Source organism: Streptomyces sp. NPDC053474 (genome assembly GCF_044544845.1).
GTDB lineage: Bacteria > Actinomycetota > Actinomycetes > Streptomycetales > Streptomycetaceae > Streptomyces.
The window spans coordinates 460,433-516,194 of the sequence record NZ_JBITXV010000003.1 but is presented as its reverse complement, the minus strand read 5'-3'; the positions used below and the strand labels follow the sequence as shown (position 1 = coordinate 516,194).

Annotated in this window: 50 protein-coding genes, 4 tRNA genes and 1 riboswitch (2 of these 55 cut by a window edge); of the genes, 18 read left to right on the top strand and 36 right to left on the bottom strand. The window is 73.2% G+C overall.

Features of this window, described 5'->3' with window-relative positions:
- The 3 genes from ACIG3E_RS09030 to ACIG3E_RS09020 all read right to left on the bottom strand — a co-directional run.
- Nucleotides 1–302: the 5' portion of a CbtA family protein gene (locus ACIG3E_RS09030; RefSeq protein WP_399613117.1), read on the bottom strand. The gene continues 529 nt to the left of window position 1, outside the view; 302 of the gene's 831 nt are visible here — the first part of the coding sequence; its start codon is at nt 300–302; the stop codon falls past the left edge of the window.
- Nucleotides 303–319: 17 nt separating this feature from the next.
- Complete coding sequence (locus ACIG3E_RS09025; RefSeq protein WP_399613115.1) at nt 320–547, bottom strand: CbtB-domain containing protein; 228 nt, start codon at nt 545–547, stop codon at nt 320–322.
- Nucleotides 548–602: 55 nt separating this feature from the next.
- Nucleotides 603–675: riboswitch (cobalamin riboswitch) on the bottom strand.
- Nucleotides 676–1,047: 372 nt separating this feature from the next.
- Complete coding sequence (locus ACIG3E_RS09020; RefSeq protein ID WP_399613113.1) at nt 1,048–1,857, bottom strand: ANTAR domain-containing protein; 810 nt, start codon at nt 1,855–1,857, stop codon at nt 1,048–1,050.
- A 161-nt stretch (nt 1,858–2,018) separates the two neighbouring features.
- On the opposite strand from ACIG3E_RS09020, the gene ACIG3E_RS09015 reads away from it, so the two are divergent.
- The gene (locus ACIG3E_RS09015) at nt 2,019–3,053 is read left to right on the top strand and encodes a glycoside hydrolase family 6 protein (protein WP_399613110.1); all 1,035 of its coding nucleotides are present in this window, start codon (nt 2,019–2,021) and stop codon (nt 3,051–3,053) included.
- 125 nt (nt 3,054–3,178) lie between these two features.
- Here ACIG3E_RS09015 and ACIG3E_RS09010 read toward each other — a convergent pair whose 3' ends face one another.
- From ACIG3E_RS09010 to ACIG3E_RS08995, 4 genes are all read right to left on the bottom strand, one after another.
- Nucleotides 3,179–5,116 (bottom strand): galactose oxidase-like domain-containing protein, encoded by a 1,938-nt coding sequence (locus ACIG3E_RS09010; protein WP_399613108.1) that lies wholly within the window; start codon nt 5,114–5,116, stop codon nt 3,179–3,181.
- A complete protein-coding gene (locus tag ACIG3E_RS09005; RefSeq protein WP_399613104.1) occupies nt 5,113–7,101 on the bottom strand; it encodes a glycosyltransferase family 2 protein in 1,989 nt (662 codons plus the stop codon). The genes ACIG3E_RS09010 and ACIG3E_RS09005 overlap by 4 nt, the downstream gene beginning before the upstream one ends.
- Nucleotides 7,102–7,433: 332 nt before the next feature.
- Nucleotides 7,434–8,147 carry a FadR/GntR family transcriptional regulator gene (locus ACIG3E_RS09000; protein ID WP_399613101.1) on the bottom strand — a complete coding sequence of 238 codons (714 nt, stop codon included), beginning with the start codon at nt 8,145–8,147 and terminating at the stop codon, nt 7,434–7,436.
- 172 nt (nt 8,148–8,319) lie between these two features.
- A tRNA-Lys gene (locus tag ACIG3E_RS08995) sits at nt 8,320–8,393 on the bottom strand.
- 242 nt (nt 8,394–8,635) lie between these two features.
- Between ACIG3E_RS08995 and ACIG3E_RS08990 the strand changes: the two genes are divergently transcribed.
- From ACIG3E_RS08990 to ACIG3E_RS08960, 7 genes are all read left to right on the top strand, one after another.
- Nucleotides 8,636–9,982 carry a peptidoglycan-binding protein gene (locus ACIG3E_RS08990; protein WP_399613099.1) on the top strand — a complete coding sequence of 449 codons (1,347 nt, stop codon included), beginning with the start codon at nt 8,636–8,638 and terminating at the stop codon, nt 9,980–9,982.
- Nucleotides 9,983–10,031: 49 nt separating this feature from the next.
- Nucleotides 10,032–11,219, top strand: a complete 1,188-nt coding sequence (locus tag ACIG3E_RS08985; RefSeq protein ID WP_399613097.1) for an SPFH domain-containing protein — start codon at nt 10,032–10,034, stop codon at nt 11,217–11,219.
- 289 nt (nt 11,220–11,508) lie between these two features.
- Entirely contained in the window at nt 11,509–12,108 is a 600-nt protein-coding gene (locus ACIG3E_RS08980; protein WP_399613095.1) for a lytic polysaccharide monooxygenase, read from the top strand.
- Nucleotides 12,109–12,226: 118 nt separating this feature from the next.
- Nucleotides 12,227–12,706, top strand: a complete 480-nt coding sequence (locus ACIG3E_RS08975; RefSeq protein ID WP_399613092.1) for a DUF3592 domain-containing protein — start codon at nt 12,227–12,229, stop codon at nt 12,704–12,706.
- Between the two features lie 2 nt (nt 12,707–12,708).
- Entirely contained in the window at nt 12,709–13,959 is a 1,251-nt protein-coding gene (locus tag ACIG3E_RS08970; RefSeq protein ID WP_399613090.1) for a sensor histidine kinase, read from the top strand.
- Nucleotides 13,926–14,591, top strand: coding sequence for a response regulator (locus ACIG3E_RS08965; RefSeq protein WP_399613087.1), 666 nt, complete (start codon nt 13,926–13,928; stop codon nt 14,589–14,591). Before ACIG3E_RS08970 ends, ACIG3E_RS08965 begins: the two co-directional genes overlap by 34 nt.
- Before the next feature lie 164 nt (nt 14,592–14,755).
- A complete protein-coding gene (locus ACIG3E_RS08960) occupies nt 14,756–14,896 on the top strand; it encodes a hypothetical protein (RefSeq protein ID WP_399613084.1) in 141 nt (46 codons plus the stop codon).
- Here ACIG3E_RS08960 and ACIG3E_RS08955 read toward each other — a convergent pair.
- From ACIG3E_RS08955 to ehuB, 11 genes are all read right to left on the bottom strand, one after another.
- Complete coding sequence (locus ACIG3E_RS08955; protein ID WP_399613081.1) at nt 14,836–17,052, bottom strand: MMPL family transporter; 2,217 nt, start codon at nt 17,050–17,052, stop codon at nt 14,836–14,838. The genes ACIG3E_RS08960 and ACIG3E_RS08955 overlap by 61 nt on opposite strands.
- Nucleotides 17,053–17,221: 169 nt before the next feature.
- Nucleotides 17,222–17,917 carry a response regulator gene (locus ACIG3E_RS08950; protein WP_399613079.1) on the bottom strand — a complete coding sequence of 232 codons (696 nt, stop codon included), beginning with the start codon at nt 17,915–17,917 and terminating at the stop codon, nt 17,222–17,224.
- On the bottom strand, nt 17,850–19,124 hold the full coding sequence (locus tag ACIG3E_RS08945) for a sensor histidine kinase (RefSeq protein ID WP_399613077.1): 1,275 nt from the start codon (nt 19,122–19,124) through the stop codon (nt 17,850–17,852). The genes ACIG3E_RS08950 and ACIG3E_RS08945 overlap by 68 nt, the downstream gene beginning before the upstream one ends.
- A 101-nt stretch (nt 19,125–19,225) precedes the next feature.
- Nucleotides 19,226–20,047: an endo alpha-1,4 polygalactosaminidase gene (locus ACIG3E_RS08940; protein WP_399613075.1), complete on the bottom strand. Its 822-nt coding sequence runs from the start codon at nt 20,045–20,047 to the stop codon at nt 19,226–19,228.
- A gap of 148 nt (nt 20,048–20,195) precedes the next feature.
- Nucleotides 20,196–20,930 carry a thioesterase II family protein gene (locus ACIG3E_RS08935; RefSeq protein ID WP_399613073.1) on the bottom strand — a complete coding sequence of 245 codons (735 nt, stop codon included), beginning with the start codon at nt 20,928–20,930 and terminating at the stop codon, nt 20,196–20,198.
- Nucleotides 20,931–21,049: 119 nt separating this feature from the next.
- A tRNA-Lys gene (locus tag ACIG3E_RS08930) sits at nt 21,050–21,123 on the bottom strand.
- A gap of 74 nt (nt 21,124–21,197) precedes the next feature.
- On the bottom strand, nt 21,198–21,968 hold the full coding sequence (locus ACIG3E_RS08925; protein ID WP_399613071.1) for an IclR family transcriptional regulator: 771 nt from the start codon (nt 21,966–21,968) through the stop codon (nt 21,198–21,200).
- Nucleotides 21,969–22,155: 187 nt separating this feature from the next.
- The gene (gene ehuA, locus ACIG3E_RS08920; RefSeq protein ID WP_399613069.1) at nt 22,156–22,971 is read right to left on the bottom strand and encodes an ectoine/hydroxyectoine ABC transporter ATP-binding protein EhuA; all 816 of its coding nucleotides are present in this window, start codon (nt 22,969–22,971) and stop codon (nt 22,156–22,158) included.
- Nucleotides 22,961–23,626 (bottom strand): ectoine/hydroxyectoine ABC transporter permease subunit EhuD, encoded by a 666-nt coding sequence (ehuD, locus tag ACIG3E_RS08915; protein ID WP_399613067.1) that lies wholly within the window; start codon nt 23,624–23,626, stop codon nt 22,961–22,963. The genes ehuA and ehuD overlap by 11 nt, the downstream gene beginning before the upstream one ends.
- Nucleotides 23,623–24,408: an ectoine/hydroxyectoine ABC transporter permease subunit EhuC gene (gene ehuC, locus ACIG3E_RS08910; RefSeq protein ID WP_399613064.1), complete on the bottom strand. Its 786-nt coding sequence runs from the start codon at nt 24,406–24,408 to the stop codon at nt 23,623–23,625. The genes ehuD and ehuC overlap by 4 nt, the downstream gene beginning before the upstream one ends.
- Nucleotides 24,405–25,337, bottom strand: coding sequence for an ectoine/hydroxyectoine ABC transporter substrate-binding protein EhuB (gene ehuB, locus ACIG3E_RS08905; protein ID WP_399613062.1), 933 nt, complete (start codon nt 25,335–25,337; stop codon nt 24,405–24,407). The genes ehuC and ehuB overlap by 4 nt, the downstream gene beginning before the upstream one ends.
- Nucleotides 25,338–25,458: 121 nt before the next feature.
- On the opposite strand from ehuB, the gene ACIG3E_RS08900 reads away from it, so the two are divergent.
- The gene (locus tag ACIG3E_RS08900) at nt 25,459–25,965 is read left to right on the top strand and encodes a DUF3830 family protein (RefSeq protein ID WP_399613059.1); all 507 of its coding nucleotides are present in this window, start codon (nt 25,459–25,461) and stop codon (nt 25,963–25,965) included.
- Here ACIG3E_RS08900 and ACIG3E_RS08895 read toward each other — a convergent pair.
- The gene (locus tag ACIG3E_RS08895) at nt 25,962–27,356 is read right to left on the bottom strand and encodes an amidase (protein ID WP_399613057.1); all 1,395 of its coding nucleotides are present in this window, start codon (nt 27,354–27,356) and stop codon (nt 25,962–25,964) included. The genes ACIG3E_RS08900 and ACIG3E_RS08895 overlap by 4 nt on opposite strands.
- 83 nt (nt 27,357–27,439) lie before the next feature.
- On the bottom strand, nt 27,440–28,426 hold the full coding sequence (locus ACIG3E_RS08890) for a D-2-hydroxyacid dehydrogenase (protein ID WP_399613055.1): 987 nt from the start codon (nt 28,424–28,426) through the stop codon (nt 27,440–27,442).
- Between the two features lie 430 nt (nt 28,427–28,856).
- Here ACIG3E_RS08890 and ACIG3E_RS08885 point away from each other — a divergent pair, with 430 nt between their 5' ends.
- From ACIG3E_RS08885 to ACIG3E_RS08875, 3 genes are all read left to right on the top strand, one after another.
- Nucleotides 28,857–29,771, top strand: coding sequence for a decarboxylase (locus ACIG3E_RS08885; protein WP_399613054.1), 915 nt, complete (start codon nt 28,857–28,859; stop codon nt 29,769–29,771).
- Nucleotides 29,768–30,508 (top strand): decarboxylase, encoded by a 741-nt coding sequence (locus ACIG3E_RS08880; protein WP_399613051.1) that lies wholly within the window; start codon nt 29,768–29,770, stop codon nt 30,506–30,508. Before ACIG3E_RS08885 ends, ACIG3E_RS08880 begins: the two co-directional genes overlap by 4 nt.
- A 258-nt stretch (nt 30,509–30,766) precedes the next feature.
- A complete protein-coding gene (locus tag ACIG3E_RS08875) occupies nt 30,767–31,867 on the top strand; it encodes an LLM class flavin-dependent oxidoreductase (protein ID WP_399613527.1) in 1,101 nt (366 codons plus the stop codon).
- A gap of 132 nt (nt 31,868–31,999) precedes the next feature.
- On the opposite strand, the gene ACIG3E_RS08870 is transcribed toward ACIG3E_RS08875, so the two are convergent.
- Nucleotides 32,000–33,862, bottom strand: coding sequence for a putative bifunctional diguanylate cyclase/phosphodiesterase (locus ACIG3E_RS08870; protein ID WP_399613049.1), 1,863 nt, complete (start codon nt 33,860–33,862; stop codon nt 32,000–32,002).
- A 337-nt stretch (nt 33,863–34,199) separates the two neighbouring features.
- Between ACIG3E_RS08870 and ACIG3E_RS08865 the strand changes: the two genes are divergently transcribed.
- Nucleotides 34,200–35,474 carry a M6 family metalloprotease domain-containing protein gene (locus ACIG3E_RS08865; RefSeq protein ID WP_399613047.1) on the top strand — a complete coding sequence of 425 codons (1,275 nt, stop codon included), beginning with the start codon at nt 34,200–34,202 and terminating at the stop codon, nt 35,472–35,474.
- A gap of 176 nt (nt 35,475–35,650) precedes the next feature.
- On the opposite strand, the gene ACIG3E_RS08860 is transcribed toward ACIG3E_RS08865, so the two are convergent.
- From ACIG3E_RS08860 to ACIG3E_RS08830, 7 genes are all read right to left on the bottom strand, one after another.
- Nucleotides 35,651–35,724 (bottom strand) — tRNA-Lys (locus tag ACIG3E_RS08860).
- Nucleotides 35,715–36,317 carry a bifunctional DNA primase/polymerase gene (locus ACIG3E_RS08855; RefSeq protein WP_399613045.1) on the bottom strand — a complete coding sequence of 201 codons (603 nt, stop codon included), beginning with the start codon at nt 36,315–36,317 and terminating at the stop codon, nt 35,715–35,717. Before ACIG3E_RS08855 ends, ACIG3E_RS08860 begins: the two co-directional genes overlap by 10 nt.
- A gap of 163 nt (nt 36,318–36,480) precedes the next feature.
- A complete protein-coding gene (locus tag ACIG3E_RS08850) occupies nt 36,481–36,828 on the bottom strand; it encodes a hypothetical protein (RefSeq protein WP_242718371.1) in 348 nt (115 codons plus the stop codon).
- A 374-nt stretch (nt 36,829–37,202) separates the two neighbouring features.
- Nucleotides 37,203–38,549 (bottom strand): AAA domain-containing protein, encoded by a 1,347-nt coding sequence (locus tag ACIG3E_RS08845; protein WP_399613042.1) that lies wholly within the window; start codon nt 38,547–38,549, stop codon nt 37,203–37,205.
- Complete coding sequence (locus tag ACIG3E_RS08840) at nt 38,546–40,132, bottom strand: hypothetical protein (protein WP_399613040.1); 1,587 nt, start codon at nt 40,130–40,132, stop codon at nt 38,546–38,548. The genes ACIG3E_RS08845 and ACIG3E_RS08840 overlap by 4 nt, the downstream gene beginning before the upstream one ends.
- A 162-nt stretch (nt 40,133–40,294) precedes the next feature.
- Entirely contained in the window at nt 40,295–41,461 is a 1,167-nt protein-coding gene (locus ACIG3E_RS08835; protein ID WP_399613525.1) for a hypothetical protein, read from the bottom strand.
- Entirely contained in the window at nt 41,355–42,455 is a 1,101-nt protein-coding gene (locus ACIG3E_RS08830) for a phosphatase PAP2 family protein (RefSeq protein ID WP_399613038.1), read from the bottom strand. The genes ACIG3E_RS08835 and ACIG3E_RS08830 overlap by 107 nt, the downstream gene beginning before the upstream one ends.
- Before the next feature lie 296 nt (nt 42,456–42,751).
- On the opposite strand from ACIG3E_RS08830, the gene ACIG3E_RS08825 reads away from it, so the two are divergent.
- On the top strand, nt 42,752–43,348 hold the full coding sequence (locus ACIG3E_RS08825) for a histidine phosphatase family protein (RefSeq protein WP_399613036.1): 597 nt from the start codon (nt 42,752–42,754) through the stop codon (nt 43,346–43,348).
- A 12-nt stretch (nt 43,349–43,360) separates the two neighbouring features.
- Here the strand turns inward: ACIG3E_RS08825 and ACIG3E_RS08820 are convergent, their stop codons facing one another.
- Complete coding sequence (locus ACIG3E_RS08820) at nt 43,361–44,782, bottom strand: tetratricopeptide repeat protein (protein ID WP_399613034.1); 1,422 nt, start codon at nt 44,780–44,782, stop codon at nt 43,361–43,363.
- Between the two features lie 326 nt (nt 44,783–45,108).
- Here ACIG3E_RS08820 and ACIG3E_RS08815 point away from each other — a divergent pair, with 326 nt between their 5' ends.
- The 3 genes from ACIG3E_RS08815 (at nt 45,109) to ACIG3E_RS08805 (ending at nt 47,627) form a co-directional block, all read left to right on the top strand.
- Nucleotides 45,109–45,690 (top strand): hypothetical protein, encoded by a 582-nt coding sequence (locus tag ACIG3E_RS08815; RefSeq protein ID WP_399613032.1) that lies wholly within the window; start codon nt 45,109–45,111, stop codon nt 45,688–45,690.
- 254 nt (nt 45,691–45,944) lie between these two features.
- On the top strand, nt 45,945–46,808 hold the full coding sequence (locus tag ACIG3E_RS08810; RefSeq protein ID WP_399613029.1) for a spermidine synthase: 864 nt from the start codon (nt 45,945–45,947) through the stop codon (nt 46,806–46,808).
- A gap of 96 nt (nt 46,809–46,904) precedes the next feature.
- On the top strand, nt 46,905–47,627 hold the full coding sequence (locus tag ACIG3E_RS08805; RefSeq protein WP_399613027.1) for a response regulator transcription factor: 723 nt from the start codon (nt 46,905–46,907) through the stop codon (nt 47,625–47,627).
- 97 nt (nt 47,628–47,724) lie between these two features.
- Here ACIG3E_RS08805 and ACIG3E_RS08800 read toward each other — a convergent pair whose 3' ends face one another.
- The 4 genes from ACIG3E_RS08800 to ACIG3E_RS08785 form a co-directional block, all read right to left on the bottom strand.
- Nucleotides 47,725–49,164 carry a GH1 family beta-glucosidase gene (locus ACIG3E_RS08800; protein ID WP_399613025.1) on the bottom strand — a complete coding sequence of 480 codons (1,440 nt, stop codon included), beginning with the start codon at nt 49,162–49,164 and terminating at the stop codon, nt 47,725–47,727.
- A gap of 109 nt (nt 49,165–49,273) precedes the next feature.
- The gene (locus tag ACIG3E_RS08795; RefSeq protein ID WP_399613022.1) at nt 49,274–50,194 is read right to left on the bottom strand and encodes a carbohydrate ABC transporter permease; all 921 of its coding nucleotides are present in this window, start codon (nt 50,192–50,194) and stop codon (nt 49,274–49,276) included.
- A 9-nt stretch (nt 50,195–50,203) separates the two neighbouring features.
- Nucleotides 50,204–51,187: a carbohydrate ABC transporter permease gene (locus ACIG3E_RS08790; protein WP_399613522.1), complete on the bottom strand. Its 984-nt coding sequence runs from the start codon at nt 51,185–51,187 to the stop codon at nt 50,204–50,206.
- Between the two features lie 13 nt (nt 51,188–51,200).
- A complete protein-coding gene (locus tag ACIG3E_RS08785; protein WP_399613019.1) occupies nt 51,201–52,517 on the bottom strand; it encodes an ABC transporter substrate-binding protein in 1,317 nt (438 codons plus the stop codon).
- Between the two features lie 316 nt (nt 52,518–52,833).
- On the opposite strand from ACIG3E_RS08785, the gene ACIG3E_RS08780 reads away from it, so the two are divergent.
- Nucleotides 52,834–53,889: a LacI family DNA-binding transcriptional regulator gene (locus tag ACIG3E_RS08780; protein ID WP_399613016.1), complete on the top strand. Its 1,056-nt coding sequence runs from the start codon at nt 52,834–52,836 to the stop codon at nt 53,887–53,889.
- A 99-nt stretch (nt 53,890–53,988) separates the two neighbouring features.
- On the opposite strand, the gene ACIG3E_RS08775 is transcribed toward ACIG3E_RS08780, so the two are convergent.
- From ACIG3E_RS08775 to ACIG3E_RS08765, 3 genes are all read right to left on the bottom strand, one after another.
- A tRNA-His gene (locus ACIG3E_RS08775) sits at nt 53,989–54,061 on the bottom strand.
- 114 nt (nt 54,062–54,175) lie between these two features.
- Nucleotides 54,176–54,778: an oligoribonuclease gene (orn, locus tag ACIG3E_RS08770; protein WP_138959861.1), complete on the bottom strand. Its 603-nt coding sequence runs from the start codon at nt 54,776–54,778 to the stop codon at nt 54,176–54,178.
- Between the two features lie 10 nt (nt 54,779–54,788).
- A protein-coding gene (locus ACIG3E_RS08765) for a helix-turn-helix domain-containing protein (RefSeq protein ID WP_399613013.1) crosses the window boundary here: on the bottom strand, nt 54,789–55,762 show its 3' portion. The gene runs 355 nt beyond the window's last position; only the last 974 of its 1,329 coding nucleotides appear in the window; the start codon falls outside the window, past its right edge — the gene reads right to left on this strand; it ends in the stop codon at nt 54,789–54,791.

Sequence of the window (55,762 nt, the reverse complement as noted above, 5' to 3'; positions counted from 1 at the left end):
CCCGCGTGCTGCGTGGAGCGGGAGAACAGCTCCTCGTGGTGCTGCACGGCCGCGCCGGGGTCGTGCTGCTCGTGCGCCTGCGAGCGGGCCTCCTCCGCGCGGATCGCCCGGTCCATCAGGGGTTCGGCGAGCAGCAGCGAGAAGAGCCCGGCGGCGAGCCCGCCCAGGCTCCCGGCCGCGAGACCGCGGCCGAGGAGCGCGAGGACGGGCGACGAGGCCGCTGGGGAGGCGGTGGAGCGAGCCGGACTACGGGGAGCGGTGAGGGAGTTGGGGGATGGGGGAGTCTCTGGGGACGCGGTCATGGTGCGAGCGGCCCCGATCAGTGGCAGGGGGCACCGAAGAGGTGCCTGCCGTCGTGCGCGAACTCGTGGAGGTAGTCGCCGGTCGCCGAGATCAGCGAGCCGTTGTCCATGAAGACGGCGTACAGGGTGATGAGCGCGAGGATCACGGCACCCGCGGCGATCAGCCAGTCGCGGGTCTCGATGGTCGCGGACTGTATCGCGGTGGTGTCGGTCTGTGGTGCGGTGTGCGCAGCGGAAGCGGACATACCGTGGTTCTCCTTACTGGGGTTTCCACGCCCCATGGCAGGAGGACGACGGGTTCAGTTCCTGACTTCCCCACGTGTCGCGCGGGGTCACAGTGGCGGGACCGTCCCGGAGTCGCACCGGGTTCCTGGCAACCGTCGCCTCGATGTATGGACTTGTCGCCGGGAGAGTCGCAGGTGGTCATGGACACTGTCAACCAGTCACCGCGCCCCCGAAGGGCTCGCGCGCGGGCGGCGTGCGCCCCGCGGGCGCACCCTGGCCCGGTCAACGACCCGCTCCCCCGGGAGCCGCCGACCGGGCCGGTCCTCGACCGCGCGCGCTCGAGCTGCGGGAGAAACCCGGCGTCGGCGCGGGAGGCTTCGGAACGCTCCGCTCCGGCCGGGGGCTCGGGCCGTCACCACGACTGTAGAGCGGAAGTCGGTGTCGGCCTAGGGGGGTTTGACGCCAACTCACCTTTTGCCACGGCTTGACGAACGCCGCAGGTGACACGGCCCGGAACCGGCTACGGGGGCGGCGCGTGGCCGTCCCGCAGGCTCGTGTCGTCGAGGGCCCCCTGGATGACCATCCCGGCGACCGTGTCCATGATGAGGCGCTCCCTGCGCGCGTACCGCCGCATCGCGCCGAAGGCGGCGTCGGTCCCGGTCTGCCAGCGCTCGGCCAGTATCCCCTTGGCCTGCTCGATCCGGATGCGGCTGGTGAGCGCCGCCTGGAGCTGCCGGGACAGATCGCGGTACTCGGCGTAGGCGCGCTGGTTGTGCAGACCGGCGCCCGCGGCATCGGCGAGCGCCTGCGCGAGCCCCAACGCGCTGCCCTGTCCGCCCTCTTGGGGCGCCGGAGCGGCCTCCGGCGCGCCGGGCGCGCCGGGCGGCCAGCCCTCCGCGGCGAAGACGTTGAGCACGCCGAAGACGCGCCCCCGGGCCCGCAGCGCCACCGCGAACGCGAGGCCGACGCCCTGGGCGCGGGCCCGTGCCGAGAACTCCGGCCAGCGGGCCACCGCGTCCCGCGACGCGAGCCGGATCGGCCCCACCGGCTTGCCGGTGCCGAAGCAGTCGATGCAGGGTCCGCCCAGGTGCTGGGCCTCGAGCAGCCCGCGGGCGAGGGCCTCGCCGCGGTGGCTCGCGGCGATCCGCACCGTGTCCTCGGCGTTCGTGTACATCACACCCGCGGCGAGGGCGTCCAGGAGCTCCGCGCAGAGCTGGCTGACGCGGCGCAGATGGCGGTCCGCGTCGAAGTCGTCGGCGACCGTGACCACGGTCTCGACGAGGGCGCGCGCCAGTCTGAGCTCCGGGATGCGGTCCGGCATGGCCTGCATGGCCTCTCCTCTTCGCGCGTCCCCCCAAATCGGTCGCCTACCCCGCTTCGAAGGGCTGTAACAGCTCTCCTACAGGTGCCCGGACGGGCTCTCCCAGCCTCGTGACGGACACGTAGCTATGTCAGGATTGGGCACCGGACCGTGCACCCGAGGGGGACTGGATGTACCGCAAGAACACAGGTCGCGGGCGGGGTCTCGGGGCCAGGGGGGTGCCGGTCGCGGTGGTGCTCACGGGGGCCGCGCTGCTGCTTACGGGGTGCTCGTCCGACGGTGACGGGGACGGCGACGAGGCGACCCGTCCGGTGACGCAACAGCCCAAGGACACCGACCCGTTCTGGGTCAACCCCGACGGGAACGCCGCGCGGCAGGTCGCCGCGTACGAGAAGGACGGCGACAAGGACCGGGCGGGGCTCATCCGGAAGATCGCCGAGCAGCCCGTCGGCGAGTGGATCGGCCCGGAGAAGCCCGAGGACGAGGCGCGCGGCTTCACCGAGGCGGCCGAGAAGGCCGACCGCGACGCGCTCCTGGTCCTCTACAACATCCCGCACCGCGACTGCGGTCAGTTCTCCAAGGGCGGCGCCGCCGACGGCAACGCGTACCGGGCGTGGATCGACGGCGTGGCCAGGGGCATCGGCGACCGCGGCGCCACGGTCGTCCTGGAGCCGGACGCGGTCCTGCACATGGTCGACAAGTGCACGCCCGAGCAGTTCCACGAGGAGCGCTACGACCTCCTCAAGGGCGCCATCGCCAAGCTGAAGTCCCTGAAGAACACCAAGGTCTACCTGGACGCGGGCAACGCGGGCTGGTCGCACCCGGACGGCCTGTACGAGCCGCTGAAGCGCTCCGGCGTCGAGCAGGCCGACGGGTTCGCGGTGAACGTCTCCAACTTCCAGACCACCGAGGCGAGCGTGGCCTACGGCAAGACCCTTTCCGCCAAGGTCGGCGGCAAGCCCTTCGTCATCGACACCAGCCGCAATGGGCGCGGGCCCTACTCGGGCGAGGGCAAGGATCCGTGGTGCAACCCCCCGGGCCGGGGCCTGGGGGAGGCGCCCACCACCAAGACCGGTGACCCGAAGGTCGACGCCTACCTCTGGGTCAAGCGCCCCGGTGAATCCGACGGGACCTGCCGTGGCGGCCCCCAGGCCGGGCAGTGGTGGCCCGAGTACGCACTCGGCCTCGCCAAGAACGCCCCTTAAGGGGCGCGGGGAACTGCGCGAGCAACCAGAGAAAAGCCGCAGTCGCATCTGCTCGGTAACTCGGCAGACGCGACTGCGGCTTTTCGCGGGCTGAGCGCGCAGTTCCCCGCGCCCCTTACGGGGCCTTAGGGAACGTGGACCCACTGGGCCTTGCTGGGGACGCCCTCGGCGTTCGTCACGAAGAGCATGTACCAGCCCGACTCCACCAGACTGCGATTCTTCGGCACGGTGACCGTGACCTCGTCGCCGGACTTCTTCATGTCGAGGGCGATCGACGTCTGGTCGATGTCCGTGACGTGGGTGGTGGCCGACGGCCGGATGAGGCGGGCGGACTTGATGGCCGAGGCGTCCCGTACGGGGAACGTGCCGGACGCGCCCCGCTTCAGGGTCTTGGGGCCCGCCCCGAGCGCGGGTTGCTCGCCGTGGTAGAGGTACGGCGGCGTATAGATCTCCACACGCTGCTCGAAGCTCCCCGGCTTGGTGTTGGCCTTGTCGTCGTACAGCGAGTCCGAGCCGAAGAACATCACGCGGCCGTCGGGCAGCAGGATCGAGCCGGAGTGGTAGTTGCGGCCCACGAGCGGGTCGGCGACCTGGTCGAAGGTGTTCTTGCGCGGGTCGTAGAGGCGGGCCTCGTGGATGTTGGAGGCGCCGCGGCCGCGGTAGTCCTCGGAGCCGCCGGAGACCAGGACGGAGTCGTCGGGCAGGATCGACGCCTGCGGATAGCGGGTGCCCCGGCTCAGCTCGGGGCCGTCCACGAAGCGCGGGTCGCGCTTCTTCAGGTCGACGATGCGGGTCTTCTTGGAGGCCTCGGTGGACTCGCCGACGCCACCGCCGCCGACGACCATGTAGCGCTGGTCCTGCGCGGGCGGCAGCTCGACCGTGTTGGAGGTCTCCAGGAGGTCCGGGTCGCTCATGCCCGGGATCTTCTTGAACTTGTTGGTCTCCAGGTCCCAGACGCCCGGGTCACGGCCGACGTCGGCGGGGCCGTAGCCCGCGTTCGAACCGGAGTAGAAGAGCTTGCCGTTCGCCAGCTGGAAGATCGCCGGGTAGGTCGGGAACTGCCGGATCTTCTTCGTGTACGTCCACTTCTTGGTCTTCGGGTCGTACACCTCGTTCTTGCCCGGAACGAGCTGGCCGATCTCGTCGAGGCCGGAGAGGGAGAGCACCTTGCCGTCGGTGAGCGTGGTCAGCGTGGGGTACCAGCGGGCCTCGTTCATCGGGTCGACCTTGATGTACTTCTCGGCGACCGGGTCGAACTCGAAGGTGTCCTTGATGCCCTGGAAGTCCTTCTTGTCCAGGGCGAGCTTCTGCGCGATCCCGTACGTGTTGCGGGCGTCGGCGCCGCTCAGGCCCTGCACGCGGTAGTTGTCCTGCGTGCCGGTCTCGTACTTGGCGCCGGTCGCCTGTGCCTCCACGTAGATGCGGCCGAGGCCCGGGTCGTTGCGCAGGAACGCGCCGGTCCGCTTGTCGAAGACCTTCTTCGCGCGCTCGACGACGACGGGGTCCTTCGACACGAAGGTCTTGCCGTTCTTCTTGCCGGTGAACTTGGTGCCCGCGGGCAGCGTGATCGGCCTGTCCGGGTTCTCGTTGTGCACGATCATCAGGCCACCGGCCTTGGTGACGTCACCCTTGAGCTTCTCGTACCGCTTGGTGCCGCCCGCGATGAGCAGCTTGCCGTCGGCGAGCTGGGTGTGGCCGGTGCAGAACAGGTCCGTGGGCGTCGGGATCTTCTTGATGGTGTTCTTCTCGGGGTCCCAGAGCCGGGTGTCGAACTTCTTCTCGTCGAAGTTCTTCTGGTTGTTGCCCGAGCCCGCCACCATCAGGATCTTGCCGGTGTGCAGGAGCGACGCGTGGATCGTGTTCTGCCGGTACTCCTCGGGGAACTCGACGACCTTCCAGTGGCCGTTCGCCGCCTTGTACTCGGGCTTGTTGATCTTGTAATTGTGGTACTTCTCGGAGCCCACGCGCCACAGCCAGGGGCCGTTCATACCGGCCAGCGCCAGCACCACCGCGGTGCCTATCGCTATCCGGCGGGCGCGCCGGCGGCTGGAGGGGTCTCTCATGTGTCGTGGCTCCCGAGGGCGATGTGCAGGGTGTCGTCATTCGAACCGGCCTGGGTGTTCGCGGCCCAGCTGGGCTTCTGCTGCGGCGCGTGCGGGGCCGGGTGCGCGTGCGGGGGCGCGCTGTGCGGCGCGAACTGCCGGGCGGGCAGCGTCTGCTGCTCGGGCCCCTGGGGGCCGCCGCCCGCCGCGGGCGCCGACGGTGTCTTCCGCTCCTGCCGCAGGCCGTGCCGCCAGGCGAAGATCGGCGCGGCGGTGACGAGCAGGGCGAAGGTGGCCCAGATGATCATCGCCGGGTGCGCGTGGTCGTACACGTACGCCGCCGCGATGGAACCGCCGAAGACCAGGATGAAGAACAGGTGGATCCGGAACGTGCCGAACAGCGTGTCCGGGCTCGCCGAGTCGCCCTTGGGCGTGACCACGAAGCTGCTCTTGCGGCGCAGCGCGGCGTCCATGAGGGAGCGCGCGTAGATCGGGGCCGAGAGGGCCGACATCACCATGCCCGCGACGCCACCGGAGCCCTCGGGCTCGTGCGGCGAGACGTTGTGGCGGCGGTTCCAGATGTACAGGCCGATCTGGAGCGCGGACGCGTTGCCGTACAGCATGAGCCAGATGGTCGGGTCGATGTTGACGCCGGAGGCGCCGAGGCCGAGGAACAGGGCGCAGCTCAGCGCCGCGAGGATCCAGTTCAGGGCGGACATCGGGTAGAAGATGACCATCATCGTGTAGTTGAAGAGACGGCCCGGCGGCAGCGAGAACGGGGCCTTCCAGAACTGCTTGAGGATCGTCTCGTACGTGCCGCGCGACCAGCGGAGCTGCTGGGTGAAGAAGTCCGTCCAGGCATTGGGGCCCTCGCCGACGGCGAGCACGTCCGGGGTGTAGACGGACTTCCACTTCCTTCCGGTGACCGGGTTCTCGTGGCGGTGGATCTCGAAGCCCGTCGCCATGTCCTCGGTGATCGAGTCGTACAGGCCGCCGATCTGCTTGAGGGCCTTGATGCGCACCGCGTTGGAGGTGCCGACGAACATGGGCGAGCCGTAGGCGTTGCCCGCGCGCTGGATGAGGGCGTGGAAGAGGAACTGCTGGGACTCGGCCGCCTTGGTGACGAACGTGTCGTAGTTGCCGTAGACCTGCGGGCCGATGACGAAGCCGACGTCCGGGTCGCGGAAGAAGCCGAGCATCCGCTCCAGGTAGTTGGGCATCGGGACGTGGTCGGTGTCCACGGAGGCGAAGTAGTCGTAGGCGTCGCCGTGCGCGTCCAGCCAGGCGTTGTAGTTGCCGTGCTTGGTCTTGGCGCGGTGCGGGCCCTTGGCCTGGTTCCACTTCGCGACGCCCTTGCGGGAGAAGTGGTGCACGCCCAGGCGCGCGCAGACGGCCTTGACCTCGGGGTCGTCGCCCTCGTCGAGCAGCCATACGTGAAGGAGGCCGCGGTGGCGCAATCTCACCGCCGCTTCGAGGGTCTTGGTGACCATCTCGATCGGCTCCTTGCCGGGCACGAACGAGGTGAGGAAGGCGACGCGGGTGCCGGTCTCGGGCACGACGGGGATCGGGTCGCGGGCGACCAGCGTGGCGTGCGCGTTGGACAGGACGTTCATGCAGCGGAAGAACTCGATCAAGCCGATCGAGACGAGCATGACGACGTCGAGCACGGGCAGGAAGTCATATGCGGGGTAGTCGCGCTCCGTCCAGTGCTCGGGCTGGAGCAGCCAGGCGAGCAGGACGAGGGAGAGCAGCGGCGCCGCGCCGAGCATGAGGGCCGCGCGTATCCGGTGCGGCTCCTGGGAGAGCAGGGAGCGGTACTGGACCTTGTACGGCTTGGCCGGGTCCGGCTGGGTGAGGGGCCCCGCGAGGCGGCTGTAGTGCTCGTAGTCGTAGCGCGGCAGTGACTTCTTGATGCGTCGCAGACCGCTCGTCCGGTGCGAGAGCACGCGCAGCTGGGTGGTCTGGGACGGGTCGCCCTGCCGCTCGCCCGGTGGCGTCGACGTCATGAGTCATCCCCCCGCACGCGGCTGTCCGCGTGGTCGTCGGTCCTTTCGCCCGCGGCGGTCCCCCTCGACCTGCGCGAGCGCATCAAGTGGTAGGCCACCCCTCGCCTAGGACAGCGAAACGTGGCCTTCCGGTTGCATGATGCCCCCCTTGGCATCCGTTCATGAACGCGGGGACCCCCTGTCCCGGTGCTCATGAGGACTCTCGTCGTACGGGCGGCGTCCGAGTCCCCAACTGCCCCGCGTCGCACGCCCCGTGAGAGCCGTGGCTCCGGTGAGCCTGCCGTCAGGGTTCTATGCGCCCTTGCGTGATCGCAAGAGTGAAAGCAAGGAGTTTACCGGTCATATGTGGGGCTGGAGGTCACTGTTGAGGCGGGCGCGCTCAAGCGGGTGCGAATGTTGCCGAAGTGTTCGCGTATGGCCCGTTCCGCGCGCAGGACGTCCGAGGAGCGGACCGCGTCGAGGATCTCGCGGTGCTGGCGGCAGGTGATCTTCGGGTCCCTCGGCACGTCGACGAGGTCGGTGCGGACCTTGTGGAAGGCGTCCCAGAACGCCTCCAGGACCTCGCCGAGGAGCCGGTTGCCCAGGCAGCGGTAGAGCGTGGCGTGGAAGGCGCGGTCGGTCTCGGCGCGGACCTCGCCGTCGGGCCCGGCGGCCTCGGCGTCCATGCGGTCCACGAGTGCGTCGAGCTCGGCCAGGTCGGCGGGCGGCAGGGAGCCCGCGAGGCGCGCGATCAGGCCGGTCTCGACGGCCTCGCGCAGCTCCAGGAGCTGGAGCAGGCTGTCCTCGCCGCGGTAGTGCCCGGCGACGGTGCGGAAGGTGAGGCCCTCGATCATCGGGGCCATCGACATCGGCCCGACGTAGGTGCCGAAGCCGTGCCGGATCTCGACGATGCCCATGGCCTGGAGCGCCTTGAGCGCCTCGCGCACGGAGTTCCGGCTGACGCCGAGGCGCTCCATCAGCTCCGGCTCGGTCGGCAGCACGGAGCCGGAGGGCAGCCGCTGGTCGATGATGAGTTTCTTGATCCGCTCCTGGATGTCCCGCGCCATGGCGCAACGGTAGCGGCAGAACGACGAAAGCCCCCCGTCGGAGACGGGGGGCTTTCGTCGTTCTGGGGGGTGTGGGTGGCGAAGCCCCCACGGCGCGCGGCGAAGCCGCGCAGAAACAGAGATGGCGAGGCCGGTTCGCGCATTCCGCGAACATGCCTCGCCATCGTCATCGTGCGCCGCCAGGGACTCGAACCCCGGACCCGCTGATTAAGAGTCAGCTGCTCTAACCAACTGAGCTAGCGGCGCCTGCTGACGGAGATAACTCTACCGGACGTTGAGGGGTGCTCTTGACCACGCGGCTCTCTGGGGTGCGTCAGGGCGGGGGGTGGGCGGATCGACGGGAAGGGCTTTAGCGGGCCCCCTCCATCATTCGGACCGTCAACATGCGATATCCCCGGACAGTTGGAAAACTGACGGATATGCAGATGCGCGGACAATCCTGGCCGGGGGCCTTCCCCGGACACCCCGGCGGATGTGAGGGGAATCGCATGGAGGCCGCTCCGGCATTCGAGGAATTCAGGCCCGCGAGCGACTGCGCCTGCCCGGGCTGCGTGCACTGGCGGCGCTCCGGAACGCACGCGCTGCCGCCGGGGCGCGGCGGTCACCCGGGTGCGCACGGCGCCCGGCGGGCCCTGGTCCTCGCGGCGGCGGCGGGCTCCGTGCTCGGCCCGGGCCAGGCGCTGCCCGCGGCCGCGGCCCCGGTCCAGGAGTCGTTCTCGCAGGTGGGAGCGGGTGTGTCGGCCCCGAAGGGGGATGACCCCGGCACCCCGCAGGGCAGGCAGAGCCCGCTGCACGGGACGAGCGCGCACGGCGCCCGGCTGCGCACCACCACCCGGGCCGAGATCATCGCCAGGGCCAGGCAGTGGGTGAACGCGCGGGTCCCGTACAACCTGCGGAGTTTCTGGTCGGACGGCTACCGGCAGGACTGCTCGGGCTTCGTCTCGATGGCCTGGGACCTCGGCGGAAACGAATGGACGGGCACGCTCGACCAGTACGGGACACGCATCTCCAAGGCGGCCCTCGCGCCGGGGGACATTCTCCTGTTCCACAATCCGGCGAACCCGGAGAGGGGCTCGCACGTGACGATTTTCGGCGGCTGGACGGACTCCACGCGCACCTCCTATCTCGCCTATGAGCAGGCGCGGCCGTACACCCGGAAGAAGGCCACGCCCTACGCGTACTGGAAGGACGCGGACCGCTACCGGGCCTATCGGTACAAGGGCCTGCGGGCGCCGGGGCCCGCGGGTGCCGCCCCGGCGGTGTCCGCGCGCTACCCCGGCGCGCGCTCCTTCGGCCCCGGCGCGCACAACGCGTACGTCACCCGGCTCGGGAGGCTGCTCGTCGCCCGGGGCGGTGCCCCCTTCTACCGGTCGGGGCCGGGGCCCCGCTGGGGCGACGCCGACCGCAGGGCGACCCGGGCGTTCCAGCTGGCCCAGGGCTGGAGGGGCACGGACGCGGACGGCATCCCGGGGCCGCTGACGTGGTCGTACCTGGTCACGGGCAAGGGGCGGGACATTCCGGGCGGCCGTGGCGCCGGTGGCGGGCAGGGCGCCCCCGGGGCCCCTGGAGTCCCCGCCGCTCCCGCCGCTCCCGCCGTCCCCGTCTTCCCCGGCAAGGTCCACTTCCGGCCCGGGCAGAGCAACGCGTACGTCGAGCTGCTCGGGCGGCAGCTCGTGCGCAAGGGCTTCGGCAAGTACTACGCGGTCGGGCCCGGGCCGCGCTGGGGCGAGGCGGACCGCAGGGCGGTCGAGGCCTTCCAGCGGGCGCAGGGCTGGCGGGGCGGCGCGGCCGACGGGGTCCCGGGCCCCGAGACCTGGCGGCGGCTGTTCCGGTGAGGGGCCCGCGCGCGGCGGGGAACCCATGGCGGAGGCGACGGAGGCAGAGATGAGCACGACGACAGAGCGGTCCCCGGAGTCGGACGAAGGCCGGGGGCGCGGCGGCGCGGCGGGGGCCGCGGGCCGTCCGTCCCGCCTCATCCACAGCGAGGCCACCACGGAGATCCCCGTCCACCTGCTGTTCCGCGACGATCCTCGGGATCCGGTGGGGGTGGCGCTGCCCTCCGCCGTGGTGCGCGGCGGTGCGGGGCGCCCCCGCGGGGAGCCGGGGCCCCGGGCGGCGGCGGCCCGGCCGTCCGTGCCGCTCCCGCCGCCGGTGCCCGGGGCCGACCCGGAGCTCGCCGAGCGGCGCGCCCGGGTGCTGCCCGGCGCGGTCGGGGTGCTCGCCGGTGGCGTGGGCGCGGCCGGGTGCGCGCTCGCGCTGTGGTGGGCCGGGGTGCTGCCCCGGGTCCTGCCCGGGGCGCCGGGCCGGGCGGGGGCGCAGGGGATCGGGGCCGCGCAGTGGGCGGTGCTCGCCGGGGCCGGGGCGCTCGCCCTGTTCGGGTTCGGCGGGCTCGCGCGCGGCCGGGTCGGCGGGGCGTGGGTCCTGACCCTGTTCGGCCGGTACCGGGGCAGCGTGCGGCGGACCGGTCTGCTGTGGGTGAACCCGCTGCTCCTTCGGCGCCGCGTCGACGTGCGCCTTCGGCACTGGCGCAGCGAGCCGATGGCCGCCGTGGACCGCTCCGGCGTGGCGCTGCGGGTGGTGGTGCTCGTGGTGTGGCGGGTCAGGGACACCGCGCGGGCCGCGCTCGCCGTCGCGGACCACCAGGAGTACCTGCGCGAGTGCGTGGAGGCGACCGCCGCGCGCGTCCTGTCGCGGCTGCCCGCCGACGCCTTCCACGACGGGGCGCGGGGCGCGGCCGACGGCGGCCCGACGCTGCGCGACGCGGAGGCCGTCGGGGAGGCCCTGACCCGGGCCCTCGCCGCGCAGGCGGAGCCGGTGGGGATCGAGGTCTTCTCCGTACAGCCGACGCGCATCGAGTACGCGCCGGAGGTGGCCGAGGCGATGCACCGGCGCCGGATCGCCGCGCTCGACGCGCGGCACCGCGACAGCGTGCTCACGTCGGTGGTGGACTCCGTCGAGGACACGGTGACGCGCTTGACCACGCGCGGCCTGGTCGAGCTCGACGACTACGAGCGCAAGGCGCTGGTGAAGGACCTGACGGTGGCGTTCTACACGGGGCACGGCGAGCGCTGAACCCGGTACGCCGCCGTACCTGCCGAAGTACGCCGGAATCGGCTGCCCGCACCGTGAACTTGTGGAGGAATCGCGGGGGCCGTGCGACCGGATCATCTCCTCGGTTGGTATGGACATGTTCAACTAACCGCAATAATCTGAGACTTGGTCTAGACCGCGCATCTTCGTTGGTCCAGACCATGCGAATCGCACCCCGCGTGGCACCGGAACATCCGTCACACGGCAGCTCAGCACGACCGTCAGCGCGCACGGCTCACAGAACTACCCCCACGTTGTTCAGGAGCGCAGCATGCGAAAGAAGATGTCCGCCGCCATGCTCGGGATGGCGACGGTCGGAGCGTTCGTGCTCTCGACCGGCGGCGCCAGCAGCCATGGCTACACCGACCTGCCCGCAAGCCGCCAGATCAACTGCGCCAAGGGCGTGGTGACGGGCTGCGGTTCCATACAGTACGAACCGCAGAGCGTCGAGGGCCCCAAGGGCTTCCCCGCGGGCGGCCCCGCCGACGGAAAGCTCTGTTCCGCCGGGCTCGCCGGATTCAGCTCGCTCAACAAGGCGACGCAGCCGAACGGCAACGCCTGGCCCACGACGAAGGTGTCCGGCGGCCAGAGCTACAGCTTCCGCTGGCAGTTCACCGCGCGCCACCGCACCACGGACTTCCGCTACTACATCACCAAGCAGGGCTGGAACGAGAGCCAGCCCCTGACCAGGGCGGCGCTCGACACCCAGCCGTTCCTCACCGTCCCCTACAACAGCCAGCAGCCGCCCGCGACCCTGTCGCACAGCGGCACGATCCCGGGCGGCCGCAGCGGCCACCACGTGATCCTCGCCGTCTGGACGATCGCGGACACGGGCAACGCGTTCTACGCCTGCTCCGACGTCACCTTCTGAGCCCGCGAGCACCTGGTTCAGAGGTTCCCCTGAGGATCCCCGCCACCCCCCACGGGTAGGTTCTGCGCACGCCGTACGTGACCACGACGGCGTGCGCGGGACTTAACGGGGGACCCTCATGGACGCGTTCTTCACGCTGATACCGCTGGTCATGGCGGCCGGAGCCGTCGCCATGGCGGTCGCGATCGCCAGGCGCTCGGCCCAGGTGCGGCGCGCCTGGGGCAGCGGCCTGACCGCCGAGGCGCGCTGTCTGCGCACCTACACCACGACCTCCGGGCACCGCGACCACGTGTCCACGACCGTCCACCACGTCTACGAGTTCGTCACCCGCGACGGCCGTACGGTCCGCTTCGAGGAGGAGGACGGCCCGGCGACGGTCGTCGAAGGCGACATCGTGACCGTGTACTACGCCCCGGACCGGCCCGAGCGGGCGACCGCCCACGCACCGCGCCCGGTCGCGAACACGCTGGCCACGGTCGCCACGCTCTGCTTCCTCGGCCTGTTCGCCGTCTTCTGCCTCTCCTTCGCCGTCGGCGCGCACGCCTTCTCCGAGGACTTCGGCTGGGGGCCCGGCGACCCGGACATCGAAGTGCCCTGAGCGTGAAGCACACGTTGCGGGGCGCGGCCTATGTGCTGTCAGGGATCGCGCTGGGAGCCCCCCTCCTCGTCGCCCTGGCCGGAGGCCTCGTCCTCGGCCTGGCCGCCAGCCTCGTCGTGGTGGGCATCCCCCTGCTCGCGCTCCTCGCGCTCGCGGGCGTGCCCGTGGCGGCCCTGGAGCGCCGCCGCGCCCTCCTCGTACGGCCCGGGCCCCTGGCCAGCCCGCACCGCACCCCCGCCGCCCCGGGCCTCGCGGCCTGGCTGCGGCTGCGGGTGCGGGAGCAGGCGACCTGGCGGGAGTTGGCGTACGCCGTCCTGATGGCGTGCGTGCTGTGGCCCCTCGACCTGGCCGTCGCCGCCTGCACGCTGGGGCTGCCCCTCGCCCTGACCGCCGCGCCCGCCCACCTCGCGCTCACCGGCGGCCCCGACGGCGGTGGCGTCCGGCCCGCGAAGCTGTGGTTCGTCGCGTCCTACCCGGCGGCCTGCGGCACCGCCCTGCTCGGCCTGGCGCTGCTCGCCGCCCTGCTGTACCCGCTCGGCGCGTACGCCACCGCCCGCGCCGCCGTCGCCCAACTCCTGCTCGCCCCGCGCGAGGCCGAGGCGGAGGCGCGGCTCGCCGAGGTGACCCGGTCCAGGGCCCGGCTCGTCGCCGCCTTCGAGGCCGAGCGCCGCCGGGTGGAGCGGGATCTGCACGACGGGGCGCAGCAGCGGCTCGTCGCCCTGAGCATGGGCCTCGGGCTCGCCCGCCTCGACGCCGAGCCGGGCAGCCCGCTGGCGGCCCGGATCGCCGCCGCCCACGAGGAGGCCGACCGGGTCCTCGCCGAACTGCGCGAGCTGATCCGGGGCATCCACCCGCGCGTCCTCGCCGACTACGGCCTCGCGGCCGCCGTGGAGGACGCCGCCGACCGCTCGCCCGTGCCCGTCGACACCGACGCGGACCTGCCCCGGCTGCCCGAACCCGTCGAGTCCGCCGCGTACTTCGCGGTCCGCGAGGCCCTCGCCAACGTCGCCCGGCACAGCGGCGCCGCACGGGCCGAGGTGCACGCCCGGCACACGGGGGGCGCCCTGCGGCTGCGGGTGCGCGACGACGGGCGCGGCGGCGCCGACCCCGCGCGCGGCACCGGTCTGACCGGCCTCGCCGACCGCCTCGCCGTCCTCGATGGCACACTGACCGTCACCAGTCCGCCCGGCGGGCCGACCGTCCTGTCCCTGGAGATACCGTGCGACCCGATGCCGCCCGCGCCCGCCGCGTAGTCCTCGCCGAGGACAGCGTGCTGCTGCGCGAGGGCCTCGTCGGGGTGCTCACCCGCTTCGGGCACGAGGTGGCCGCCGCGGTCGGCGACGCGGACGCGCTGCGCTTGGCCGTCGCCGCCCACGCGCCGGACGTCGTCGTCACCGACGTGCGGATGCCGCCCGGCTTCCAGGACGAGGGGCTGCGCGCCGCGCTCGCCCTGCGCGCGGAGCGGCCCGGCCTGCCGGTCCTCGTGCTCAGCCAGTACGTGCAGCGGTCGTACGCCGCCGAGTTGCTGGACACCGGTGACGGCGGCGGGGTCGGCTATCTGCTCAAGGACCGGGTCGGCCAGGTCGAGCAGTTCGTGGACGCCTTCACCCGGGTCGCCGACGGCGGCACGGTCGTGGACCCCGAAGTCGTACGGCAGTTGCTGCGGCGCAGGCGCGATCCGCTTGAACGGCTCACGCCGCGCGAGCGCGAGGTGCTCGCGCTGGTCGCGGAGGGCCGGTCCAACGCCGCGATCGCCGCCGAACTCGTCGTCACCGAGGCCGCCGTGGGCAAGCACATCGGCAACATCCTCGGCAAGCTCGACCTGCCCGTCACCGACGGCACGCACCGGCGGGTGCTCGCCGTCCTCGCGTATCTCCGGGCCTGACTACCATCCCGGGCATGGGCATGTCGGAGCAAGGACCCGCGGAGCGCGGGGCCCGCACCCCGCGCCAGGCACGGCGGCTGCGCGTCGCCGCCGCCACCGCGGGGATGGCGGTGGCGGCGGTGCTGCTCGGAATGCATCTACTAAATAGAGCGTCCGTTCTAGTCGTGGGTGTGTACGGGCTGCTGCTCGTCCTCTGCGGCCTGGTCGTCGAGCTGAGCCGCCGCGGCCGGACCAGACTCGGCAGCTACCTCCTCGGCTGCGGGCTCGCCGCCGCCGTCGTCATGGACGTCATCGTGCTCTCCTGAGGACCGGGCCCGGCGGCCGGGCGCTCGGGCCGGGCCTCGGCCGGGGCCTCGGAGAGCCCGTACCGCTGGTGCAGCCGCCGCAGGAACGGCGGGGCCCACCACGCCCGGTCGCCGAGCAGCGTCATCGCGGCGGGCACGAGGAGCATCCGTACGATCGTGGCGTCGATCAGGACCGCGAGCGTCAGGCCCAGGCCGATCTGCAGGATCGGCGAGAAGCCGCCCGTCATGAAGCCGCCGAAGACGATGGCGAGCAGCAGCGCGGCACAGGTCACCACGCGGCCCGAGCGGCGCAATCCCTCGACGACCGCCTCGTGCGCGTCCCCGGTCGCCTCCCAGGACTCCCGCATCCGCGACAGGATGAACAGCTCGTAGTCCATGGCAAGGCCGAACGCGATCGCGATGATCAGCGGCGGCGCGGTCAGGCTGAGCGCGCCGAGCCCCTCGCCGCCGAGCAGCGAGGCCCCGTGCCCGTCCTGGAACACCCAGGTCACCACGCCGAGCGCGGCCCCCAGGCTCAGAAGCGTGGTAAGCAGCGTCCGCAGCGGGCTCAGGAGCGAGCCGGTGAAGGCGAAGAGCAGCGCGAACAGGCCCCCGAGCACGGTGAGTACGGCCCACGGCGCCCGGTCGGCGAGCATCGCCCGGAAGTCCACGAGCCGGGCCGCGGTGCCGGTCACCTGGACCGGCTCGCCGTCGCGCAGGTCGCGCACCCGCTCGACGAGGGCGGTCGCACCGGGCCCGTCCGCCGAGCCGGTCGGGGTGAGCCGCACCAGCGTCGAACCGTTCGGCAGCCGCTCGCTGTCCGACCGGGTGACGCCGGGCAGGGCGCGGATCTCCCGGGCGTAGGCGGGGTCGGCGCCGGGCCGGATCATCACGTCGACGGTGTTCACGTCCGTGCCCGCGGGGAAGTGCTCGTGCACGGCGTCGTAGAGCTGCCGGGCCTCGGTGTCGTGCGGCAGCTGGCGGGCGTCGCCGATCTCGATGCGCAGGCCGAGGACGGGCATCGCGAGCACGGCGAGCCCGGCGACCACGGTGACCAGGACGGCGTAGGGACGCCGGGCCGAGAAGCGGGCGAGCCGGGCGAAGAGCGCGCCGGGCTCCGACGTCCGCTTCCGCAGCCGGGCCTTCGAGCGCTTGGGCGTCAGCTTGCCGCCGAACAGGGCGAGCAGCGCGGGCAGCAGCGTCAGGGCCGCCAGCATGTCGACCACGACGACCGCGCCCGCCGCGAGGCCCATGCTCCGCAGGAACGGGCTGGGGAACCACACCAGGCCCGACAGGCACACCGCCACCGTCAGACCGGAGAACAGCACGGTCCGCCCGGCGTGCGCGACCGTCGCGTGCACGGCGCGTACGACATCCGGCTCACGCCCCCGTTCCTCGCGGAACCGCACCACCATGAGGAGCGCGTAGTCCACCGCGAGGCCGAGGCCCAGCATCGAGACCACCTGAACCGCGTACACGGAGATGTCCGTGACCTGGCTGAACGCGAACAGCGTCAGGAACGCCCCGGCAACGCCGCTCACCGCCACGAGCAGCGGAAGCCCGGCCGCCCGCAGCCCCCCGAAGATCAGCAGCAGGGCGAGCAGCACGGCGGGCAGGGTGATCAACTCGGCGCGCGCCACGTCCTGTTGGGCGCGCCCGCCCATCTGGTCGCCGAGCAGCGGGTCGCCGCTGACCGCCACGTCGACGCGGTCGTCGGCCGCCCCGGCGATCTCCCGCAGCCGGTCGGCGGCGTCGTTCACCGCGTGGATCTCGTCGCGGTCCGAGAGGTCGCCCTCCAGCGTGACGGGGATCAGGAGCACCTTGCCGTCCTCGGCGACCAGGCCCTTGGCGGTGTACGGGTCGAGGACGCGGTCGACGCCCGGCAGGCCGCGCAGGTCCGCGAGCGCCTCGGACACCGCGGTCCGCACCTGCGGGGCGCGCACCGAGCCGTCCGCGCCGCCCGTCACGGACGCCGTGAAGGACTCCCCGCCCGGTGTGAGCGGCCCGAGCACCTCGCTCGTGACCGCGGACTCGCTGCCGGGCACGTCCTCCACGGACGAGTTGAGGTCGCCGAAGACCCGCGTACCGAAGCCGAATCCGACGGCGAGCAGCAGAAACCAGACCAACAGCACCAAGACCGGACGCCGGGTGGCCGTCCGGGACAGCTTGGCGAGCATGACCGCTCCTAACTGGCCCCAGGGGCCGGGGCGAAGACTGTTCTCGGCCATACCTTCGCCCGGCACCGGCACCTGCCGGATCGCCGTGGGGAGCGGTCTTCGGGGAGGCGGTCCCTGGGTCGCGCGGGGGAGCGCGCGGGCCGCCCTCCCTCCGGCGGGGGAGGACCGCTCAGGGGCCCTGGTCCCCGGGCACCACGAGCCCGTGCTCGTACGCGCAGATCACCGCCTGGACGCGGTCCCGCAGCGCCAGCTTCGACAGGACGTTGCTGACGTGGGTCTTCACGGTGTGCTCGCTGACGACGAACTCCGCCGCTATCTCCGCGTTCGACAGGCCGCGGGCGAGCAGCCGCAGCGTCTCCTCCTCACGGGCGGTGAGCACCCCGAGGTGGCGCGAGGGCCCCGCGGGGGACGAGGAGGGCGGCGGAGCCGCCTCGCCGGGGCGGCCGCGGCGCACGAAGTCCGCGACCAGACGGCGGGTCACGGACGGGGCGAGCAGCGAGTCCCCGGCGGCGACGACGCGGACCGCGTGCACCAGGTCGTCCCTGCGCACGTCCTTGAGCAGGAACCCGCTCGCGCCCGCGTACAGGGCGTCGTACACGTACTCGTCGATGTCGAAGGTCGTCAGCATCACCACCCGGCAGCCGGACTCCGCGCACACCACGCGGGCGGCCTCGATGCCGTCGACGCCGGGCATGCGGACGTCCAGGAGCAGCACGTCCGGCGCCAGGCGGCGCACGGCGTCGATGGCCTCGGCGCCGTCGCCCGCCTCCGCCACCACGTCGATGCCGGGCTGCGCGTCAAGGATCATCGCGAAGCCGCTGCGCACCAGCTCCTGGTCGTCGGCCACCACCACGCGGATGCTCATGCGCCAAGGATGCCGTGGGCAGCCGCGCCGCGACACGGAATCCGCCTCCCGCGGCGGGTCCCACGTCGACCCGGCCGCCACAGGCGGCGGCGCGCTCGCGGATGCCGACCAGGCCGTAGCCCCCGCCGGTGCCCCGCGCGGCCCCCGTGCCGTCGTCCGTCACCGTCAGCGCCAATTCACGCGGTGACCAGGCGACTTCCACGGTCACCAGGCTCGCTCCCGCGTGTTTCAGTACGTTCGTCAGCGCCTCCTGGGCCAGGCGGTACGCGGCCACGTCGACGTCGGCGGCCAGCGGGCGGGTCTCGCCGGACTCCTTCAACCGCACGGTGACGCCCGCCTGTTCGACGCGGGCCAGCAGCGCGGGCAGCGCCGCGAGCGCGGGCTGGGGCCCCCGGTCGCCGTCCGGGGAGCCGTCGCCGTCCGCCTCCCGCAGCACCCCGAGGATCCGCCGCAGCTGCTCCATCGCGTCCCGCCCGGCCGCGCCGATCGCCTCGAACGCCCGCTCCGCGCGCCCCGGATCGGCCCGCACCACCACCGGGCCCGCCTCGGCCTGCACCACCATGACGCTCACGGCGTGCGCCACCACGTCGTGCATGTCCCGGGCGATCCGGGCCCGCTCACGGGCGACGGCCCGCGCGGTCTCACCGGCCCGCTCCCGCTCAAGGCGCAGCGCCCGGTCCTCCAGGGCCGCGGTGTAGGCGCGCTGCACCCGGGCGAGCACGCCGAAGCCGTACGCGCTGACGAAGCTCAGCAGGTGGAAGGCGTACTCGAAGGGCTCGGCCCGCTCCCGGAACGTCATCGTGGCCGTCGCGCCGATCAGCCAGGTGGCGAGCACGACGCGCCGCTGCACGGGCTTGCCGACGACGGCGAGGGTGTAGAGCGCGACCAGGCCGCCGTAGGCGACGTCCGGCGGCGGCGCCCGGTAGACGGCCATCGCGGGCGTGAACACGCTCACCAGATAGACGCTGAGCATCGGCGCGCGCCGCCGCCACGCCAGCGGCACCGCGGTGCCCGCGCCCAGCAGGAAGCCGATCGGCGAGAGCCGGGCGTCGCCCTCGTGGGGGAAGAGGAACTGCAGGGACGTGGCGAACAGGACGAGGGCGGCGAGGGCCCCGTCCGTGAGGTACGGGTGGAACGAGTGGAACGAATGGAACGGGTGGTGACGGCGGCGTGCCGGTCCAGGTCTCGGCACGGACGTTCGCTGCATGCGGCGGCTCCCTCGCACGGGGGCTGCCAGTTCAGCACGGGCGGCGGGCCGCGTCCTCGCCGGTACGGGGGATATCCGGTGCCCGGCCCGCGCGGGGGAGGTCAGCAGCGCCGGTACACGTACGCGTCCTCTCCGGCGGGGCTCACGTCGCGGTCGCGCAGGACGATGGAGAGCTTGCCGCCCCAGCGGCGGCACGCGGCCTCGAAGCCCTTCTTCTCGTACTCGATGTCGAAGACCTTCCGCCCGTACACCGCCGCGTAGTCGCCGCACTCGCCGTACTGGCCGCACTCCTCGGCGACGGCGAAGTCGAAGCCGAGCTTCGCGTCCAGGAACTCGGTGGTGTTCTTCTGCGCGATGGCCAGGCCTCGGTCGTGGGCCCTGCGCACGAGGAGCCGCGCGAAGGCCCGGCCGTCGGCGGCCTTGAGGCGGCCGTCGGAGCGGGCGTAGGAGTCGAGGTTGTCGGGCTCCACGGCGTCGAAACCGGCGCGGGCGCAGCCGTCGATCCACGGGCCGACGACGGTGAGCAGGGCCTTGCGCTTGGCGGCGGTGGAGATGTCGAGGATCGGCTCCTTCCAGTCCTCGTCGATCACGAGCTCGCCGTCCGCGTCGCGCAGCAGCAGGCCGGGGTGGTTCTCGCGCCACCACGCGGCGGTCCTGCCGCCGGGCTGGGCCTGGAAGGCGTTGACGTAGCAGATGTTGTAGCGGCCGGGGACGGGCTTTGCCGCGCGGTCGCGGGAGACGGCCCGCACGCCCTCGGGCGGCGGGTAGGCGCCCCCGAGCTGATAGTCGAAGGCGACCCCGGCACGTGGCGCCCGCGGCGCGCGATCGGAGGGGCTGTTGTCCTTCTCGCCGGAGCAGCTCGTGAGGAGGGCGCTCACGAGAGCGAGGGCGCCGAGGGCGTGGGCCGGGCGACGGAGCGGCATTTGGTCGTCCTCGAGGAGTAGGGGAGCGCCCCCGTAGGGGCGCGGGACTGTGTCCATGTGCGGCTCCGCCGCGTGGGCGCGACCAGCCACGACGGGCCCCGCAGACGAGAGACAGCAGTCGCGGCAGCTCCGGCCGGGGCGGGGGGCGTCAGCCCCGGCCACCCGCGACCCGCCCGATCAGGGCGAAGGGCGGCTCGTCGGCGAGGTAGAAGTGCCCACCGGGCAGCGTGACCCGCTCGAAGGCACCCCGGGTGGCCTCCCGCCAGGCCTCGGCCTGCTCGACGCGCACCCGAGGGTCGGCGTCACCGAGCAGAACGGTGACGGGGCAGTCGAGCGGGGCGGCGTCCACCAGGGCTGTGTACCCCGCGAGCATGCGGAAGTCCGCGCTCACGTACGGCATGACCAGATCGAGGAAGAGCGGGTTGTCGAGCAGCTCCGCCTCCGTGCCGCCGAGGCGCCGCAGGATGTCGAGGACCTTCGCGTCGTCGAGGGCCGCGGCCTCCTCGGGCGAGCCCTGCGCGGTGTGCGGGGCCCGGGCCGCCGAGGCGAAGAGGTGCTCGGGGCGGGCCCCCTCGGCCTGCCAGATCCGCGCGACCTCGTAGGCGACGGTGGCGCCCATGCTGTGCCCGAAGAAGACGGTGGGCCGCCCGTCGGGGAGCGGGCGCAGCTCCCGCGCGAGGTCGCGGGCCAGCTGCCGCAGGTCGGTGGCGGGCGGCTCGGCGATGCGCTCGCCGCGCGCCGGGTAGCAGACCGCGTGCACCTCGAAGTCGGGCAGGGCCTTGCCCCAGGAGCGGAAGAAGTGCGGCGAGCCGCCCGCGTGCGGGAAGCACACCAGGCGCCGGGCCGCGAAGGGCCGCGGTTCCACGACGGTCGTCCACACCATGTTGTCCCCCCCCACCACCGGTACCAGGTCGAACCCGATGATCGCATGCGAAGAGGGCCCCTCCGGAAACCGGAAGGGCCCTCTTGAAGCCAGCCTCAGGTGGGTGACCTGATCGCTAGTGCGCCGCCAGGGACTCGAACCCCGGACCCGCTGATTAAGAGTCAGCTGCTCTAACCAACTGAGCTAGCGGCGCCTGCTGACGAAGAAAATAATACCTGGTCCGCGGGGGTGCTCATGACCACCCGCCGCCCGCCCCGCCGTGGCCGCTCAGATCGCCAGGGAGAGCAGCACCGGGGCCGCCTCGCGGTTCAGGGTCTCGGCGGCTTCCCGCAGCCGGTGCGCGCGCTCGACCGGAAGGGACAGGGCGAGGCAGCCGACGGCCGCGCCCGCCGTGACGGGGACGGCGGCGCAGACCGTGCCGACCGCGTACTCCTGGATGTCGAGGACGGGGACCGTGGGGGCCTGGGCGGCGAGCTTCGTCAGGAGGACCCGCTCGTTCGTGATCGTCCGCGAGGTGAGCCGGGGCATCTTGTGGCGGGCCAGGTGGTCCCGGCGGGCGGCCACGTCGAGCTGGCCGAGCAGGCTCTTGCCGACCGCGCACGCGTGGCCCGCGACGCGGAAGTCCACCCACTCGTTGACCTTCGGGGTCCGGGGGCCGTCCGCGACGTCCATGACCCGGATCTCGCCGTCCACGTACCGGCTCACGTACACCGCGGCGCCGATCGAGTCGCGCAGGCCGACGAGGGTGCTCTGGAGCTTCTCGCGCAGGGCGCGGCCGCGCTCGTGGGTGGAGCCGAGCCGGGTGAGGGAGGCGCCCGTCACATACGCCCCGTCCGCGAGCTGCTCCACGTACCCCTCGCGGAGCAGCATGCGCAGCAGCGGGGTGAGCCGGGCCGGGGGCAGCGCGGCGTGCCGGGCCAGTTCGCCGTCGGTGACGCCGGTGGAGCGGCGCGCGACGAGTTCGAGCACGCGCAGGGCGTGCTGCACCGACCGGTGCGCCGTCGTCTGCGCCGTCGTCGGCTCGTGCTGGAGCGTCACGGCTTCCCCCTCGACCCCTCGTGGCCCCGGTGGCCTGGTGGTCCCTGGACGGTACGGTTTCCGGACAGCTGGACCCTGTCCACCATAACCGCCAAATCGCCTGCTGGTAGGGGGCGTTGGAGGTTTCTACGGCGTTCCCGGCGCGCCCCCGGCGGGCGCGCCGGGGAAAGCCCGGCGTGGGCGCCGCTCAGAGCACCGCGGACAGGAATTCGCGGGTCCGGTTGTGCTCGGGGTCGGTGAAGATCTTCTCCGGCGGGCCGGACTCGATCACCCGGCCCGCGTCGAACATCAGGACCTGGTCGGAGATGTCCCGGGCGAAGTTCATCTCGTGGGTCACGCAGAGCATGGTGATGTCCGTGGTGTGCGCGATGTCCCGCAGCACGTCGAGGACCCCGGCGACCAGCTCCGGGTCGAGCGCCGAGGTCACCTCGTCCAGGAGGAGCACCTGCGGGCGCATCGCCAGGGCCCGGGCGATGGCGACCCGCTGCTGCTGGCCGCCGGAGAGCTGCGTCGGGTAGGCGTCGCACTTGTCGCCGAGGCCGACCAGGTCGAGCAGGTCGCGGGCGCGCTGCTCGGCCTCGTCCTTGGGCAGGCCGAGGACAGTGACGGGGGCCTCCGTGATGTTGCGTAGGACCTTCATGTTCGGGAAGAGGTTGAACTGCTGGAAGACCATCCCGATGTTCTTGCGGACCTCGCGGACGTGCTTCTCGCCCGCGGGCACGAGCCTGCCGTTCTTCTCCTCGTGCGTCAGATACGCGCCGCCGACCTTGATGGTGCCCTCGTCCGGCTTGATCAGGGTCATGAGCAGCCGCAGGATCGTCGTCTTGCCGGAGCCCGAGGGGCCGATCAGCGTCACGTGCTTGCCGGAGGCCACGGAGAAGTCCAGCTCGTCCAGGACCGTGTTCGAGCCGAAGCGCTTGACGACCTTGTCGAAGCGGATCAGCTCGCTGCCGTCGACGGCCGGGTTCGGCCGGTCTTTGGAGAGGTGGGTGTCAGCGGACAAGACGGCGCTCCAGGGCTCGCAGGAGGAGGGAGGACGGATAGGCGATGAGGATGAAGGCGACGCCGACGACGGTCAGCGCCTCCGTGTACTGGAAGGTCTGCGCCGCTTCGAGCCGCGAGCGCTGGAGCAGCTCCAGGACGCCGATGCCGGCGAGCAGCGGGGTGTCCTTGAGCATCGCGATGACGTAGTTGCCGAGCGCGGGGACCACGCGGCGGATCGCCTGCGGCAGGATCACCGCGGTCCAGGTGCGCGGGTACGACAGGCTCAGCGCCTTGGCCGCCTCCCACTGGCCGACGGGCACGGCCTCGATGCCCGCGCGGTAGACCTGCGCGGTGTACGTCGAGTAGTGCAGGCCGATCGCGAGCGTGCCGGTGGTCTCGGCGGAGAACTGGATGTTCCACTCCGGCAGCACGAAGAACAGGAAGAAGAGCTGCACCAGCAGCGGCGTGTTGCGGATGAACTCCGTGATCAGGCCGACCGGCCAGCGGACGAACCGCGTCGGCGCGCGGAAGGCGAGCGCCCACACGAGCCCCAGCGAGAAGGAGATCAGCGAACCGAGCGCGAGCACCTGGAGGGTGACGAGCACCCCGTCCCAGAAGTGCGGCATGAAGTCGGCGACCGCGCCCCAGTCCCATTTGTCCGTACCGTGGTTCATCGCGAGGCACCTCCGTCCGTGATGCCGGTGGTGCCCGCGGTGGCCGTGATACCCGTCGTACTCAACTCACTGGACTTGGCGCTCGGCTGACGGAACTTCAGCCACGGCCCGAGGCCCTGCCGCGGCTCCGGGAACTGCCCGATCCCGGCCTTGGCCCTGCGCTCCAGGAGCTTCATGCCACGTGTCAGGAGGAAGGCGAGCACGAAGTAGATGACCAGCGTGATCGAGTAGATCTGCGCGCTCTCGGTGGTCGCGAGCCGCACCAGGTACGCCGCGAAGGACACGTCGCCGATGCCGAGCAGCGACACCAGGGCGGTGCCCTTGAGCAGCTCGATGAGCAGGTTGCAGAACGACGGGATCATCTCCGGGACCGCCTGCGGCAGCAGGACGAGCCGCATCCGCTGCCACGGCGTGAAGCTCAGCGCGACCCCCGCCTCGCGCTGCGCCGGAGCCACCGCGTTCAGGGCGCCGCGCACGATCTCGGCCCCGTACGCGCCGTAGGAGAGCCCGAGGGCGAGCACGGCCGCCCACATCGGCACCAGGGCCCAGCCCGCGAGCTGCGGCAGGACGAAGAAGATCCAGAACATCAGGACCAGGGCGGACATGCCCCGGAAGACCTCGGTGTAGAACGCGGCGAAGAACCGCACCACGCGCGAGCGGTGCGTGCGCGCCATGCCGACGCCGAAGGCGACCGCGGTGGCGAGCGCCGCGCTGTACACGGTCAGCTGAATGGTGATCCAGATGCCCGGCAGGACCCAGTGTTCCCAGAGGCCCGCTGTCATCGGCACAGCTCCTTGGCGGTCAGGGTGGTCATCTCGGCCTCCGTGAAGCCGAAGGGCTTGAGCACCCGGAAGAGCTCGCCGCTCTTCTTCATCTTGTGGATCTCCACGTTGAAGGCGTCGCGCAGCTTGGTGTCCGTGGGCCGGAACGTGAAGCCGCCGCCGTCGATGTGCTTCTTGCCGTCGATGACGGGCGCGAACGGCTCGGTGGCCTCGGCCCTGCGGCTCTTGCGCACGACCTGGCGCGCGGTCAGGGCGGTGCCGCCGAATACGTCGATGCGCCCGGCCTCGACCGCGTTCAGGCCCGCGACCTGGTCCTGGAGGATGACGATGTCACTCTCCTTGTACCCGGCGGCGACGGCGTACGCGATCTCGGCGTACCCGGTGCCCGTCCCGAACCTGGCCTTCTTCCGCACCACGTCCTGGTACGTGCGCAGCCCCTTGGGGTTGCCCTTGCGGACGATGAAGGAGTCGAGCATCTGGTACTCGGGATCGGAGAAGATGACCTGCTGGCAGCGCTCTTTGTTGATGTACATCCCGGCGGACACGACGTCGAACTGCTGCGTCTTCAGCCCCGGTATCAGCGAGCTGAAGTCGGTCGCGACCGGCTGTACGCGGCCGACGCCGAGCCGCTTGAAGATGATCTTCGCGAGCTCCACCGCCTCGCCGGTGAAGTCCCCGTCGTCATTGATGTACCCGTACGGTGCCTCGCCCGCGATGCCGAGCCGCACCGTGCCCTGCGACTTCAGGCGGGCCAGGGTGTCCCCGGTGGGGATGCGGCCGCAGCCCGCCGCGCCCAGCGCGCCGACCGCGCCGAGGGCGGCGGCGGACGCCAGGACCGCACGCCGGGGCGGGCCCGCCGCGCGCCCGGGTCTGCCCCCGTCCGCCCGTCCGCTCGCTGTCTTGATGGGGTTGCTCAGTGGTGGAGCCATGGGCGCGCGGCTACCCGACCCGACGCGAGATATGCGGATCAATTCAGGCCCCGCCGGGAGCCCGGGGCCCGGCGGACGTCCTCTTGACGGGAGGCGCGCCCCCGGGAGGACCATGGGCCGCATGGCAGACCGCTACATCGAAGTCGCTCTCGCCAAGCGCGGTGTCCGGGCCACGGCGCGGCTCCTCGACGACAAGGCTCCGGTGACCTGCGCGGCCGTGTGGGACGCGCTGCCGCTCAGCGGCGAGGTGTACCACGCGAAGTACGCCCGCAACGAGATCTACTCCCTCTTCCCGCCCTTCGCCCCCGAAGAGCCCCCACTGGAGAACCCCACCATCACGCCCATCCCGGGCGACCTGTGCTATTTCACCTTCAGCGGCACCGAACTGGGCACGTCGTCGCACGGCTACGACACCCGGCCCCCGAGCGGCACGGTCGTCGACCTCGCCCTCTTCTACGAGCGCAACAACCTGCTGGTCAACGGCGACGTCGGCTGGGTCCCCGGCATCGTCTGGGGCGAGGTCGTGGACGGCCTCCCGGCCCTGGCCGAGGCCTGCAACGACCTGTGGCGCACCGGAGCCCAGGGGGAGACCCTGAGCTTCCGGCGGCACCCATCGGACAGGCCCTAGGGGCGCGGGATCGCCGCCGCCCCCGCCTCGTACAGGGCGTGGGCGGCCCGCAGCACCACGTCGTCGGCGAACCGCGCCCCGACCAGCTGCAGCCCCACGGGCAGGCCGTCCCCGTCCACCCCGCACGGCACGGTCGCCGCGGGCTGCTGGGTGAGGTTGAAGGGGTAGGTGAACGGGGTCCACCCCGTCCACCGCCGCGCCCCGCTCCGCGGCGGCACCTCGACCCCCGCCGCGAAGGCCGTGACCGGCAGCGTCGGCGTGACGAGCAGGTCGTACGTCTCGTGGAAGCGGCCCATGCGCCGCCCCAGCTCCATGCGGACGTCCACCGCCGCGAGGTAGTCGAGGGCGCTGTACCGCGCGCCCTGCCCCCACACCTCCCGCAGCGCCGGGTCGAGCAACTCCCGGCGCGCGGGCGGCAGCTGCTGCACGACCCGGGCCACCCCGCTGAACCACAGCGTGTGGAAGGCCTCCACGGGGTCGGCGAAGTCGGGGTCGGTCTCCTCCACGTACGCGCCGAGCGAGGCGAGGGCCTCCACCCCCGCGCGCACGGCCGCCGCCACCGCGGGCCGCACCGCCACCTGCCCGCCGAGCGTCGGCGAGTACGCGACGCGCAGCCCCCGCACCCCGCCGCGCAGCGCCTCCTGGAAGGTGCCCCCGCGCGGGCCCAGACAGGACCAGTCCCGGGCGTCGGGGAGCCCGATCACGTCCATGAGCAGCGCCGCGTCCGCCGCGTCCCGCGTCATCGGCCCCACGTGCGAGAGCGTCCCGAACGCGGACGGCGGGAACAGCGGCACCCTCCCGTACGTCGGCTTGAGCGCGAAGATCCCGCAGAACGCGCCGGGGATCCGCACCGAGCCGCCGCCGTCCGTGCCGAGCGACAGCGGCCCCGCGCCGAGGGCCACGGCCGCCGCGCTGCCGCCGCTGGAGCCGCCCGCGGTGCGCGTGGTGTCGTACGGATTGCGGGTGATGCCGTGCCGGGGGCTGTCCGTGACGCCCTTCCAGCCGAACTCGGGCGTGGTCGTCTTGGCGACGAACACCGCGCCCTGCTCGCGCAGCCGGGCCACGGACGGCGCGTCCTCGTCCCACGGGCCTTCCTCGCTGACGCACCGGGAGCCGCGCAGCGTGGGCGTGCCGCGCTGGAGCAGGAGGTCCTTGACCGTGACCGGCACCCCGTCCACCAGGCCGAGCGGCTCGCCCGCGCGCCAGCGCTCCGCGCTCTGTCGCGCCCCCGCGAGCGCCGCCTCGGCGTCGGTCCGGACGAACGCGTTCACCGCGGGCTGGATCTCCTCGGCCCTGCGCAGCACCGCGCGCGTCGCGTCGACGGGGCTGAACTCGCCCTTGCGGTAGCCCTCGACGAGTTGTACGGCGGTCAGTTCGGCGAGCTCAGTCATGCACGCTCCTGGAAGAGGCCCGACGGGGGACGGCGCCGGGGGAACTCGGGGGACGCGTGATCCCTGCCCACTCGCGCCCGCGGTCAGTGCCCCGGAACGTAACCGCGTTCCTTGTCGACGACGTTCGGCAGCGGCCGACCCGCCTCCCACCTGTCGTACAACGTCACGAACTGCGCGCCGAGTTCGTCGCGCCAGCCCACGGTGTCGCCGCTCATGTGCGGGGACACCAGCAGCCCGGGGGCCGTCCACAGCGGGCTGTCCGGCTCCAGCGGCTCGTGCTCGAAGACGTCCAGGGCCGCGCCCGCGATCCACCGCTTCGACAGCGCGGCCACCAGGTCGTCCGCCACGACCAACTGGCCCCGGCCCACGTTGATGAACCGCGCCGAGGGCTGCATCACGCCGAAGCGGCGCTCGTCGAACATGCCGCGGGTGTCGTCGGTGAGCGGCGCCGCGCACACCACCCAGTCGGCGCGGGCGAGCAGCCGGTCGAGGTCGGCGGGGCCGTGCACACCGGTGCGCGGGGTGCGGCCGACCAGGACCGTGGTGATGCCGATCGCCTTGAGCGTGCGTACGATCGCCCGGCCGATCGGGCCCGAACCCACCACGCACGCGCGCGTGCCCGCCACCCGCTGGCTCTCGCGGTGCAGCCAGGTCCGCTCGCCCTGGAGGGCGAGCGTGCGCGGCAGGTCCTTGGCCAGGGCGAGCACGAGCGCCGCGACGTACTCGGCGATCGGCTGGTCGAAGACGCCCCGGGCGTTGGTCACCACGGTGTCGGAGGCGACGAGTTCGGGACACATCAGCCGGTCGACACCCGCGCTCGCGGTGTGCACCCAGCGCGGCCGGGGCCCCTCGCCCGGCCAGGCGCGGCGCACCGCGTCGGACAGGAAGTCCCACACCAACAGCACGTCGGCGCCCGGGAGTTCCCGGGCCAGGCCGTCCGCGTCGGTGTGCCGGACGCGGGCCCGGCCGGTCAGCGCGCCGAGCCGCGGCGGCGGCGCCGGCGCCGGGGCGTCGAGGACCAGCACGGTGGGGGGTGCCCCGGCGCCCCCGGACCCGGTTCTTTCGGACACGGTGGAGAATCGGTTTCGCAACGAGAGCCCGCTTCCCTGGAAGTGCGTGCTGGACTGGAGGTGCGCGTGGCGCGAGTCGCCGAGCGCCCGGGCCACGGCCCGCACGGCGCGCCCGGCACGCCCGGACCACGCGTGGACGGACGGCTCGGACGACGGGCCGGACGGCGCCCGCGGCGCCGCGCGCGCCGACGCCCACGACTGTCTGAGATGTGCGGATTGACCACGCTGGCACCCGAACCTACCTTCGTCAACAGAGCACAGCACTCCCGTGACGGCGGCGGCGAGTACGTTCGGCGCACCCGCTCCCGCCACCGTGTGCACGCCGCACACGTCCCCCGTCCCGACGTCCCGGCGCGTCGCCGGTACCGCTCCACTTCCGGCCCCCGGCCGGCCCTGTCACTGCACGCACGCACGAACGTAGGGCCTGCTCATGGACGTCACGTCGTTCTCCCTGGCCGGCGGACCGCACCCGCAGCGCGGTGTCGGTGTCGTCGCCCCCTTCGACTTCGCCCTGGACCGCGAGCTGTGGCGCTGGGTCCCCGACGACGTCTCCCTGCACCTCACGCGCACGCCGTACGTGCCCGTCGAGGTCAGCCTCGACCTCGCGCGCCTGGTCAGCGAGCACGAGACGCTCGCCGAGGCGGTCCGGGCGCTGACCGCCGCCGAGCCCGAAGTCCTCGCGTACGCCTGCACGTCCGGCAGCTTCGTCGGCGGCGTCGCGGGCGAGCGGGCGATGTGCGAGGCCATGGCGCGCGAGGGCGAGGTGGCCGCGGTGACCACCTCCGGCGCCCTCCTGGAGGCCCTCGCCGAGCTGGACGCGCGCCGCATCGCCCTCGTCACGCCGTACACCTGGTCGGTGACGCAGGCCCTGGAGGAGTATCTGGGCGAGGCGGGCGTCTCGGTCGTGGGCCGCGCCTACCTCGGACTCACCCGGCACATCTGGAAGGTGCCCTACCGCGATGTCGCGGACATGGCGCGCCGCGCCGTCCTGCGGCCGGTGGACGCGCTGTTCATCAGCTGTACGAACCTGCCCACGTACGACGTCATCCCGCAGCTGGAGGCGGAGCTGCGGGTGCCGGTCCTGTCGGCGAACCAGGTGACGATGTGGTCGGCCCTGCGACGACTGGGTACGCGTGCGGTAGGGCCTTACCAAGCGCTGATCGACGCGGGCGCGCGGCCGGGCGCGGCGACCCTCGCCCCCCTGGACCCGGCGCTCGGGTCCCCGGCGGTGACCGAGCCGCCCGCCCCCGCCCCGCCCGCTCCCGCGGCGCCCCCGGAGGTCCTGCCGGAACCGCCCGCGGGGCCCGGAGCCTCGGGCCCCACCCCAGAAGGAGGCTGGACTTGACCGCACTCGGATTCCTCTACCCGGGGCACTCCGCCGAGGACGACTACCCACGCGTCGAGCAGCTCCTCGGCTCCGACATCCGCCTCCAGGTCGTGCACACCGACATCGGCGAGGACGCCCACCGCGTCGACGCGCTCGTGGAGATGGGGTCGCCCGCGCGGCTCGCCGCCGGGGTCGAGGAGCTGCGCCTCACCGGCGCGGAGGCCGTGGTGTGGGCGTGCACCAGCGGGAGCTTCGTCCTCGGCTGGGAGGGCGCGCACGACCAGGTGCGGGGCCTGGCCAGGGCGGCGGGGCTGCCCGCGTCCTCCACGTCCTTCGCGTTCGCGCACGCGGTACGGGAGCTGGGGGCGGGGCGGGTCGCCGTCGCGGCCACGTATCCCGAGGACGTCGCCGGGTACTTCGCCGCGTTCCTCAAGGCGGCCGGGGTGGACGTGGTGTCCCTCCGGGCCAGTGGCGTCGTCACGGCGGCCGAGGTCGGCACGTGGGGGCGGGACGAGGTCCTCGCGCTCGCCCGCGCGGGCGACCACCCCGACGCGCAGGCCGTCCTCCTGCCCGACACGGCCCTGCACACCGCCGCGCACCTCCCCGACCTGGAGGCCGCCCTCGGCAAGCCCGTCCTCACCGCCAACCAGGTCACCGTCTGGGAGGCCCTGCGCCTAGCCTCCCGCCGCGTCAACGCCCCGGCCCTGGGCGCCCTCTTCACGAAGGAGCCGATCGTCCAGGTCCGCCCGGGCTAGGCCCTCGCGGGTGCGCCCCGGACCCGCCCCTTCCCGAACAAGGGGGCTCCGCCCCCTTGGACCCCCGAAAACGGCGCTGGAAATCCAGCCCCTCCGGCGTTTGAGGAGCGGGGGTCTGGGGGCGGAGCCCCCAGGAAGCGGGAAGGGGCGGGTCTGGGGCGTGCCGCGAGGCCCGGGAATAAGCGGAGCCTCCCTCCCGTTACGGCTCTCCGTACGGACGGACGACGCGGACCGCAGGAGGCCCCAGTGCGAGTGGACATGGACGCGAACGACGGCGAGGGCATCAGGGCCGAGCCGAGAGGCACGGCCCCCACCCCCCTGTCCGTCCTGGACCTCGTGACCGTCGGCTCCGGCCGCACCGCCACCGACGCCCTCCACACCAGCGTCGCCCTCGCCAAGCTCGCCGAATCCCGCGGCTACCACCGCCACTGGGTGGCCGAGCACCACTCGATGCCGGGCGTCGCCTCCTCGTCCCCGGCCGTGATCCTCGCCCACCTGGCCGCCCACACGACCCGCATCCGCCTGGGCTCGGGCGGCGTCATGCTGCCCAACCACGCCCCGCTCGTCATCGCGGAGCAGTTCGGCACCCTGGAGGCCCTCGCCCCGGGCCGCGTCGACCTCGGCCTCGGCCGGGCCCCGGGCACGGACGGCGCCACCGCGGCGGCCCTGCGCCGCACGGACCGGCTCGGCGAGGGCGCCGACGACTTCCCGCAGCAGCTCGCGGAGCTGACCCGGTTCCTCGACGACGACTTCCCCGACGGCCACCCGTACGCCCGGATCCACGCGGTCCCCGGGCCTGTCCAGGCCACGTCCCCGGGCGGCGTCCAGTCCCCGCACCGCCCGCCGATCTGGCTGCTCGGCTCGTCCGGCTTCAGCGCCCGGCTCGCCGGGACGCTCGGGCTGCCCTTCGCGTTCGCGCACCACTTCTCCGCGCAGAACACGCTCCCGGCGCTGGACCTGTACCGCCAGTCGTTCCGCCCGTCGGCGCTCCTCGACGCCCCGTACGCCGTCATCGGCGTCTCCGCGCTCGCCACGGACGCCGAGGAGGAGGCCCGCCGCCAGGTCCGGGCCGCCGCCCTCAACATGATCCGGCTGCGCACCGGCCGCCCCGGGCTCGTGCCCACCCCGGACGAGGCGGCCGCGCACCACTTCACCGAGGCGGAGCGGGACTTCGTGACCAGCTGGAACAGCAACGTCATCCACGGCACGGCCGACCAGGTCCGAGCGGGCCTCGACGACCTCGCCAAGCGCACCGGCGCCGACGAGCTGATGCTCACGGCCAACGCCCACAGCGGCGACGTACGCCTACGCAGCTACGAACTGATAGCAGACACCTACGCCCTCCCGAAGGAGAGCTAAGAGGCAGCGCCCCGTAGGGGCGCGGGGCTGTGCTGATATGCGGCTCCGCCGCGCGGGCGCGCCCAGCCACAACCAACCCGCAGGCGAAAGCACATCCCGGCGAGGCGGGGGGCCCAGCCCGGGGCAGGGGCACTACCCGCACACGGCGCCCGAGGCGTCACGCCCCTCCGCCGCAAGGATCTTGGAAATCCGCTCGGCGGCCACGGCCCGGGAGTACAGCCAGCCCTGCCCGGTGTCGCAGCCGATCCTGCGCAGCCGCTCCGCCTGCCCGGAGGTCTCCACGCACTCGGCGGTGACGGTGAGCCCGAGCTGGTGGGCGAGGCGCACCAGGGCCTCGACGATCACCTCGTCGGCCGGGTTGACGTGCCCCTCGCCCTCCTCGTACTGGAAGCCCCGGACGAAGGACCCGTCCAGCTTGAGCACGGAGACGGGCAGGCGGCTCAGGTACGCGAGGTTGGAGTAGCCCGTGCCGAAGTCGTCGATGGCGATGCGCACGCCCATGTCGCTCAGCGCCTGGAGGGCCTGGAGCGGGCGCCCGGCGGAGCCCATGACGGCGGACTCGGTCAGTTCCAGCTGGAGCAGCTCGGGCGCGAGGCCGGTCTCGGCGAGGATCTCCGCGACGTCCGCGACGAGGTCGGAGTCCCACACCTGCCGCACGGCGACGTTCACGCTCACGAACACCGGCTCCCGCTCGGGGTGTTCGAGCTGCCAGCGGCGCGCCTGCCGACAGGCCGTGCGCAGCACCCAGCGGCCCAGCTGCACGATGGATCCGTCTTCTTCAGCAAGTCCGATGAACCGATTCGGCGTGAGCAGCCCGAACTGCGGATGATCCCACCGCACCAGCGCCTCCACGCCGTGCAGACCGCCGTCCTCCATGCCCACGAGCGGCTGGTAGTCGAGCACGAACTCGTCGCGCTCGACGGCGGGCCGCAGCGAACTGGCCAGGGCCTGCCGGGTCATGCGGTGCGCGTTGCGCTCGGGGTCGAAGAGCGTCCAGCGGGCCTTGCCGTCGGTCTTCGCCCAGTACAGCGTGGTGTCGGCGGCCTGCATCAGACCGGTGGTGGTCGTCCCGGCGGCGCGCCGCTCGACGACGCCGATGGACGCCGAGAGGGACAGGCGCTGCCCGGACAGGTCGAAGGGCTCCTGGAGCGCCCGCAGGGTCGCGTCGGCCAGCTCCGCGAGCTGGTCGGTGCCCGTGGAGTCCTCCACGAGGAGCGCGAACTCGTCCCCGCCGAGCCGCGCCACGAGCGGCGCGGAGGTCCTGCCGTACGCGGCCCGGTCGGCGCAGCCGGTCAGGCGCTCGGCCACGGCGGCGAGCAGCCGGTCGCCGACGCGGTGGCCGAGGGTGTCGTTGACGGCCTTGAACCCGTCGAGGTCCAGATAGCACAGGCCGACGCGGCCCGTGCTCGTGTCGTCGTACGCGCCCGCCTCCAGGGCGGTCGCGAGCCGCTCGAAGAACAGCGCGCGGTTGGGGAGGCGGGTCACCGGGTCGTGCATCTGGAGGTGGCGAAGGCGCGCCTGGAGGTCGCGCCGTGCGCTGATGTCGGCGGCGGCGAGCAGCACGGTGCCCGGCGCGTGCCGCTCGTCCGGCAGCGGCGAGACGGTGATCTGCGTCCACAGGGAGTGCCCGTCGGGATGTTTCAGCCGCCGCGTACAGCGCAGCTTGGCCTGGCGGCCGCGGAGCACCTCGTGGTACGCGTGCCAGGCGCGGGCGTCGGACGCCAGGTCCACGAGGTCGGCGGCGACCCGGCCCGGCAGGTCGGCGTGGTCCGCGCCGAGCAGCCCGGCGAACGCCTCGTTGGCACAGACGACGAGCCCCTCGCGGTCGACGACGGCGAGGGGGAGGGGGGCCGCGGCGAAGGCCGCGCGGTAGTCGGCGATGTGCTGGACGGAGTGCCCGGCCACACCGCATTGATTACGCTCTGTGACGGCAGGCCGGGTGCGGCCCGGTGCTGTGACCGCTGTGGCAGTCGGCCCTTCGGACGTTCCGTTCACCGCTTGCTCCCGCAGTGCGATCGATCGAGCAGGTCGATGGGGCCCCTGGTCCTGGCGGGTCTGGGGAGGCGATCGACCGCTCGTGTGCGGCCGACGGGGCCCGGAAAGTGTGCCGATCATAGAGGGTGGCCCGCATCGCCTCCAGCCGCCGCACCTCGCGGAGGCGGCCCGGGAGACCGCGGCAGATCGTTTCTGCTCGGCCCGGCCCCGCTTTCTTTCCGCGACGACCGCTTGTGACGGTGAGTGAGCGCCGGGAGTGTCGCCTTCTCGACCATGTTCACTCGGTCAGGTCAGACAAACTGGGCGAACTTCAACAAATCACCACAGGGTGGGTGGGGTGTCCCGCATTCCGCACCCGGAGGTCGACGTGGAGCGTCAGCTCCCCCCGTGGCGGCTCACCCGTGGTGGGGAGCGGCTGCGCACCGCGGCCACGCTGTTCACCTGCCTGACCGCCGTCGCCGCCACGTCCCTGGTCGCGGGCCCCGCGATCGCCCACGGCGCGGCGGGCCCGTGCGCCCTGCGCCGCACGGCCGCGCACCACTCGGAGGGCCTCGACACCTGGAACGCCGCGTATCCGCGGCCCACCCGCAGCCGCGACGCCGTCATGGTCTTCCTGTCGTTCCCGGACTCGCCACCGGTGACGACGCCCGCGGAGCTCGCCGCGGACTACTTCCCCGAGACCAGCGACTTCTTCGCGCGTGCCTCGTACGGGCGGTTCCGGTTGCGCGCGCATCCCCAGTCCGAGTGGATCCCGATGCCCAAGGCGTCCACCGCGTACGCCATAGAGCGCGACTGGAACGCCCAGCGGCGGGCTTCCTATCTCCGGGACGCGCTGGCGGCGGCCGATCCGCACGTGGACTTCTCCGCGTACGACATCGTGTACTTCGTGGCCGATCCGGACGCGCCGGGCGTGGACTCGGACGCGACGAAGGTCGTGAACTTCGACCGGCCGATGCGTGCCGACGGGGTCTCGATCCGGCGCATGGTCACGGTCTTCGAGCGCCATCCGCCGGACCGCAACGTCCTCGCGCACGAGACGGGTCACGTCTTCGACCTGCCGGACCTCTACCACCGGCCGACCGACGGCGAGGGCGACTGGGACACGCACGTCGGCGACTGGGACGTCATGGGCAGCCAGTTCGGCCTGGCCCCCGACCTGTTCGGCTGGCACAAGTGGAAGCTGGGCTGGCTGGACCCGCGTCAGGTGGTCTGCGTCCAGGGCGGCGGCCCCCGGCGGCTGACCCTCGAACCCCTGGCGGCGCCCGCCCGCGGCGGCGTCGGCGGCACCAAGCTCGCGGTGGTCCGCACCGGCCGGGGCAGCGCCCTCGCGGTCGAGGCCCGGGGTCCGGCGGGCAACGACCAGGCGACGTGCAGCGAGGGCGTCCTGGTGTACCGCGTCCACAGCGACACGGCGTCGGGCCGGGGCCCCGTCGAGGTGGTGGACGCCCACCCGCGCACCGAGGCGTGCTGGAGCGAGTCGGTCTATCCGCCGCTGGCGGACGCGCCGGTGCGCGCGGGGGAGAGCTTCACGGTGCCGGGCGCCGGGGTCAGGATCGAGGTCGCGGACCGTACCCGGTCCGGCGCCTGGACCGTGGAGATCACCCCGGCCTGAGCCAGCACCGGTCACGGACAGCAACGAAAGAGGCCCCTCGCATCCCCTGAGGGGCCTTGCGCTCGGTGAGGGGGTGTGGGTGGCGAAGCCCCCACGACGCGCGGCGAAGCCGCGCAGAAACAGAGATGGCGAGGCCGGTTCGCGCATTCCGCGAACATGCCTCGCCATCGTCATCGTGCGCCGCCAGGGACTCGAACCCCGGACCCGCTGATTAAGAGTCAGCTGCTCTAACCAACTGAGCTAGCGGCGCCTGCTGACGTCGTAGACCTTAGCACTCTGATCGCCGCTGGGAAAAATCGATATACCCACCGCCGTCTCCGCGCCGCCCCTGGCCGCCCGTACGCAGGCCCACAGGACCACCTCGGGCCCCGGCAGCCAGGGGCTGCGGGTGTCCGGGGCGACCACCCAGCGTGACCCGCTCCGGTCGCGCTCGTCGCGCGCCAGCGGCGGCACGGTGACGGCGTCCCCGGCGCCGTGGCAGAGCAGCGACGGCACGGCGGAGCCCCACTCCTCCCAGCGCAGGAGCGAGGGGAGCCGCTGGGCGGTGCCGGGCGCGGCGAAGAGCAGGACGCGGCCCCGGTGCACGGCGACGGGTCCGGAGCCCGGCCCCTCGTGCCAGAGCCGGTCGACCATGCGCCGCCCGAACACGGCGGGCACGCTCACCACGTCGAAGGCGCTGCCGCAGGACAGCACGGCGGGTTCGTGGGGCCGCGCCCGCCAGTCGGTGAGGGCCCTGCGCGGATACGTTTCCGCGGAGGTGAGCCAGGTGGCGCCGTCGGCGGTCACCTCGGCCGCGGAGCCGAACGCGTGGGGCTGCGAGCTGTGGGGGAGGGTGAGGCTCATGGCGACTACGTGTACCGGGAGTGAGTGCCCGGTTCCGCAGGGTTCCCGAAATCCGGGACAGTGGCCGCCGGGGTGGGGTACCGTGCGCCTCGGCATATGCCAGAGGGCTTGCCCAGGGGGCGGACGGGCCTCGTGGGGCCAGGGGTGCCCGCGCCGCGGCGGCCTACGGCGTGCCCGTGCCGTCCCTGCGCAGCAGGTCCCGGCCGAACTCCACCATCTTCTTGGCGTAGTCCTCGGTCCACTGCGCGCGCTCGGCGATGTCCGCGTGCGTCAGCCGGTCGAACCGGCGCGGGTCGGCGAGCTGCGCGGCCGCGATCGCCTGGAACTCCACGGAGCGGTCCGTCGCCGCGCGGAAGGCGAGGGTCAACTCGGTCGCCCGGGACAGCAGTTCGCGCGGGTCCTCGATGGACTCCAGGTCGAAGAAGTGCTCCGGGTCGGCGGCGGCTTCCGCGGGCTCGAAGAGCAACGGCGCGGGGCGCATGCGCTTGCCCTGGGCCTCGGGTTCCGCCATCTTCACGTTCCTTCCCTCGTACGCCACGTGCCGCGACCCATTGTCCCCCGCCCCGCAAGGGGCCGGGGCCTGCGCCCTCGCCACCCCGCCCAGCACACGCGCCGCGCGGGCCGGTGCGGTGGTCAGGGGCGCCAGTGCACCCGGTGCGCGTACCGGTGTGGTGGTCAGGGGCGCCAGTGCACCCGGTGTTCCGTCAGGTGGGACCACGTCGTCATCATCGCGTCCCAGCCGTCCGGGCTGTTTTCTTTGGCCGCCTCCGGCGGCGTGCCGGACTCCGTCCGGCGGTTGGGCGGTGGCGTGCGGGGTGTGGCGCGCGCCGTGTGGTGGTCAGGGGCGCCAGTGCGCCTGGCGCGCGGGCCGGGTGGGTGTGGTGGTCAGGGGCGCCAGTGCACCCGGTGTTCCGTCAGGTGGGACCACGTCGTCATCATCGCGTCCCAGCCGTCCGGGAACTTCACCGTCACGCCCAGGCGTACGGGCTCCGTCGACGGGTGGTCGTCGAGCAGGGAGTCCACCCCGGCCCGGCACACCACCACGCACGCGTGCCGGTGCCGGGAGGTGAGGACGCACAGGCGGCCCGTCTCCAGGTGGAACGCCGTCGCGTCCGGGCGCCCCGACAGCGGGTGGAGTATCACCGTGACGTCGAACTCCCGGCCCTGGAGCCGGTTCGCCGTGTCCACGGTCACGTCCACCACGCCGAGCGCGGCGAGCGCCGCGCGCACGGCCGCCGCCTGGTCGCGGTGCGCCGTGCCCACCGCCACCCGGTCCGCGGTCAGCGGCACCGGCTCCGCGTCCCGCTCCGACGTGGCCGCCCCGCCCCGGTCGAGCAGTCGGCGCACCACCAGGGCGACCGCCCGCACCGCCTCCGGGTCGGTGCGCGGCGTGTGCCGGGCGGGCAGTTCGAGCAGGCCCCAGCCGGAGGCCGCCGCCTCGTCGATCACCCGGTCGGGCCCCGACCCGTCCGAGGGCACCGCGAAGCGCAGGGCCCGGTCCCCGGGGCCCGTACCGCTGCGGAACGGCGTGAACGGATAGAACGCGTCCGACACCAGCGGCGCGGCCGACGCGGGCAGCCGCCACGACACCGGCAGGCGGTGCTGCGGCAGCTCGGGGTTGTGCGCGAGCAGCGTGGACACCGCGCTGGCCGACGGGTCGTAGGCGAGCCCGGCCCACTGCTCGGCCTCGGCGATCGCGAACGGGTCCAACTGCCCCGGGTCGCCCACGAACAGCGCCCGCTCGAAGAGACCGGCCACGGCGAGCAGCGCGTCGGAGCGCATCTGGTACGCCTCGTCGACGATCGCGTGCCCCCACGGCTCGACGCCCCGCACGTGCGCCCACTTCGCGGCGGTGGACACCACCACGTCGAGGCCCGCCAGGTCGGCGGCCTTCGTGGACTTCTTGACGTTCGCCAGGCCGTCCAGCGCCTTGTCGTACGGGTCGGAGTCGCTGCTGTGCAGGCGCCCCACCGGCAGCTCGGGGTCCTTCTCGGCGAGGCGCAGCACCAGGTCGTCCACCTGGGCGTTCGTCTGCGCGACCACCATCAGGGGCCGCCCCGCCGCGGCCAGTTCGCGCGCGGCCCGCACGACGAGCGTGGACTTGCCCGCGCCGGGCGGCGAGTCCACGACGACGCCGCGGTGCGCGCCCGCCAGCGTGTCGCGCAGGATCGCCTCGGTGGCGCGGGCGGCCGCGGCGCCGGGGTCGAAGGCGGTGGGGGAGGCCGGGCTCACAGGGTGTCCTCCGCGGTCACGGGGTCGGGGGTCTCGGCGGCCCTGTCCGGCGGGCCGCCGTGCGTCCAGGGGGTGTCCTCCGGGTCGGGCAGCTTCGGGCCGCCCCGCTGCTCGTGCTCGAACAGCGTCCAGCACAGCCGGTCGCCCGCCTCGGGCACGGAGCCGGGCTCGGGCTCCTTGCCGCGCCCCATCTTGTCCACGATCCGCAGCACCAGCGCGCCGTCCCCCTCGTACGTCACGAAGTGCGCGGTCTGCGGCTTCCCGGCCAGGGAGCGGTACACCTTCACGCCCTCGTCGAGATGCGGCCGGTCGGCCGTGCGCACGGTCACCAACGGGCGCGGGCGCGGCGACTTGCCCTCGCTGTACGCCATCACGACCTGGGTGACCTCCCCGGCGAACGCCTCGCCGCGCAGCCGCCGCCCGGCCATCACCAGGGGGTCGTCGAGGGCCTCCTGCGCGTCGAGCCGCGCCTGCTCGCGCTCGCGCGTGGCCAGCTTCTGGGCCGCCGTCACCGCGTCGTCCAGGCGCGGCTGCGGCGGCTCACCGGCGGCGACCCGGTCGCGGTGCGCGGTGAACGACCAGCGGTCGCTGCGCCACCGGTCCTCGGCGTGCGCCGCCTCGGGCAGCGTGCACAGGGCGTCGAGGCCGCGCCACACCGCGTCCCAGGTGGGCCGGGTACGGCTGTCCACCAGGGCGCGGATCTCCCGCTCGGCGGCGGTGAGCCCGGCCAGGCGCGCGTCCGCCGCCGCGCCGTCCTCGGCGGCGGCGAGGGCCGTCCGCGCGCGGTCGTAGGCCTCGATGGCCGGAGCCAGCAGGTCGTTGTCGAACGCCGGGTCGGTGGCCGGGCCCGCGGGCGGGCACAGCAGCTGCCCGGCGGCGTCCCTGGCCAGCTCCGCGCGGAGCGCCGCGGCCGCGCCCGAGGTGCCCTCGGGCGCCTCGATCCAGGCGAGCAGCGCGCCCAGGTGCTGCTCCTCCAGGCTGGACTGGCCCGTCGCCCAGTGCCGCGACAACAGGTCCGTCATGGCGAGCAGCAGGGCCGAGCCCGGCACCCGGGCGCGCTCCCCGAAGTGCGTCAGCCAGCGGCCGAGCAGCGGCACGCGCGGCGGCGCCGGGTGCGGGGTGTCCGGGTCCTGCTCGGCGGTGCGGCGGAACCGCATGGAGCGGCCGAGCAGCCGGACGAACTCGACGCCCGCACGGCTCGGCACGATCAGCTGGGGCGCGTCCGCGCACAGGTCGACCTCGACCTTGACGCGCTTGCCGGTCTCCGGGTCGGTCTCGGTGCGCTCGGCCGCCTCCACGTCGTCGCCGTACGCCTCCACGTACGGCAGCAGCACGTCGGCGAGCTCGGCGAGGAAGGCGAAGCGGAGGTCGCGGTCGCGGGGCTGGGGGACGACGAGCAGCCGCGGGGCCGTGCGCTCGGTGCCGATCAGCGCCCCGAGCGGGGCGCCCGCCTCCCCGGCCGTGGTCAGCGGAACGAGGACCAGCGGGCGCTGGGACAGGTGGCGGTGCCGGACCGTGGCCCGGGGCTGCGCCCGCCCGCTGGCCGTGGCCTCCAGACGCGCGAGGTTGTCGATCAAGGTCATGTGCGGTGCCTCGGGGTCCGTGCGTGCGGAAGGTGGGACATCAAGCCCGTCCGGCGTTTGAGGACGAGGCGCGAAGCGCCGATGGAGCGGGGGCCCAGGGGGCGGCAGCCCCCTGGTTTCGGGAAAGGGGCGGGCCTGGGGCGCGCCCGCGAGGGCCCGGCGTCACCCGGACCTCCCCGCCAGCGCCTCCGCCCGCAGCGCCCCGGCCCTGCGCAGCGCGGCCACCACCGGCTCGTCCGGATCCCCGGCCTCGCCGCGCGCGGCCGCGAGGGCCTGCTCCACCGTGGTCAGCGCGCCCAGCTCACCGCGCAGCGACCGCCCGAGCGCCGTGACCTCCCCCGCCGCGCGGGAGCGCGCCCGGCAGTGGAAGGCCAGCTCGCAGGCCGCGAGGCACTCCGGCGCATAGGTCGCGGGCACCGCGTCGACCGCGGCGGTCAGCTCGGCGGCGGGACGGGTGACGTCGAACGTCGTGCCCGGCGGCAGGCCCGCCGCGATGTCCTCGACGCGGGTGAGCCGGGACAGCTGGCGGCGGGTGACGGAGAGCTGCTTGCGGATGTCGACGGGGGACGCCGTCGGCAGGTTCGAGAAGTCCTTGGGGCAGACCAGGAGGACCTGGTCGCGCACCCGGGGCGCCGGGCCGTCGAGCCGGGCGGCCAGGTCCTCCAGGGCGAGGGCGTACACCGCGGCCTGCCGGGCGGCCGCGCCCACCTTCGCCGCGTCCGCCGAACCGTCGATCATCGGGAACGACTTGATCTCCACGACCGTCCACGTGCCGTCCGGGGCGACCACCACCGCGTCCGGTTCGAGGAAGGCCGGGGTGCCCGCGACGTCCAGGGCCAGCATGGGGTGGTCGAGGAGTGTCCAGGCCCCGGCGGCCGTGGCCTCGCCCAGGGCGAGCTCCGTGCGGGCCGCGCGGCCCCGCGGGCCCGCCGCCGTGAGGTCCGCCGTGCGCGCCTCGCCCGGCACCGGTTCGGGGCCGCCGCCCACGTGCGCGTGCGTGAGCCGGAGCAGCTCCGCGCCGCCGTCCGCCTTGACCCGCGCCTCGAAGGCGTGCCCGCGCATGAACGCGAACTGGGACTGCCCGAACGCCGACGGCGCGCCGAGCGAGCGCGCGAGCTCCGCCTTGGGTACGCCCGCGCCGTCCAGGAGCGCCCGTCTGCGACAGCCCGGGTTCGCCGCGAGCGCGGCGAGGGCGCGGGCGTCGAGCGGCTGCGCCGGTACGTCAGGTCCGCGCAGCTCCGCCAGCCGTCGCCGCAGCGCCGTCCCCGGTGTCGGCGGGGCGGCCTGCCGGTCGTGCGCCCCTCGGGCCGCGGGGGCCGGACTTGGCACCGAGCTTGCGCTGATGGGGAATTCGCTCACCCACGGAAGTCTGGCATCCGCCACTGACAACGGAGGCGTGTGCGCCGGAAGTGGCGTCCGCGGCCCGCCCCGCGTGCACGTGCGCGTCGGCGCCCTCGGCGGACGCGGTGTCCTGGCCGGAACCGGAACCGAACCGGCCGGGCAGCGCCGCCGCGACCACGGGCCGCAGGCGCGCCTTGAGCCGCCGCGCGAGCCGCTGGACCGGCTTGACCAGGAGCAGCCCCACGAGCATCACGGCGACGCCCGCGACCGCGTCCAGGAAGTAGTGGTTGGCGGTGCCCATCACGACGATCGTGGTCAGCAGCGGATAGGCGACCGCCGCCGTCTTGGCCACCGGGCCGCGCCCGTACCGCCACAGCATCACGCCGCACCACAGCGACCAGCCGACGTGCAGGCTCGGCATCGCCGCGTACTGGTTGGTCATCCCGCCGAGGCCGCGCGGGGCGCTGGCCTGGCCGCCCCACCAGCCCCAGTCGCTGTACTGCGCCATGGTGTCGACGAACCCGTGGCCGGAGTCCAGGAGGCGCGGCGGACAGGTCGGCATCAGCGAGAAGCCGATCAGGCCGATCAGCGTGGAGACCATCAGCCAGGTGCGGGCCGCGGCGTAGTGCACGGCCCTGCTGCGGAACAGCCAGATCAGGATCAGCGGGGTGACCAGGTAGTGCAGCGACGCGTACCAGAAGTCGGCCGGGACGCCGAGGGACGCGTGGGCGGTGAACAACCGGTTCAGCGGGTGTTCGAGGTTCAGGTGCACGGCCTTCTCGACCCGCAGGATGGACAGGCCGTGGTCGACGGCCGTGGTCACGTCCCCGCGCGCAAGGAGGCGGCCCGCCGAGTAGGCTCCGTAGACGAGCAGGATCAGCGGCAGCTCGGTCCACCAGCGCGGGCGGAGGCCGGGGACACCCCGTGTCCGGTGCCCGGATATGCCGCCGTTGCCGGCGCCCTGTGCCTCGGTGTGCGGCATCCGGTGGGTCCCCCATCTCAATTCGCGCTGTTCTCACTCAGTTCTCGCGGCGTACGGCCGCTGGGTCACTTTACGGCGTACGCGAAGGCCGACGAGCCAACCCCCTGGTGGTCATAGACGCAGAGATCGGCGCGCGGGTTGCTCATCGCGCGCGTGAGTGATGATGGAAGGAAACAGAAGGGCACATGAGGGAGCGGACGATTACTTGTCCGCTTTTGTCCCAGTCGATTTCTGACATATCGGCTCGCCTCGCTGCTGCCCCCGCTCCTCCTCGCATCTCCTTGGGAAGGCTCCTCATGGCACCGCGCATCCTGCTGGCCCGGCACGGACAGACCCAGTGGTCGCTGTCCGGCAAGCACACCGGCAGGACCGACATCCCGCTCCTGGACGAGGGCAGGCGCGGCGCCAAGCTGCTCGGCGAGCGGCTGCACCGGGCGCCCTACGACGGCCTGCCCGGCGTCGAGGTCCGCACCAGCCCACTGTCCCGCGCGCGCGAGACGTGCGAGATCGCCGGGTTCGGCGACCGGGCCGCGGAGTGGGACGCCCTGATGGAGTTCGACTACGGCGCGTACGACGGCCTGACCCCGGCCGACATCCAGGCGATCCGGCCCGGCTGGTTCATCTGGCGCGACGGCGTGCCGGACGGCGAGACGCTGGCGCAGGTCTCCGCGCGCGCCGACGAGGTGATCGACTGGGCCCGCGGCGCCGACCGGGACGTGCTGGTCTTCGCCCACGGCCACATCCTGCGCGCCATCGGCGCCCGCTGGCTCGGCAACGACATCTCCTTCGCCTCCCGCATCCGGCTCAACCCGACGTCCCTCTCGGTCCTCGGCTGGGCGTACGGGGAGCCCGCGATCGAGTCCTGGAACGAGACCGGGCACCTGGCCGGCTGAGCGGGCCCGCCGTCAGGCACGCGCGCGGGACGCGTGGTGCTCCAGGAAGTCGGTCACCCCTGAGGCGCGCCGGTGCGGGAGCAGCACGCGCGCGGTGGTGGCGAGCATCCCCTGGATGCGGGACGACTGGACCTCGTCGAGCAGCGCGAGCACCCGCAGGCCCGCCGCCGCGGCCTCGTCCGGGCGGCCCGCGCGGGCCAGGTCGTCGGCGAGCTCGGCGGTGTACAGGGCGATGTTCCGGGTGAACTCGGGCGTCTGCGCCGCCGCCACGTGCGCCGCCCGGTGCGCGTGCCGCGAGGCGCGCTCCCAGTGGCCGAGCGCCGACCAGCACTGGGCCTCCAGGCCCGCCAGCTCCGCGGGCCCGTAGAAGGTCATCCACTCCGGGTCCTGCGGCCCCGGGCCCCGGTCGAACAGGGCGTGCGCCCGCGACAGGGCCCGCTCGCAGCCCGCGCGGTCGCCGAGGCCCGCCCAGCCGCCCGCCTCGCGCAGCGCGATAAGGGACAGGAGCCGGGACGAGGCGACCTCCCGGGCGGCGCGCGCCGCGGCCTGGGCCGCCCGCACCGCCTCGCGCGGGCGCCCGGCGTCGCGCGCGAGGAACGCCGTGTTGCAGAAGGCGTGCGCCTCAAGGGCGGGGTCCCCGGACATCCGGGCCGTCGCGAGCGCCTCCGCGTAGTGCGAGCGGGCGTCGTCGAAGCGGCCCGAGTCGTGCGCCAGCCAGCCCACGGAGATGGCCAGTTCGCCCGCGCCCGCGTACAGCCGGTCCGCCGTGGCCGGGCGTGCGGTGCCCGCGTCGAGCAGGGCGTAGGCGGTGCGCAACGGGGCTGCGGCGCGGCGGTAGAGGCCGTCGGCGCCGTGCCGGTCGTCGAGCAGCCGGATCCGGCGGACCGCCTCCTCCACCGCGTGCACCTCGGCCTCGCTCGCCGTGCGGGGGCGCGGGACGGCGCCCGCCGCGGCTCCGGCGGGGCCGGTCAGGGGCAGGGCCGTCAGGGAGGCGGCCGCCACGGTGGCGGTGCCGCTGGTCATGAACGCGCGACGCCGCACGTCGCTCTCCTCGTCACTGTGGTTCTCTTCGTGGTGCCGGGGCCCGCCCGGGGCGGGGACGCGGCCCGGGCCGTGCGCCGTGGGCGCGCCGGAGTCCGTGCGCGCCCCCCGGCCGCGTACCGCCGCGCGCGGTGCGAAGCCGAGGTCCGTCAGCGTCCGGCCGGGGAACATGTGCAGGAACACCCGTTCGTACGCGTAGTTGGGGCAGCGGATCTCGCCCGCCTCGACGCGGCCGACGTACCGCGCGTCGCAGCTGACCCGCTCGCCGATCTCACGCGCGGCGCGCCGCACCAGGGCCGCGAACTCGCCCGGCGAGCGCTGCCCGCGCAGCCGCCGGAAGGCGAGGTTCGGCCGCGGCGGCGGGGTGGACGAGGCCGTGGAAGACGACGCCATGCCGGATCCTCTCGTGGGGACCGAGGCCCTCTCGTGGGGGGACCGTGCCGACGAACCGCCGGAGTCGCGCGCCGCGCGCCCCGCCCCCGCGCTGCCCCGTGGTCCGGCCGTGTCCCGGCGGAGCAAGAAAGTACCCTCTGTGACTCGGTGACGACGGGGAGTTCGGCTACAAACCGGATATCTCACCCGTGATCTGCCATGAACTGCCATCCTTTGCGGCGGCGTGGCGCCGTAGCCGTTGACGCGGTGGCGCGTTGAACCAGTGCGGAGAGGGAGCGAAGCGGCTTCCGCCCTGGCGAGGAGGGGTTCCCTTGTTGGAGGTCGGCATGGAGAACAGCGAATCTGGGGGCTCACTGACCACGGCGCGGCACCGGCCGAGCCAGGACCGCAGCGCCGGTCCCGGCGGCGGCGAGTCGCGCGGCCCCGCCCACCCCGGGCCCCGTGCCCACGAGCCGTACGCACGTCACGCCCCGTCCGCCCCGCACACCGCCCACGCCCCCTACCACCCCCACGCCCCCTACGTCCCGCACGGCGTCGACCCCTTGCAGGAGCACTGCGACCTGGTGACCGTGCCCGCGCGGCAGGGCCTCGAAGCCGTCGACATCCTGCGCAGGGGCGCCGGGCACGAGGCCGTGGGGCCCGTCCTGCACGACGGCGGCTGCGACACCCTCGGCTTCCTGGTGCCGCCCGGCACGGCCGCCGCGTGGGACCTGCCGGGCAGCGCCTGTACGCAGACCTTCGGCGGGCCCGGCACCGGCACCCAGGACCCGACGCCCCCGCCGCCCGTCGCCGGCACCGGCTGGCTGGTACCGCCCCGCCCGACGGACCCGGTCACCGACCCCGAGGCCCTCCGCGCGGCCCTCGGCGAGGCCCAACGGATGATCGAGGCGGCCGACAACTGCCGCTGAGCCCTGCCGGGGTGGCCAGCAGTTGATCGGCCTTCGGCCTCGTCCTCAAACGCCGGACGGGCTGATCAGTACCCCTGCGGGCCGCATCTCTTCTGCGGGCCCGCACCGGAGAGTTTCAGCCCGTCCGGCGTTTGAGGACGAGGCGCGGAGCGCCGAAAAGCGGGGGTACGGGGGCGGAGCCCCCGGGTCGGGAAGGGGCGGGGCTGGGGCGCACCGCGAGGGCGCCACCCCGCGGCCCCGGCGATAATGGCCCGATGGCAAGGAACAGGCGGAGCCGGGACGCGGCGCGGGAAGCCGTGGTCGAGGAGGTCGACGGCGGCCTCGCCGAACTGCTGCCCGACCGCGACCGCCCCCACGCCTGGACCCTCCTCATCGACGGCGCACCCCAGTCGCACGTCGACCTCGACGACCCCGCCCACCTCGACTTCGAGTACCAGCGCAGGCTCGGCCACATCGCCGACCTTGCCGCCCCGCCCGGCGCCCCCCTGCACGTGCTGCACCTCGGCGGTGGCGCCCTCACCCTCGCCCGCTACGTCGCCGCGACCCGACCCCGCTCCACCCAGCAGGTCGTCGAGCGCGACACCGCCCTCGTGAGCCTGGTGCGCCGCGTGCTGCCGCTCGACCCGCAGGCCCGCGTGCGCGTGCGCGGCGCCGACGCCCGCGAGGGGCTCGCCAAGCTGCCGGACGGCTGGGCGGACCTGGTGATCGCCGACGTCTTCAGCGGCGCCCGCACCCCCGCGCACCTGACGTCCGTGGAGTTCCTCGGCGACGTACGCCGCGTCCTGAAGCCCGAAGGGCACTACGCCGCCAACCTCGCCGACGGCCCGCCGCTCGGCTATCTGCGCGGCCAACTCGCCACCGCCGCCGCCGTCTTCCCCGAGCTCGCGCTCGTCGCCGACCCCGCCGTGCTGCGCGGCAAGCGCTTCGGCAACGCCGTGCTCCTCGCCTCCGCGCGCCCCCTGCCCATCGCCGAGCTCACCCGGCGCAGTGCGAGCGACCCGCACCCGGCGCGCGTCGAACACGGGCGCGCCCTCGTGGACTTCGGCGGCGGGGCGGCCGCCGTCACCGACGCGAGCGCGGTGGCCTCGCCCGCGCCGCCGCCCTCCGTCTTCCGCTGAGGCTGAGCCTTCGGGCAAGCGGGGGACATGACGCCCATGCCCGGCCAAAAGTCCCACGGGGCACCGGCGCCGTCCGCATGGCGTACGGTGCCGCCCATGGCTCGTGTGCTCGTCGTCGAGGACGACCCGTTCGTCCGCTCGGCCCTCATCCGGCATCTGTCCGACGCCTCCCACACCGTACGGAGCGTCGGCACCGCCCTGGAGGCACTGCGCGAGGTCGCCCACTTCCGGTTCGACGTGGTGATCCTCGACCTCGGCCTGCCCGGCCTCGACGGCGCCGAGGCGCTCAAGACGCTGCGCGGCGTCACCGACGTACCCGTGATCGTGGCGACCGCGCGCGACGACGAGGCGGAGATCGTCCGGCTCCTCAACGACGGCGCCGACGACTACCTGACCAAGCCCTTCTCCGTCGAGCACCTCTCCGCGCGCATGACCGCCGTGCTGCGCCGCGCCCGTGGCTCGGGCGCGTCACCGACGAGCCGGGTGCTGCGCGTGGGCGGCCTCGCCATCGACCCGCTGCGCCGCCGGGCCCAGCTGGACGGCGCGCCGCTGGACCTGACCCGGCGCGAGTTCGACCTGCTCACGTTTCTCGCCGGGCGGCCCGGCGTCGTCGTGGCGCGCAGGGAACTCCTCGCCGAGGTGTGGCAGCAGAGCCACGGCGACGACCAGACCATCGACGTCCATCTCTCCTGGCTGCGCCGGAAGCTGGGCGAGACCGCCGCGAGCCCCCGCTATCTGCACACCCTGCGGGGCGTCGGCGTGAAACTGGAGCCGCCGCCGAGGGGGGCGGCGTCGACGCCGCCCCCCTCGGTGCGTTAGGCCGCCGCTGGGTGCCGCAGTGGGCTGTGGGGCGTCCGCGAGCCGTCTTTGGCTGGGCGCGCAGTTCCCCGCGCCCCTTCGGGGCGCTCCCGCCCGGCTAACCGGCGCCCCGAGGCAGCTCCCCGCTCGCCGCGACCTTCGCGTACCAGCGGGCGCTCGACTTGGGCGTGCGCCGCTGCGTCTCGTAGTCGACGTACACCGCGCCGAAGCGCTTGCTGTAGCCGTACGCCCACTCGAAGTTGTCCATGAGCGACCACAGGAAGTAGCCCCGGACGTCGGCGCCCTCCAGGATCGCCGCGTGCACGGCGGACAGGTGTCCGTGCAGGTAGCGCACCCGGTCGGGGTCGTGGACCGCGCCGCCCTCGGGCTTGTCGTCGTAGGCGGCGCCGTTCTCCGTCACATAGAGCGGAACCCCGGGGGCCAGAGCGGTGTATTCGAGGAGCAGGTCCTTCAGTCCCGTGGGGTCCACCGGCCAGTCCATGGCGGTGAGTTCGCCGGGCGCGCGGTGGAAGGAGACCAAGGAGTCCGCGCCCGGCCAGGGGGAGTGGTCGCTGACCCCGTGCCCGTCGTGGCGCGGGGCACCGGAGGGGGAGGCGGCCGACACGACAGCGGGGGAGTAGTAGTTGATGCCGAGGAAGTCCAGCGGCTGCCGCGTGACGTCCAGGTCGCCGTCGCGCACGAAGGCCCAGTCCGTGACCCGCGCGGTGTCCGCGAGCAGATCGGCGTCGTACGCGCCGCGCAGCATGGGCCCGGTGAAGACCCGGTTGGCGAGCGCGTCGATCCGGCGCCGCGCGTCCAGATCGGCGGGCGACGAGGTGAGCGGGCGCACCGCGCTCGGATTGAGGCTCACCCCGATCCGGGCCCGGGCGGGCAGCGCCGCGCGCAGCGCCCGGACGCCGAGGCCGTGCGCGAGGTTGAGGTGGTGGGCCGCGCGCAGGGCGGCGGCGGGGTCGGTGCGCCCGGGGGCGTGCACCCCCGAGCCGTAGCCCAGGAAGGCGCTGCACCAGGGCTCGTTGAGGGTCGTCCACAGCTCCACGCGGTCGCCGAGCGCCCCCGCGACGATCCCGGCGTACTCCGCGAAGCGCTCGGCGGTGTCCCGCTCCGGCCAGCCGCCGCCCGCCGGGCCCCCGCCGGGCAGCGTCGATTCGAGCTCCTGGGGCAGGTCCCAGTGGTAGAGCGTGACCATCGGCGTGATGCCGTGCGCGAGCAGCTCGTCGACGAGCGCGCGGTAGAAGTCGAGGCCGCGCTGCACGGCGGGCCCGCGCCCGGTGGGCTGCACCCGGGGCCAGGACACCGAGAAGCGGTAGGCCTTGAGCCCGAGGTCCGCCAGGAGCCGCACGTCCTCGCGCCACCGGTGGTAGTGGTCGCAGGCGACGTCCCCGGTGTCGCCGCCGAGCACCTTGCCCGGCGTATGGCTGAAGATGTCCCAGATCGACGGCGTCCTGCCGTCCTCCCGCGCGGCCCCTTCGATCTGGTACGCGGCGGTCGCGGCACCCCACAGGAAGTCGGGGGGAAACCGCAGGTTCGCATCAGGCATGGAAGCGCTCCCATGGTTCGTACGGATAAAGGAGGGTTTCGTACGGATGGCGGAGTGGTTCATAGGGACGGAGGAGGGCAGGGACGGGAAAGGTTGGGAAAGGACGGGCTCACCCCTTGACCGCGCCCTGCATGATCCCGCCCACGATCTGCTTGCCGAACAGGACGAAGGCGAGCAGCAGCGGCAGCGTGCCGAGCAGCGCGCCCGCCATGATCACGGACTGGTCGGGGATCTGCCCCCGGCCGAGCCCGGCGAGGGCGACCTGCACGGTGGGCTCGCCGCCCTGGGTGAGCGCGATGATCGGCCAGAAGAAGTCGTTCCACGCTATGACGAAGGTCAGCATGCCGAGGACGGCCATCGCGGGCCGCGCCGCCGGGAAGACCACGTGCCAGATCAGCCGCAGACTGCTGGCCCCGTCCACCCGCGCCGCCTCGATCAGCTCGGTGGGCAGCGCCTCGCTGAGGTACTGCCGCATGAAGAACACACCGAAGGCGCTGACCAGCGTCGGCAGGATCACCGACTGCAGCTGGTCGGTCCACCCGAGCTCGGCGATCATCATGAACAGCGGTACGACACTGAGCTGCGGCGGCACCAGCATCGTGCCGATCACCAGGAGCAGCAGCAGGCCGCGGAAGCGGAACCGCAGCTTGGCGAAGGCGAAGCCCGCGAGCGTGGAGAAGAGCACCGTGCCGATGGTGATCGTGCTCGCCACCACCAGGGTGTTGAGTAGGGCGGTGCCCATATTGGCGTCGGTCCAGGCGATCTCCAGGTTCTTGAAGAGGTTCCCGCCGAACCAGAACGGGGGCGGCGTCTCGGCGAGCCGCGTATTGGTGCGGGACGCGGCGATCGCCGTCCACACCAGGGGGAAGAGCGAGCCGATGGCGAAAAGGGTCAGCACGGCGTACGTCAGCTTCCCGCCGTGCAGCTGCCGTCCGGCGCCGCGCTTCCTTGGGCCGCGCCCGCGCCGTACCGGCTCGGGTCCGGGCTCGCCGGTGCGCGGTGCGCGGCGCTCTCGCGTCAGTTCGGTCATGTCATCCCCTCACGCGCTCTTGCGGATCCACCGGCCGACCGCCCAGTTGAGCAGGCCGATCAGCACGAGAATGAGGAACATGGTCCAGGCGATCGCCGAGGCCCGCCCGAGGTGCTGGTTGAACCAGCCCTGCTCGTACAGATACAGGCCGAGCGTCTGGAACTGGTGGTCCGAGCCGCCCGTCGGGCTCGCGCCCTGGTTGAAGAGCAGCGGCTCACCGAACAGCTGCGTCGCCCCGATCGTCGACACCACGCAGGTGAACAGGATCGTGGGCCGCAGCGACGGCACCGTCACATGCAGGAACTGCTGCCAGCGGCTCGCCCCGTCGAGCGCCGCCGACTCGTACAGGTCGTGCGGAATGGCCTGCATCGCGGCGAGGTAGATCAGCGCGTTGTAGCCGGTCCACCGCCAGGTCACGATGGCGGACACCGCGATCTGCGCCGTCCAGTCACCGTTCTGCCAGTCCACGGCGTCGATCCCGACGAGCCCGAGAGCCCAGTTGATCAACCCGTGGTCGGTGCGGCTGAACATGAGCACGAACACGAGCGTCGCCGCGGCCACGGACGTGGCGTAGGGGGTGAGGATCGCGACCCGGAAGAACATGGACCCGCGCAGCCGGTAGTTGAGCAGGTGGGCGAGCCCGAGCGCCATCAACAGCTGCGGCACGGTCGAGATGACGCCGATGGTGAAGGTGTTGCGCAGCGCGTTCCAGAAGAACTCGTCGTCGAGCAGCCGCGAGAAGTTGCGCAGCCCCACCCACTCCATGTCGGTGGGCGCGCCCAGCTCCACGCGGTGCAGCGAGGCCCACCCCGTATAGAGCAGCGGAAAGAGCCCGAAGGCGACGAAGAAGAGGAAGAACGGCGCGATGAGGGCGTAAGGGCTGAACTTCACGTCCCAGCGGTAGAGACGGCTGCGCCGCGCCCGGCGGCGCTCGTCCCGGGCCGTGGCCACCGCCGGGGCGGAGGACACGGCCGTCTGGGCGTCACTAGGCACGTCGGTCACCGCGTCACTGGTCCAGGGCGTTGTCGATGGTCTTCATGGCCTTGTCCCAGCCCTTGTCGGGCGAGGTGCCCTTCTGGTCGACACCGAGCATCCCGACGTCGGCCAGGTACTGCTGGATGATTCCGTCCTTGGGGCCGATGGGCTGTACGGGCACGCCCTCGGCGGCCTTGGAGAAGATCCGGCCCACGGGCGCGTCACCGAAGTAGGGGTTCTTGGCGTCCTTCACCTCGGGCAGGTCGTACGCCGCGCTGGCGCTCGGGAAGCTGGCCCGCTTGTCGAACAGCTTGGCCTGCTGCCGCGGGGCGGTCAGCCAGGCGACGAGCTTGGCCGCCTCCTCCTTGTTCTTGCCCGCCTCGGGCACGGTCAGGAAGGAGCCGCCCCAGTTGCCGGGCCTGGGCGCGGAGGCGACGTCCCACTGGTCCTCGGCCTTGGCGCCCGCCTTGTCCTTGATGTAGCCGAGCATCCACGGCGGGCAGGTCACCGTGGCGAAGGAGCCGTTGGCGAACGCCTGGTCCCAACTGGGCTGGAACTGCTGGAGCTTCGCGGTGAGCCCGGCCTCGGCGAACTGGGCCGCGATGTTCCAGCCCTCCTTGACCGTCGGGCTGTCCTTGTAGATCAGCTCGCCGTCGGCGTCGTAGAACTTCTCCTTGCCGGAGGCGTGCACGGCGGCCATCACGCCCGCCGCGCCGTCCACGAAGGCGACACCCTTGGGCGCCTTCTCCTTGAACCGCTTGCCCGCCTGAAGGTACTTGCTCCAGTCCCCGGCCCACAGCTTGCCCACGGCCTCGCGGTCCGTGGGAAGCCCGGCCTTCTTGAACAGGTCCTTGCGGTAGCAGATGCCGGTCGGGCCGACGTCGGTGCCGAGGCCGATCGTCTTGCCGTCCTTGCTGGTGCCCTGCTTCCACTTCCAGTCGAGGTAGGCGTTCTTGTCGACGCCGGGGGCCTTGCCGAGGTCCATCAGCTTGTCCGCGTGGCTGCCGGTCAGCTCGGCGACGTTGCCGACCTCCACGGCCTGGATGTCGGACAGGCCGCTGCCGCTGCTCAGATGGGTGAGCAGCGCGGGCCAGTAGTTCTCGTTGCGCTGTACGGAGTTCTGCTTGATGTTGATGTCGGGGTGGAGCTTCTCGTACTCCGCGTACAGACCGGCCTCCTGGAGGCCGAAGGCGCCGAAGACGCCGACGGTGAGGGTCGTCTTGCCGCCTCCGCCCCCGCCGCCGGAGGAGCCACCGGCGTCCTTGTCGTCGGAGTCCTCCGCGCAGCCGGTGAGGGCTCCACCGGCGAGCGCGGCGACGGCCGCGAGCACCACGGTCGTACGGGGCATTCGAGTCCTGTAGCGAGTCCGGTCATGCGTCCTGCGGCTTCTGCTGTGGCGCATGGTGTCCTCCTAGTGCTCCGCCGTACCACCTAGCGGCCAACTGCCCTTTGGGGGTAATGAGTTGGAGAGGGGCGGCGCGGCCGGAGCGTGCGGATCGTGAAAGAGCCGAGTAGGGTGGGAGCGCTCCCATATTTGATGCCTTGAAGGGTTACGGCTCGCTGCGGGGGTGTCAAGGCACCGGACGGCAGGATTTGCGGGCCGTCGGCGCCGTCGCTGGTGGCCGGGGCCGGGCTGTTAGATTTCGCGTCGTGGGGAGGCACTGATGGGGAGTCGGCAGCCCAAGGGGCGCAGCGGGGGGCGGCCCACGCTGGAAGAGGTGGCCGCGCGGGCGGGCGTCGGCCGCGGGACGGTGTCCCGGGTGATCAACGGCTCGCCGCGGGTGAGCGCGCACACCCGCGCCGCCGTGGAGGAGGCCGTCGCCGAGCTGGGGTACGTGCCGAACACGGCGGCCCGCGCGCTCGCCGCGAACCGTACGGACTCGATCGCCGTGGTCGTCCCCGAGCCCGAGTCGCGGTTCTTCGCCGAGCCGTACTTCTCGGAGATCATCCACGGCGTGGGGGCCGCGCTCGCGGACACCGACCTCCAGCTCCTGCTGACCTTCGCGGGCGGCGACCGGGAGCGCCGCAGGCTCGCCCAGTACCTGTCGGCGCACCGGGTGGACGGCGTCCTGCTGGTGTCGGTGCACGCGGACGACCCGCTGCCGGACCTGTTGCAGCAGCTGGAGATACCGGCGGTGATCAGCGGCCGCCGCCGCGCGGACGAGCCGCTGGCCTCGGTGGACTCCGACAACTTCGCGGGGGCCCGCGCCGCCGTCACCCATTTGGTGGCCCGGGGCCGCCGCCGGATAGCCACGATCACCGGCCGCCTTGACGTGTACGGGGCTCAGCGGCGCCTCGACGGCTACCGCGATGCCCTGGCGGAGGCCGGGCACGAGCCGGACGAGGCCCTGACGGCGCGGGCCGACTTCACCGAGGAGGGCGGTCGGCGGGCGATGGCGGACCTGCTGGCGCGCAGGCCGGACCTGGACGCGGTCTTCGCCGCGTCGGACGTGATGGCGGCGGGCGCGCGTCAGGTCCTGCGCCGGGCGGGCCGCCGCATACCGGACGACGTGGCCCTGGTCGGCTTCGACGACTCGGCGATCGCCCGCCACATGGATCCGCCCCTGACGAGTGTGCGCCAGCCCATAGTGGAGATGGGCCGCACGATGACGGATGTCCTGCTCGCCGAGATCGCCGACCCCCGCCCGCTGGCGGCCCGCCGCCTCGCCCGCCCGCAGATCGTCCTGCCGACGGAGCTGGTCCCCCGCGCGTCGTCCTGAGGCGGGGCGGGGGCCCGGGTGCGCGGGCCCGGGCACGGGGGCCGGGCCGTAACGTGACGAAGGCCGGTCCGCCGAAGCGGACCGGCCTTCGCCGATCAGGGTGAGTGACGGGACTTGAACCCGCGGCCACCTGGACCACAACCAGGTGCTCTACCAACTGAGCTACACCCACCGTGAGCCGGTCTTTTGTCTTTCTTCTGACCGGCCGAGAAAAAGTGTACAGGGTCCGAAGGGGTGCTCGCGCACCCCTTCTTCCGACCCCGTCCACCGGGCCCTTTCGGGCCGCCTAGCTCGCGGGCAGGACGTGCTTCGCCGCGATGGACTTCGCCGTGTCCGAGTCGGGGCCCGGCTGCGGGACGAAGATCGCCTCGCGGTAGTAGCGCAGCTCGGCGATGGATTCGCGGATGTCGGCGAGCGCCCGGTGGTTGCCGTTCTTGTCCGGGCTGTTGAAGTACGCCCGCGGGTACCAGCGCCGGGCGAGCTCCTTGACCGAGGAGACGTCGACGATCCGGTAGTGCAGGAAGTTCTCCAGGGTCGGCATGTCCCGCAGCAGGAAGCCGCGGTCCGTGCCGACCGAGTTGCCGCACAGCGGGGCCTTGCGGGGCTCCTTCACGTGCTCACGGATGTAGTCGAGGACCTGCTCCTCGGCGGCGGCCAGCGTGGTGCCGCCGGACAGCTCGTCGAGGAGTCCCGAGGTGGTGTGCATCTGCCGCACCACCTCGGGCATGGTCTCCAGGGCTCCGTCCGGCGGGCGGATCACGATGTCCACACCTTCGCCGAGCACGTTCAGTTCCGAGTCGGTGACCAGGGCGGCCACCTCGATAAGTGCGTCATCCGTCAGCGAGAGCCCGGTCATCTCGCAGTCGATCCACACCATGCGATCGTTCATGCGCCCAACCCTACGGCGCGCTCCGCTGGCCGGGGAGCGGCGTGCGTCCCTGCGCGTACGCATCGGCGGTCTGCTTGCCCGCGTCCATGGCCAGGGACGCGGCCCCGAAGGCGCTCGCCGCCGCCGTACGCCGTGTCTGGGCCGGTACCGGACCCGGGGGCATGCCCGGATTCGGTCCCGGGACGGAACCGTGCCCGCCCTGCCCGCCCGGTCCTCCTGGAGAGCCCATCCCGTCCGCCGCCGAGACCACGGCGGGCGCGCTGGGCATGGCCATCGGGCCGCCGGTCGCCCCGGCGGCACCGTCCAGACCGCGCTCGCTCTGCGGCCTGCGCGCCCGGTACGCGGCGCGGTAGGCGGCGGGCGAGGAGCCGAGCTGGCGCCGGAAGTGGCCGCGCAGCGCGACGGGCGAGCGGAAGCCGCAGCGCCCGGCGACCTCGTCCACGGAGTAGTCCGAGGTCTCCAGGAGCCGCTGCGCCTGGAGCACCCGCTGGGTGATCAGCCACTGCAGGGGAGCGCTCCCCGTCAGCGAGCGGAAGCGCCGGTCGAAGGTGCGGCGGCTCATATAGGCGCGGGCGGCGAGCGTCTCCACGTCGAACTGCTCGTGGAGGTGTTCGAGCGCCCAGGCGACGACCTCGGCCAGCGGGTCGGCGCCGATCTCCTCCGGGAGCGACCTGTCCAGGTAGCGCTCCTGGCCGCCCGCGCGGCGCGGTGGCACGACGAGCCTGCGGGCGAGCGCGCCCGCCGCCTCGTTGCCGTGATCCGTGCGCACGATGTGCAGACAGAGATCGATTCCGGCCGCGGTTCCGGCCGACGTCAGGACGTCCCCGTCGTCGACGAACAGCTCGCGCGGGTCGACGTGGACGGACGGATATCGTTTGGCGAGCGTCGGCGCGTACATCCAGTGCGTCGTCGCCGGGCGGCCGTCCAGTAAACCGGCCGCCGCGAGGACGAACGCGCCGGTGCACAGACCGACGATGCGGGCCC

Bases quoted from the DNA above. Each gene is read 5' to 3' on its own strand.
- ACIG3E_RS08805 (WP_399613027.1), top strand. From the start codon at position 46,905: ATGGCTCGTGTGCTCGTCGTCGAGGACGACCCGTTCGTCCGCTCGGCC.
- ACIG3E_RS09025 (WP_399613115.1), bottom strand. From the start codon at position 547: ATGTCCGCTTCCGCTGCGCACACCGCACCACAGACCGACACCACCGCG.
- ACIG3E_RS08895 (WP_399613057.1), bottom strand. From the start codon at position 27,356: ATGACTGAGCTCGCCGAACTGACCGCCGTACAACTCGTCGAGGGCTAC.
- ACIG3E_RS08980 (WP_399613095.1), top strand. From the start codon at position 11,509: ATGCGAAAGAAGATGTCCGCCGCCATGCTCGGGATGGCGACGGTCGGA.
- ACIG3E_RS08800 (WP_399613025.1), bottom strand. From the start codon at position 49,164: ATGCCTGATGCGAACCTGCGGTTTCCCCCCGACTTCCTGTGGGGTGCC.
- ACIG3E_RS08855 (WP_399613045.1), bottom strand. From the start codon at position 36,317: ATGAGCCTCACCCTCCCCCACAGCTCGCAGCCCCACGCGTTCGGCTCC.
- ACIG3E_RS08975 (WP_399613092.1), top strand. From the start codon at position 12,227: ATGGACGCGTTCTTCACGCTGATACCGCTGGTCATGGCGGCCGGAGCC.
- ACIG3E_RS08780 (WP_399613016.1), top strand. From the start codon at position 52,834: ATGGGGAGTCGGCAGCCCAAGGGGCGCAGCGGGGGGCGGCCCACGCTG.
- ACIG3E_RS08940 (WP_399613075.1), bottom strand. From the start codon at position 20,047: ATGCCGCTCCGTCGCCCGGCCCACGCCCTCGGCGCCCTCGCTCTCGTG.
- ehuB (WP_399613062.1), bottom strand. From the start codon at position 25,337: ATGGCTCCACCACTGAGCAACCCCATCAAGACAGCGAGCGGACGGGCG.
- ACIG3E_RS08850 (WP_242718371.1), bottom strand. From the start codon at position 36,828: ATGGCGGAACCCGAGGCCCAGGGCAAGCGCATGCGCCCCGCGCCGTTG.
- ehuC (WP_399613064.1), bottom strand. From the start codon at position 24,408: ATGACAGCGGGCCTCTGGGAACACTGGGTCCTGCCGGGCATCTGGATC.
- ACIG3E_RS08945 (WP_399613077.1), bottom strand. From the start codon at position 19,124: ATGCAGCGAACGTCCGTGCCGAGACCTGGACCGGCACGCCGCCGTCAC.
- ACIG3E_RS08935 (WP_399613073.1), bottom strand. From the start codon at position 20,930: ATGGTGTGGACGACCGTCGTGGAACCGCGGCCCTTCGCGGCCCGGCGC.
- ACIG3E_RS08900 (WP_399613059.1), top strand. From the start codon at position 25,459: ATGGCAGACCGCTACATCGAAGTCGCTCTCGCCAAGCGCGGTGTCCGG.
- ACIG3E_RS08830 (WP_399613038.1), bottom strand. From the start codon at position 42,455: ATGCCGCACACCGAGGCACAGGGCGCCGGCAACGGCGGCATATCCGGG.
- ACIG3E_RS09015 (WP_399613110.1), top strand. From the start codon at position 2,019: ATGTACCGCAAGAACACAGGTCGCGGGCGGGGTCTCGGGGCCAGGGGG.
- ACIG3E_RS08990 (WP_399613099.1), top strand. From the start codon at position 8,636: ATGGAGGCCGCTCCGGCATTCGAGGAATTCAGGCCCGCGAGCGACTGC.
- ACIG3E_RS09020 (WP_399613113.1), bottom strand. From the start codon at position 1,857: ATGCAGGCCATGCCGGACCGCATCCCGGAGCTCAGACTGGCGCGCGCC.
- ehuD (WP_399613067.1), bottom strand. From the start codon at position 23,626: ATGAACCACGGTACGGACAAATGGGACTGGGGCGCGGTCGCCGACTTC.
- ACIG3E_RS08955 (WP_399613081.1), bottom strand. From the start codon at position 17,052: ATGCTCGCCAAGCTGTCCCGGACGGCCACCCGGCGTCCGGTCTTGGTG.
- ACIG3E_RS08840 (WP_399613040.1), bottom strand. From the start codon at position 40,132: ATGACCTTGATCGACAACCTCGCGCGTCTGGAGGCCACGGCCAGCGGG.
- ACIG3E_RS08885 (WP_399613054.1), top strand. From the start codon at position 28,857: ATGGACGTCACGTCGTTCTCCCTGGCCGGCGGACCGCACCCGCAGCGC.
- ACIG3E_RS08985 (WP_399613097.1), top strand. From the start codon at position 10,032: ATGAGCACGACGACAGAGCGGTCCCCGGAGTCGGACGAAGGCCGGGGG.
- ACIG3E_RS09000 (WP_399613101.1), bottom strand. From the start codon at position 8,147: ATGGCGCGGGACATCCAGGAGCGGATCAAGAAACTCATCATCGACCAG.
- ACIG3E_RS08810 (WP_399613029.1), top strand. From the start codon at position 45,945: ATGGCAAGGAACAGGCGGAGCCGGGACGCGGCGCGGGAAGCCGTGGTC.
- ACIG3E_RS09005 (WP_399613104.1), bottom strand. From the start codon at position 7,101: ATGACGTCGACGCCACCGGGCGAGCGGCAGGGCGACCCGTCCCAGACC.
- ACIG3E_RS08825 (WP_399613036.1), top strand. From the start codon at position 42,752: ATGGCACCGCGCATCCTGCTGGCCCGGCACGGACAGACCCAGTGGTCG.
- ACIG3E_RS08950 (WP_399613079.1), bottom strand. From the start codon at position 17,917: ATGAGCATCCGCGTGGTGGTGGCCGACGACCAGGAGCTGGTGCGCAGC.
- ACIG3E_RS08795 (WP_399613022.1), bottom strand. From the start codon at position 50,194: ATGACCGAACTGACGCGAGAGCGCCGCGCACCGCGCACCGGCGAGCCC.
- ACIG3E_RS09010 (WP_399613108.1), bottom strand. From the start codon at position 5,116: ATGAGAGACCCCTCCAGCCGCCGGCGCGCCCGCCGGATAGCGATAGGC.
- ACIG3E_RS08785 (WP_399613019.1), bottom strand. From the start codon at position 52,517: ATGCCCCGTACGACCGTGGTGCTCGCGGCCGTCGCCGCGCTCGCCGGT.
- ACIG3E_RS08820 (WP_399613034.1), bottom strand. From the start codon at position 44,782: ATGGCGTCGTCTTCCACGGCCTCGTCCACCCCGCCGCCGCGGCCGAAC.
- ACIG3E_RS08875 (WP_399613527.1), top strand. From the start codon at position 30,767: ATGGACGCGAACGACGGCGAGGGCATCAGGGCCGAGCCGAGAGGCACG.
- ACIG3E_RS08815 (WP_399613032.1), top strand. From the start codon at position 45,109: ATGGAGAACAGCGAATCTGGGGGCTCACTGACCACGGCGCGGCACCGG.
- orn (WP_138959861.1), bottom strand. From the start codon at position 54,778: ATGAACGATCGCATGGTGTGGATCGACTGCGAGATGACCGGGCTCTCG.